General features: G+C 57.4%; 54 protein-coding genes and 1 pseudogene. 37 read left to right on the forward strand and 18 right to left on the reverse strand.

Features of this window, described 5'->3' with window-relative positions; genetic code table 11:
* Window positions 1–491 precede the first annotated feature (491 nt).
* From JUE67_RS09905 to JUE67_RS09950, 10 genes are all read left to right on the forward strand, one after another.
* Window positions 492–1,838, forward strand: a complete 1,347-nt coding sequence (locus JUE67_RS09905) for an MATE family efflux transporter (protein WP_203628176.1) — start codon at window positions 492–494, stop codon at window positions 1,836–1,838.
* A 36-nt stretch (window positions 1,839–1,874) separates the two neighbouring features.
* Window positions 1,875–2,774, forward strand: coding sequence for a LysR family transcriptional regulator (locus JUE67_RS09910; RefSeq protein ID WP_203628177.1), 900 nt, complete (start codon window positions 1,875–1,877; stop codon window positions 2,772–2,774).
* A 243-nt stretch (window positions 2,775–3,017) separates the two neighbouring features.
* Window positions 3,018–3,545, forward strand: coding sequence for a flavodoxin (locus JUE67_RS09915; protein ID WP_203628178.1), 528 nt, complete (start codon window positions 3,018–3,020; stop codon window positions 3,543–3,545).
* The gene (locus JUE67_RS09920) at window positions 3,542–3,970 is read left to right on the forward strand and encodes a cupin domain-containing protein (RefSeq protein ID WP_203628179.1); all 429 of its coding nucleotides are present in this window, start codon (window positions 3,542–3,544) and stop codon (window positions 3,968–3,970) included. Before JUE67_RS09915 ends, JUE67_RS09920 begins: the two co-directional genes overlap by 4 nt.
* Window positions 3,970–4,296, forward strand: a complete 327-nt coding sequence (locus tag JUE67_RS09925) for a carboxymuconolactone decarboxylase family protein (protein ID WP_203628180.1) — start codon at window positions 3,970–3,972, stop codon at window positions 4,294–4,296. The genes JUE67_RS09920 and JUE67_RS09925 overlap by 1 nt, the downstream gene beginning before the upstream one ends.
* Window positions 4,293–5,039, forward strand: coding sequence for an SDR family oxidoreductase (locus JUE67_RS09930; protein WP_203628181.1), 747 nt, complete (start codon window positions 4,293–4,295; stop codon window positions 5,037–5,039). The genes JUE67_RS09925 and JUE67_RS09930 overlap by 4 nt, the downstream gene beginning before the upstream one ends.
* A 291-nt stretch (window positions 5,040–5,330) precedes the next feature.
* Window positions 5,331–6,371 (forward strand): zinc-binding dehydrogenase, encoded by a 1,041-nt coding sequence (locus tag JUE67_RS09935; RefSeq protein ID WP_203628182.1) that lies wholly within the window; start codon window positions 5,331–5,333, stop codon window positions 6,369–6,371.
* 315 nt (window positions 6,372–6,686) lie between these two features.
* The gene (locus tag JUE67_RS09940) at window positions 6,687–8,105 is read left to right on the forward strand and encodes a DHA2 family efflux MFS transporter permease subunit (protein WP_203637143.1); all 1,419 of its coding nucleotides are present in this window, start codon (window positions 6,687–6,689) and stop codon (window positions 8,103–8,105) included.
* Window positions 8,106–8,296: 191 nt separating this feature from the next.
* Complete coding sequence (locus JUE67_RS09945) at window positions 8,297–9,151, forward strand: NAD(P)H-binding protein (protein ID WP_203628183.1); 855 nt, start codon at window positions 8,297–8,299, stop codon at window positions 9,149–9,151.
* Between the two features lie 53 nt (window positions 9,152–9,204).
* On the forward strand, window positions 9,205–9,648 hold the full coding sequence (locus JUE67_RS09950; protein ID WP_203628184.1) for an Rrf2 family transcriptional regulator: 444 nt from the start codon (window positions 9,205–9,207) through the stop codon (window positions 9,646–9,648).
* A 79-nt stretch (window positions 9,649–9,727) separates the two neighbouring features.
* Here JUE67_RS09950 and JUE67_RS09955 read toward each other — a convergent pair whose 3' ends face one another.
* Window positions 9,728–10,369 (reverse strand): ECF transporter S component, encoded by a 642-nt coding sequence (locus tag JUE67_RS09955; RefSeq protein ID WP_203628185.1) that lies wholly within the window; start codon window positions 10,367–10,369, stop codon window positions 9,728–9,730.
* A gap of 243 nt (window positions 10,370–10,612) precedes the next feature.
* Between JUE67_RS09955 and JUE67_RS09960 the strand changes: the two genes are divergently transcribed.
* The 6 genes from JUE67_RS09960 to JUE67_RS09985 all read left to right on the forward strand — a co-directional run bounded on the left by JUE67_RS09960 (window position 10,613) and on the right by JUE67_RS09985 (window position 19,378).
* Window positions 10,613–13,138: a M1 family metallopeptidase gene (locus JUE67_RS09960; protein ID WP_203628186.1), complete on the forward strand. Its 2,526-nt coding sequence runs from the start codon at window positions 10,613–10,615 to the stop codon at window positions 13,136–13,138.
* Window positions 13,139–13,510: 372 nt separating this feature from the next.
* Window positions 13,511–14,455, forward strand: a complete 945-nt coding sequence (locus JUE67_RS09965; protein ID WP_203628187.1) for a helical backbone metal receptor — start codon at window positions 13,511–13,513, stop codon at window positions 14,453–14,455.
* A gap of 23 nt (window positions 14,456–14,478) precedes the next feature.
* Window positions 14,479–15,450, forward strand: coding sequence for a FecCD family ABC transporter permease (locus JUE67_RS09970; RefSeq protein ID WP_203637144.1), 972 nt, complete (start codon window positions 14,479–14,481; stop codon window positions 15,448–15,450).
* On the forward strand, window positions 15,437–16,210 hold the full coding sequence (locus JUE67_RS09975; protein WP_203628189.1) for an ABC transporter ATP-binding protein: 774 nt from the start codon (window positions 15,437–15,439) through the stop codon (window positions 16,208–16,210). The genes JUE67_RS09970 and JUE67_RS09975 overlap by 14 nt, the downstream gene beginning before the upstream one ends.
* 10 nt (window positions 16,211–16,220) lie before the next feature.
* Window positions 16,221–17,786, forward strand: coding sequence for an ATP-binding cassette domain-containing protein (locus JUE67_RS09980; RefSeq protein WP_203628190.1), 1,566 nt, complete (start codon window positions 16,221–16,223; stop codon window positions 17,784–17,786).
* The gene (locus JUE67_RS09985) at window positions 17,786–19,378 is read left to right on the forward strand and encodes an amino acid ABC transporter ATP-binding/permease protein (protein WP_203628191.1); all 1,593 of its coding nucleotides are present in this window, start codon (window positions 17,786–17,788) and stop codon (window positions 19,376–19,378) included. Before JUE67_RS09980 ends, JUE67_RS09985 begins: the two co-directional genes overlap by 1 nt.
* Window positions 19,379–19,437: 59 nt before the next feature.
* Here JUE67_RS09985 and JUE67_RS09990 read toward each other — a convergent pair whose 3' ends face one another.
* Complete coding sequence (locus JUE67_RS09990) at window positions 19,438–20,790, reverse strand: MFS transporter (RefSeq protein WP_203628231.1); 1,353 nt, start codon at window positions 20,788–20,790, stop codon at window positions 19,438–19,440.
* 165 nt (window positions 20,791–20,955) lie between these two features.
* Here JUE67_RS09990 and JUE67_RS09995 point away from each other — a divergent pair, with 165 nt between their 5' ends.
* On the forward strand, window positions 20,956–21,144 hold the full coding sequence (locus JUE67_RS09995; protein ID WP_203628192.1) for a hypothetical protein: 189 nt from the start codon (window positions 20,956–20,958) through the stop codon (window positions 21,142–21,144).
* A gap of 246 nt (window positions 21,145–21,390) precedes the next feature.
* The gene (locus JUE67_RS10000; protein WP_203628193.1) at window positions 21,391–22,272 is read left to right on the forward strand and encodes a PPK2 family polyphosphate kinase; all 882 of its coding nucleotides are present in this window, start codon (window positions 21,391–21,393) and stop codon (window positions 22,270–22,272) included.
* A gap of 67 nt (window positions 22,273–22,339) precedes the next feature.
* Here JUE67_RS10000 and JUE67_RS10005 read toward each other — a convergent pair whose 3' ends face one another.
* A complete protein-coding gene (locus JUE67_RS10005; protein ID WP_125697885.1) occupies window positions 22,340–22,513 on the reverse strand; it encodes a PspC domain-containing protein in 174 nt (57 codons plus the stop codon).
* A gap of 192 nt (window positions 22,514–22,705) precedes the next feature.
* On the opposite strand from JUE67_RS10005, the gene JUE67_RS10010 reads away from it, so the two are divergent.
* Entirely contained in the window at window positions 22,706–23,344 is a 639-nt protein-coding gene (locus JUE67_RS10010) for an NAD(P)H-binding protein (RefSeq protein ID WP_203628194.1), read from the forward strand.
* Window positions 23,345–23,715: 371 nt separating this feature from the next.
* Here the strand turns inward: JUE67_RS10010 and JUE67_RS10015 are convergent, their stop codons facing one another.
* Window positions 23,716–25,170, reverse strand: a complete 1,455-nt coding sequence (locus JUE67_RS10015) for an NCS2 family permease (RefSeq protein ID WP_203628195.1) — start codon at window positions 25,168–25,170, stop codon at window positions 23,716–23,718.
* Window positions 25,171–25,383: 213 nt separating this feature from the next.
* Here JUE67_RS10015 and JUE67_RS10020 point away from each other — a divergent pair, with 213 nt between their 5' ends.
* From JUE67_RS10020 to JUE67_RS10040, 5 genes are all read left to right on the forward strand, one after another.
* Complete coding sequence (locus JUE67_RS10020) at window positions 25,384–25,989, forward strand: histidine phosphatase family protein (protein WP_203628196.1); 606 nt, start codon at window positions 25,384–25,386, stop codon at window positions 25,987–25,989.
* A gap of 103 nt (window positions 25,990–26,092) precedes the next feature.
* Window positions 26,093–26,518 carry a MarR family winged helix-turn-helix transcriptional regulator gene (locus JUE67_RS10025; protein WP_203628197.1) on the forward strand — a complete coding sequence of 142 codons (426 nt, stop codon included), beginning with the start codon at window positions 26,093–26,095 and terminating at the stop codon, window positions 26,516–26,518.
* Window positions 26,511–27,896 (forward strand): MFS transporter, encoded by a 1,386-nt coding sequence (locus JUE67_RS10030; RefSeq protein ID WP_203628198.1) that lies wholly within the window; start codon window positions 26,511–26,513, stop codon window positions 27,894–27,896. The genes JUE67_RS10025 and JUE67_RS10030 overlap by 8 nt, the downstream gene beginning before the upstream one ends.
* Before the next feature lie 89 nt (window positions 27,897–27,985).
* Entirely contained in the window at window positions 27,986–28,519 is a 534-nt protein-coding gene (locus JUE67_RS10035; RefSeq protein WP_125697874.1) for a methylated-DNA--[protein]-cysteine S-methyltransferase, read from the forward strand.
* A gap of 345 nt (window positions 28,520–28,864) precedes the next feature.
* Window positions 28,865–30,541, forward strand: a complete 1,677-nt coding sequence (locus tag JUE67_RS10040) for an ATP-binding cassette domain-containing protein (RefSeq protein WP_203628199.1) — start codon at window positions 28,865–28,867, stop codon at window positions 30,539–30,541.
* Between the two features lie 6 nt (window positions 30,542–30,547).
* Here JUE67_RS10040 and JUE67_RS10045 read toward each other — a convergent pair whose 3' ends face one another.
* Entirely contained in the window at window positions 30,548–31,420 is an 873-nt protein-coding gene (locus JUE67_RS10045; RefSeq protein WP_203628200.1) for an Rgg/GadR/MutR family transcriptional regulator, read from the reverse strand.
* A gap of 204 nt (window positions 31,421–31,624) precedes the next feature.
* On the opposite strand from JUE67_RS10045, the gene JUE67_RS10050 reads away from it, so the two are divergent.
* Entirely contained in the window at window positions 31,625–32,125 is a 501-nt protein-coding gene (locus JUE67_RS10050) for a GNAT family N-acetyltransferase (protein WP_203628201.1), read from the forward strand.
* A 180-nt stretch (window positions 32,126–32,305) separates the two neighbouring features.
* On the opposite strand, the gene asnA is transcribed toward JUE67_RS10050, so the two are convergent.
* The 4 genes from asnA to JUE67_RS10070 all read right to left on the reverse strand — a co-directional run bounded on the left by asnA (window position 32,306) and on the right by JUE67_RS10070 (window position 35,707).
* The gene (gene asnA, locus JUE67_RS10055) at window positions 32,306–33,313 is read right to left on the reverse strand and encodes an aspartate--ammonia ligase (RefSeq protein ID WP_203628202.1); all 1,008 of its coding nucleotides are present in this window, start codon (window positions 33,311–33,313) and stop codon (window positions 32,306–32,308) included.
* 344 nt (window positions 33,314–33,657) lie between these two features.
* Window positions 33,658–33,996, reverse strand: a complete 339-nt coding sequence (locus JUE67_RS10060) for an ArsR/SmtB family transcription factor (RefSeq protein ID WP_203628203.1) — start codon at window positions 33,994–33,996, stop codon at window positions 33,658–33,660.
* 15 nt (window positions 33,997–34,011) lie between these two features.
* A complete protein-coding gene (locus JUE67_RS10065; protein WP_203628204.1) occupies window positions 34,012–34,572 on the reverse strand; it encodes a cadmium resistance transporter in 561 nt (186 codons plus the stop codon).
* 115 nt (window positions 34,573–34,687) lie between these two features.
* Window positions 34,688–35,707: an NAD-dependent epimerase/dehydratase family protein gene (locus JUE67_RS10070; protein WP_203628205.1), complete on the reverse strand. Its 1,020-nt coding sequence runs from the start codon at window positions 35,705–35,707 to the stop codon at window positions 34,688–34,690.
* A gap of 81 nt (window positions 35,708–35,788) precedes the next feature.
* Here JUE67_RS10070 and JUE67_RS10075 point away from each other — a divergent pair, with 81 nt between their 5' ends.
* The 3 genes and pseudogenes from JUE67_RS10075 (at window position 35,789) to JUE67_RS10085 (ending at window position 37,871) form a co-directional block, all read left to right on the forward strand.
* Window positions 35,789–36,232 (forward strand): MerR family transcriptional regulator, encoded by a 444-nt coding sequence (locus JUE67_RS10075; protein WP_203628206.1) that lies wholly within the window; start codon window positions 35,789–35,791, stop codon window positions 36,230–36,232.
* 173 nt (window positions 36,233–36,405) lie between these two features.
* Window positions 36,406–37,141: pseudogene (gene pnuC / locus JUE67_RS10080) on the forward strand (nicotinamide riboside transporter PnuC).
* 16 nt (window positions 37,142–37,157) lie between these two features.
* Window positions 37,158–37,871: a deoxynucleoside kinase gene (locus JUE67_RS10085; RefSeq protein WP_203628208.1), complete on the forward strand. Its 714-nt coding sequence runs from the start codon at window positions 37,158–37,160 to the stop codon at window positions 37,869–37,871.
* Between the two features lie 335 nt (window positions 37,872–38,206).
* Here JUE67_RS10085 and JUE67_RS10090 read toward each other — a convergent pair whose 3' ends face one another.
* A complete protein-coding gene (locus JUE67_RS10090) occupies window positions 38,207–39,427 on the reverse strand; it encodes an MFS transporter (RefSeq protein ID WP_203628209.1) in 1,221 nt (406 codons plus the stop codon).
* A 138-nt stretch (window positions 39,428–39,565) separates the two neighbouring features.
* On the opposite strand from JUE67_RS10090, the gene JUE67_RS10095 reads away from it, so the two are divergent.
* A complete protein-coding gene (locus JUE67_RS10095) occupies window positions 39,566–40,369 on the forward strand; it encodes a tyrosine-protein phosphatase (protein WP_373301797.1) in 804 nt (267 codons plus the stop codon).
* Between the two features lie 90 nt (window positions 40,370–40,459).
* Here JUE67_RS10095 and JUE67_RS10100 read toward each other — a convergent pair whose 3' ends face one another.
* Genes JUE67_RS10100 through JUE67_RS10115 form a run of 4 tightly spaced genes read right to left on the reverse strand, consistent with a single transcriptional unit; the run spans window position 40,460 to window position 43,149 of the window.
* Window positions 40,460–41,191, reverse strand: coding sequence for a hypothetical protein (locus JUE67_RS10100; RefSeq protein ID WP_203628211.1), 732 nt, complete (start codon window positions 41,189–41,191; stop codon window positions 40,460–40,462).
* Window positions 41,188–41,922, reverse strand: a complete 735-nt coding sequence (locus JUE67_RS10105) for a hypothetical protein (protein ID WP_203628212.1) — start codon at window positions 41,920–41,922, stop codon at window positions 41,188–41,190. The genes JUE67_RS10100 and JUE67_RS10105 overlap by 4 nt, the downstream gene beginning before the upstream one ends.
* Window positions 41,912–42,784 carry an ATP-binding cassette domain-containing protein gene (locus JUE67_RS10110; protein WP_203628213.1) on the reverse strand — a complete coding sequence of 291 codons (873 nt, stop codon included), beginning with the start codon at window positions 42,782–42,784 and terminating at the stop codon, window positions 41,912–41,914. The genes JUE67_RS10105 and JUE67_RS10110 overlap by 11 nt, the downstream gene beginning before the upstream one ends.
* Window positions 42,781–43,149, reverse strand: a complete 369-nt coding sequence (locus JUE67_RS10115; RefSeq protein WP_308440086.1) for a GntR family transcriptional regulator — start codon at window positions 43,147–43,149, stop codon at window positions 42,781–42,783. Before JUE67_RS10115 ends, JUE67_RS10110 begins: the two co-directional genes overlap by 4 nt.
* A gap of 363 nt (window positions 43,150–43,512) precedes the next feature.
* Between JUE67_RS10115 and JUE67_RS10120 the strand changes: the two genes are divergently transcribed.
* The 4 genes from JUE67_RS10120 (at window position 43,513) to cysK (ending at window position 48,951) form a co-directional block, all read left to right on the forward strand.
* Window positions 43,513–45,234 carry an ABC transporter ATP-binding protein gene (locus JUE67_RS10120; RefSeq protein WP_203628215.1) on the forward strand — a complete coding sequence of 574 codons (1,722 nt, stop codon included), beginning with the start codon at window positions 43,513–43,515 and terminating at the stop codon, window positions 45,232–45,234.
* The gene (locus JUE67_RS10125; protein ID WP_203628216.1) at window positions 45,234–47,015 is read left to right on the forward strand and encodes an ABC transporter ATP-binding protein; all 1,782 of its coding nucleotides are present in this window, start codon (window positions 45,234–45,236) and stop codon (window positions 47,013–47,015) included. The genes JUE67_RS10120 and JUE67_RS10125 overlap by 1 nt, the downstream gene beginning before the upstream one ends.
* 191 nt (window positions 47,016–47,206) lie before the next feature.
* A complete protein-coding gene (locus JUE67_RS10130) occupies window positions 47,207–48,019 on the forward strand; it encodes a homoserine O-acetyltransferase/O-succinyltransferase family protein (RefSeq protein WP_203628217.1) in 813 nt (270 codons plus the stop codon).
* Between the two features lie 14 nt (window positions 48,020–48,033).
* Window positions 48,034–48,951, forward strand: a complete 918-nt coding sequence (cysK, locus tag JUE67_RS10135) for a cysteine synthase A (RefSeq protein WP_203628218.1) — start codon at window positions 48,034–48,036, stop codon at window positions 48,949–48,951.
* A 120-nt stretch (window positions 48,952–49,071) separates the two neighbouring features.
* Here the strand turns inward: cysK and JUE67_RS10140 are convergent, their stop codons facing one another.
* Entirely contained in the window at window positions 49,072–49,287 is a 216-nt protein-coding gene (locus JUE67_RS10140) for a helix-turn-helix domain-containing protein (RefSeq protein WP_203628219.1), read from the reverse strand.
* 12 nt (window positions 49,288–49,299) lie between these two features.
* Window positions 49,300–49,881: a DUF2975 domain-containing protein gene (locus tag JUE67_RS10145; protein WP_203628220.1), complete on the reverse strand. Its 582-nt coding sequence runs from the start codon at window positions 49,879–49,881 to the stop codon at window positions 49,300–49,302.
* Between the two features lie 148 nt (window positions 49,882–50,029).
* On the opposite strand from JUE67_RS10145, the gene JUE67_RS10150 reads away from it, so the two are divergent.
* On the forward strand, window positions 50,030–50,650 hold the full coding sequence (locus JUE67_RS10150) for an SDR family oxidoreductase (protein ID WP_203628221.1): 621 nt from the start codon (window positions 50,030–50,032) through the stop codon (window positions 50,648–50,650).
* A 433-nt stretch (window positions 50,651–51,083) separates the two neighbouring features.
* Window positions 51,084–52,586, forward strand: a complete 1,503-nt coding sequence (gene abc-f, locus JUE67_RS10155) for a ribosomal protection-like ABC-F family protein (protein WP_203628232.1) — start codon at window positions 51,084–51,086, stop codon at window positions 52,584–52,586.
* A 44-nt stretch (window positions 52,587–52,630) separates the two neighbouring features.
* On the opposite strand, the gene JUE67_RS10160 is transcribed toward abc-f, so the two are convergent.
* Window positions 52,631–53,248, reverse strand: a complete 618-nt coding sequence (locus JUE67_RS10160; protein ID WP_203628222.1) for an ECF transporter S component — start codon at window positions 53,246–53,248, stop codon at window positions 52,631–52,633.
* A 435-nt stretch (window positions 53,249–53,683) separates the two neighbouring features.
* Between JUE67_RS10160 and JUE67_RS10165 the strand changes: the two genes are divergently transcribed.
* Together JUE67_RS10165 and JUE67_RS10170 are read left to right on the forward strand one after the other, a co-directional pair.
* The gene (locus JUE67_RS10165) at window positions 53,684–54,289 is read left to right on the forward strand and encodes a TetR/AcrR family transcriptional regulator (RefSeq protein WP_203628223.1); all 606 of its coding nucleotides are present in this window, start codon (window positions 53,684–53,686) and stop codon (window positions 54,287–54,289) included.
* 53 nt (window positions 54,290–54,342) lie between these two features.
* Entirely contained in the window at window positions 54,343–55,686 is a 1,344-nt protein-coding gene (locus tag JUE67_RS10170; RefSeq protein ID WP_203628224.1) for a threonine/serine exporter family protein, read from the forward strand.
* Between the two features lie 60 nt (window positions 55,687–55,746).
* On the opposite strand, the gene JUE67_RS12860 is transcribed toward JUE67_RS10170, so the two are convergent.
* Complete coding sequence (locus tag JUE67_RS12860) at window positions 55,747–56,394, reverse strand: LysM peptidoglycan-binding domain-containing protein (RefSeq protein WP_444542886.1); 648 nt, start codon at window positions 56,392–56,394, stop codon at window positions 55,747–55,749.
* Window positions 56,395–56,651 lie beyond the last annotated feature (257 nt).

Here is a 56,651-nt window from a genome sequence, read left to right on the forward strand (position 1 = left end):
TCGCAACGCTCCAAACGTTGCTTTCAGACCGGCCAGATGCGATTTCATGTCCCAAATACCGAGGTGAATAATCCAGGTGAATCGGTTGACTGACTATAATCGCGACTCTTCAAGTAAGCGAAACAGGTAAGCTATCAAAATTTGAGTGCTGGATGTGAGGGGGTGCGGAGGGCAGAAATGGCTTGCTGCGCATGTCCGGGCGTAAGGCGTGAACGCCTTACGCCTGAATCAAGCCCCCTCGTCGGTGTTAGCGGCAAAGCCGCTTACACCGAAGGCAAGCTTTAAGACCGCGCCTTTTGCGGGCTTAAAGTTGCCTGTCCGCTCTACTTCGGTCGCCAGCCAATTTCTGACCGCAGCCCACCCGTGCGTTTATGCTTACCACGGGCACTCAACTTTTTTCATGAGTTTCCCGAATCCTGTGCTACCATAAAGACAAACTGATCCGGCAAGCGACTCCTCGCGAGAGACCGATCGAGTGAGGAGTGATAGGAATGAATGATCTTTTTGACAAGGCGCCTGTTCGCAAGGCGTATATGCAGTTAGCACTGCCAGTGGTGCTCGGGATGGTTGCCAGCATGGTCTACAACCTCGCGGACACCTTTTTTGTGGCCAAAACAGGCAACGCGAATCTGGTGGCCGGCATCGCGATCGGCGCCCCGCTGTTTTCGTTTATGCTGGCGGTAGGGGACATCTTTGGGCTCGGTGGGTCGGCTGTCATCTCGCGGTTGATGGGCCAGCAAAATCACCGCACCGCCGCGGAATTGTCCGCGTTTTGTTTTTACGCGGCGATTGCCTTCAGCGTGGTCCTGACAGCGGTGATGCTTGTGTTTGAGCGGCCCCTTTTGCATCTGATGGGGGCGACCAGCGCCACGTATCCTTATGCGGCCGATTTTTACCGAATGCTGGCGCTTGGGGCGGTGTTCATCATCGTGTCGCTGGTGCCGGGGAATATCATTCGCACGGAGGGGCTGGCGAAACAGTCGATGATCGCGACGCTGGCGGGCACGGCGCTGACGATCGTGCTGGATCCGATCTTTCTGTTCGGCTTGCATTGGGGCGCGATGGGCGTCGGGTTCGCCAATGTGCTGGGCTATGTCGTCAACACGTCCCTGCTGGTGTGGTTCATGCACAGCAAGGCCCGCGTCCTGACGCTGAATGTGCGGCAGGTGCATGCCACTCGCAGCGCGCTGTGGGCCGTTGTCAGCATTGGCATCCCCGCGTCGCTGACCAATTTCATGCAGAGTTTTGGGATGATGCTGCTCAACAATTATCTCGCGCGGTTTGGCGCCGATGCGGTGGCCGCGATGGGCATTGCCCAGAAGATCTACATGGTGGTGATGCTGATCATGGTCGGCTTTGCCTTTGGCGCGCAGCCGCTGATCGGGTATTGTTATGGCGCGAAAAATTGGTCCCGGCTGCGGGCTGTGTTGCGCTTCGATTTTGAAGTGGAGGTCGGCTATGCGCTGGTAGCCGGCGCGGTCATCATGCTGTTGGCAAAGCCATTGGTCGCCGCCTTCATGAGCGCGCCAGAAATCGTGACGATGGGCACGTTGATGTTGCGTGCGCTACTTTTGACCACGCCATTGATCGGCGCGATCTTGGTGTTCACCACCGTGTTCCAGTCGACGGGCAAGCCGCTGCCGGCGCTGCTCATGGCGATCTCGCGGCAAGGCGTACTGTTTGCGGCAGCGCTGATCGCACTGGCCGCCGCGTTTGGCTTCACGGGCGTTGTATGGGCGCAACCGGTCGCCGATGCGTTGACGTTTGCGCTGGGCCTGGTGCTGTACCGGCGCAGTTTTGACTTGGCCGCGCTTGAAAAAGATGGGCGCGCGGCCTGAGTTGTGGGATGATGGGCACAAAAAGGAGGGGTCTGCATGGAACTGCGCTTACTACGGTATTTTCTGACGATCGCCGAAGAGGGCACGATCTCCCAGGCGGCCTTGGTGCTACACATCACCCAACCGACGCTGAGTCGCCAGTTGCGGCTACTTGAGGAGGAGTTAGACGCCGCGTTATTTGAGCGTAGCGGCAACCACCTCGTTTTGACCGACGCCGGCCTATTTTTACAAGACCGGGCGCGGGAGATCTTGGCGCTAACGGATGACACGGCGCATGATTTTGCCCAGCGGCGCCAGGAGTTGTTCGCTGGGAAGATCAATATCGGCTGCGTCGAGGCGGATAATTCGGACACCCTGGCGATGCTGCTGGAGGAGATGATCGCGGATTATCCGGCGGTGTCGTTTGAGGTGTTCACGGGCACCAGCGATATCATTCAGGACCGGCTGGACAAGGGGCTGGAGGACCTGGCCATCCTGCTTGAGCCGGTCGCAACGGAGAAATACCACACGCTGCGCTTGCCGCGCCTGGAGCGATGGGGCCTCGCCACGGCGGCTGCGAGCTTTTTAGCGCAAAAAACGGCGATCACGGCCAGCGACTTGATCGGCATTCCGCTCATGATGCCGGGGCGCGCCAGTGTGCAAAAATTGCTGGGCGACTGGCTCGAGGGTGATGTCGGCACCCTCAATGTGATCGGCAATCACAATTTGATCTTCAACGCGCTGCCGCTGATTGAAAATCAAACGGCGTCGGCCCTGACGATCGAAGGGGCGCTGGGCCGCTATCAAAGCGATGCGATACGCTTTATCCCACTGACGCCGGCGCTGGCCACGCATTGTGTGCTGGTCTGGCGGCAGGGGCGCGTGCTGACCCCGGTCGCACAGGAATTGTTGCGCCGGTTCCAAGAGGCGTTCGGCGGTCATGCCTCAAAAGCATAATGGGTGTTCAGAATAAGCATTGGTGTTCGAGTGAAGCGCTCGGTAACATGGTTCTCGTAAAGAGAGAACTAGGTTGCCGGGCGCTGTTTTGATTCAGACTGTGCCGTCTCAGCCCGGCTCGGCGGAACCTGACTTGACCAGGGTGCGGAGCCCAACTAGGGTGTGGAGACCCGTGGGATGGCCTGGCCAACCTAATAGCGGGTCCTCTCCTATGTAACGGATCTGATCTTCAGGAGGCAACCAATGGCAGATATTATCGTCTTTTCACTGACCAGCCCGAATTGGCGCGATGGGGTGGTCCAAGAAACAACCGTGGGCAACACGGCGCTGGTCGCGGCCAAGCTTTCGGCGACGTTGGCCGCGCCTGTGCAGTGGCTCACGGCCGCTGACCCGTATCCGGCTGCCTATGAAGCGTTGGTGGCGCGGGCCAAGCAAGAGCTTGCCAGCGGAAACTGGCCCGCATTGGCCGAGCCGGTGCCGCAACTCACCGGCCGGCATGTTTTCCTCGGCTTTCCGATTTGGAACGGGGATGTCCCGCCGCTGGTGCAGCAATGGCTGAGCCAAACAGCGATGCAAGGTGTCACGGTCAGTCCATTTGTCACGCATGAAGGCAGCGGGCTCGGCAACAGTATGGCGACGCTGCACCGTCTTTTGCCGGCCAATCAGGTGACGCGCGGCTTGGCCATTCGCGGCGGGCGCGCGGACAAATCAGACACGGCGCTGGCCAACTGGCTGGCGTGCACGAAATGTGAAATGGAGGAAACGAAATGACAGAACAAAACAATGAAGCCGTGAAAAATGGTGTGATCTTCCCACGCGGGCCAGAAAATGCTGACTACGCCCAATTTTTCACTGGGACGAGTTACTTGCAGTCGCTGGTGGCGGATCCGGCGGTCAATGTCGGGGTCGGCGTGGTGACGTTTGCGCCGGGCACGCGGAACAATTGGCATATCCATCATGATGGGTATCAGATTCTGCTGGTGACTGGCGGCGAGGGTTGGTACCAGGAGGCCGGACAGCCGGCGCGCAAGCTGCATGCCGGCGATGTGGTGGTCACCCATGATGGCGTGAAGCACTGGCACGGCGCGACGAAGGACAGCTGGTTTGCGCACATTGCGATCACCGCGGGGACGCCGGAGTGGCTCGAGCCGGTGAGCGACGCGCAGTATGACGCGCTGGAAACGGAGGCAGACTAATGGCAAAACAGACAGCCGGCCGCGATCAATTGGGCGAACTGGCCCCGCAATTTGCGGCTTTGAATGATGATGTGTTGTTCGGCGAGGTCTGGGCGAAAACAGATGAACTCTCCGCCCGCGACCGGAGCTTGATCACCTGTGCGAGTTTGATGAGCCAGGGGCTGTTTCCACAGCTCGAGGCCCACCTGCGCATCGGTAAGACGAATGGTCTGACGGAAAAAGAAATGGTGGCGATGATCACCCACTTGGCGTTTTATGCTGGCTGGCCGAAAGCCTGGTCCGCATTTTCGCTGGTGAAAAACGTCTATGAGGAGGAAGCAAAATGACGATGAAAAATAAAGTGGTCGTGATCACCGGGGCGTCCAGTGGCATCGGCGAAGCGACGGCAAAACGCCTCGCCAAAGACGGCGCCAAGGTCGTGCTTGGCGCGCGGCGTGAAGACAAACTCGCACGCATCACCCGCGAGATCGAGGCGGCAGGCGGCCAGGCAGTGTATCAGGTGTGCGATGTGACGGTGCTGGCGGACAACCAGGCGTTGGTGGCACTGGCGCAAGCGCGTTTCGGCGGGCTGGATGTGCTATTTTTAAATGCCGGCTTGATGCCGAACTCGCCGCTGTCCGCACTCAAAACAGATGAGTGGGCCGCGATGGTCGATGTGAATCTAAAAGGCGTGCTGAATGGCATCGCGGCGGCGTTGCCAATTTTCACCAGCCAGCGCCACGGCCAATTTATCGTGACGTCCAGCGTGGCTGGGCTCAAGGCCTATCCAGGCGGGGCGGTGTATGGCGCGACCAAGTTTGCCGTGAAGGATCTGATGGAAGTGCTGCGGATGGAATCGGCGCAGGAAGGCACCAACATCCGCACCGCGACGATCTATCCCGCGGCCGTGCGTAGCGAGCTCCTCACCACGATCACGGACAAGCAGGTGGCGGCGGGGATGGGCGAACTTTACGATCAGTACCAGATCGCCCCGGAGCGCGTGGCCAACGTCGTCGCGTTTGCCATCGACCAGCCGGCAGACACCAATGTCTCCGAATTCACGATCGGCCCAACCACCCAGCCGTGGTAAAGGCAATGGTATAATCAGGGTGTGGCGGACCGCGGGATGGTCGTGCATATAGGCTAGCCTAGTGCTTGGTGGCGGTCCTTGCCACCGAGTGCTTGAGTTACCTAGATGCTTCCACCATGCGAGCCGTAGCCTAACTATAGGGTGCGGAGCGGGGCGTATAGGTCTGAGCGGGTAGCTTGGCTCGGGTGCTTGAGGCGCACCTCGCCTCGAGTGCACGAGACAGCTAGACGTCTCAGGCCTGCCCCGCGTAGCCCGACTCTTATCGAAATTAATATCGGAGGTCTTTTCCCCATGAAAGTTGCCGTATTTAAACAACCGGGCCAAGTCGTGATCGAGGACCGCGACATGCCCGTGATCGAAAAATCGACGGATGCGATCATCAAGATCGTCCGCGCCAGTGTCTGCGGCTCGGACTTGTGGTGGTTCCGCGGCCTTGAGCAGCGCCCCGCCAATACCACCGTCGGCCACGAGGCAATCGGCATCGTCGAATCCGTCGGCAGCGATGTTCATCAGGTGGCGCCTGGCGATTTTGTCATCGCGCCATTCACCCACGGCTGCGGACATTGTGCCGCCTGCCGTGCCGGTTTCGATGGTAATTGCATGAACCGCGAGCCAGGCGCCAATCCCGGCTATCAAGGCGAGTACCTGCGCTTCACCAATGCCAACTGGGCGCTGGTGAAAATTCCGGGGCAGCCGGCCGATTACTCGGAGGAAATGCTGCAGTCCTTCGTCACGTTGGCGGATGTGATGGCGACCGGCTATCACGCGGCGGCCAGTGCTGAGGTCAAGCTCGGCGACACCGCAGTCGTGATGGGTGACGGAGCCGTTGGGTTGTGCGGGGTGATCGCCGCCAAGTTGCGCGGGGCAACGCGCATCATCGCGATGAGCCGCCACGAAGACCGCCAGAAGCTCGCCCGTGAATTTGGCGCAACGGATATCGTGGCCAGCCGAGGCGATGACGCTGTGGCCGAGGTGATGGCGTTGACCGATGGCGCCGGCGCGGATGCGGTGCTGGAATGTGTCGGCACCGAGCTCTCCGTCCAAACGGCGGTGCGCGTCGCCGGCGCCGGGGCCGTGGTGGGCCGCGTGGGCATTCCGCAAAAAGCGAAAATGAACACGAACGACCTGTTTTGGAAAAATGTCGGCCTGCGCGGTGGCATCGCCAATGTGACGACTTATGATCGCGAAGTATTGTTGCAGGCGGTCCTGGATCACAAGATCGAGCCGGGCAAGGTGTTCACCAAGCGGTTTGACCTGGATCAGATTCAGGAGGCCTATGAGGCGATGGACCAGCGCACCGCGATCAAGTCGTTGTTGGTCGTGGCAAAGTAGGCTGCGATCAACTGGTGCTTCTCACAATAGGCGTGCCAAATAGGCATCTGCAAAATCGGCAGTGGCGAAGGGTGACCGGTGTGCGCTGTACGTGGCGCGCGCCGGGCCCCTTTTTACCGAATGCTTTTTTGAAAAAAAGCTTACGCCGTCCGAATTTTTCTGGTATGGTGATCAACATGATGCCGGCGCCCAGTGCGCTGGCCGAATAGGATCGTCGCTGCGTATGGCTTTCGCGCAGCGACTCAACTCTGTAGCCCATTTTCGGGCTATTTTTTTTGCGCAAAAACAGGCGCATGGAAGGATGGCATTATATTTATGGAAATCACACAATCTCAGGCACTCCCAAAGGCGCGGGTCATTGTCGCGCATCCGGCGCTGGCGATGGTCGGCTTGATGATCGGTAGCTTCGTGGGGATGTTCTCAGAGACCTCGCTGAACATCGCGCTGGCCACGATCACCAGCGCGCTTGGCGTGACGGCCGGGGCGGCGCAGTGGCTGATCACCGGGTACATGCTCGTGATTGGCATCTTCATGCCACTATCGAGTCTTTTGACCAAATGGGCGACCACGAAAAAGATCGTCCTGGTCGCGCTTGGCGCCTTCATCGTGGGCGCGGTGATCGCCGCGACCAGCACCAGTTTTCCCGTGTTGCTGGTTGGCCGGATGATCCAGGGCATCGGCACAGGACTGGTCCTGCCACTGATGTTTTCCGTCGCGATGCAGATCGTCGCACCGCATAAATTGGGCACAGTGATGGGGCTGGCGGCGCTGGTCATCATGTTTGCCCCGGCGATCGCGCCGACCTTGACCGGGCTGTTGTTGGCCAAGGCCTCTTGGCACGCGATTTTCTGGGTGCTGGTGCCGTTTTTGGTCGTCGCGTTTGGCTTTGTCGCGCTGTATCTGGACAATGTGTACCAGCAGACGAAAACACCGATCGATTGGCTGTCCATTGCGGAAAGCACGGTCGGTTTTGCGGCGATCGTGCTCGGCGCCTCGATGGCCTCGGACAGCGGTTGGTTATCCGGCAAGGTTCTCGGCACGTTGGCGATCGGCCTGATCGTGTTGGCCGCGTATGCGCACCGCCAGCTTCATCTTGAGATGCCAATTCTCAATCTGCATGTTTTCAGCTCGGGGCGTTTCACCACTGGGACGGTGCTCGTGATGCTTGATTTCGGTCTGATCTTGAGCGCGATGTACCTGTTTCCGATGTATTTGCAGCGGGTGGTCGGCTTGCCGATCGCGATGACGGGGCTGGCGATGTTGCCAGGTGGCATCGTGAATGCGGTGGTCTCCGGCGTGGCCGGGCGGCTGTATGACAATTATGGGGCAAAATGGCCTGCACGCATTGGCTTTTTCATCGCGGCGCTCGGGGTGCTGGTGTTGCTGAGTAGCACCGGGTCGAGTCCGCTGTGGTACCTGATCTTGGGTCATGTGGTCTTGATGATCGGCGCGCCGCTTGCGATGTCGCCGGCACAAACATACGGGCTGAACAGCCTGCCGGGCCGCCTCAGTGCAGATGGCAGTGCCATTTTGAACACGCTCCAACAGATCATCGGCGCGCTGGCGACCGCGATCGCCACGAGCTTGTTGGCGAGCGGGATGGCCGGGCAGACTGGGTCGGCCGGGGTGAACGCCGGCATCCATGCTGGGTTCGTGTTTGTCCTGATCATCGCGGTGGCGGGCTTCCTGATGGCCTTTCGGGTCCAGGCGGCGCCGGCCGGTCAGCAGGAATAGTGGTGGGGAAAAACCAGCGGCGACGTTGGTTTTTTTTATACGGAAAAGCGGGTGGCGGCGCGCGCATCTGGTGATCGCTATCTGTGATTTTTAAAAATACAGGTTGACGTCCGTTTTGATGGTGTTACTATGTAAACAACAGGTTACGTTAAAAGTAACTTGATTGGGACATAAAAAGGAGATCATTGATCATGACAACATATGCGATCACAGGCGCGACGGGGCATTTTGGCCAGGCCGCGATCAAGCAACTCAAGGCTCTGGCACCAGCCGATGCGACGCTCATTGCGTTAGCCCGCAACACGGACAAGGCGGCGGCACTCGTGCCAGATGGCGTTGAAGTCCGTCAGGCGGATTACGAACAGCCAGTCACATTGACGGCGGCGCTCCAGGGTGTGGACAAATTACTGTTCGTTTCATCTCAGCCGGGTGGCCAGCTCGCCCGCGCCGCGCAACATCAAAACGTGGTGACTGCGGCGAAAGCGGCGGGCGTCGGCTACATTGCCTACACCAGTTTTCCGCATGCGGACACCTCGACCACGCCACTGGCCGCCGATCACCGTGCCACGGAAAAGATGATCGAAGACGCCGGCATCGCCCACAGCTTCCTACGCGACAACTGGTATCTGGAGAATGAAGTGGCGACATTGGCTGCCGGGGCGAATGGCCAACCATTTGTTTACTCGGCCGGCGCTGGCCAGGCGGGCTGGGCACTCGAGCGCGAATACGCAGAAGGCGCGGTGCGGGTCCTCCTGACTGAGACGCCTCAAGCCATCTATGAATTTTCCGGCGCGCCGCGGACTTACGCAGACCTCGCCGCAGCCATCGATGGCAACGTGCAGGTCGTGGCTGTCGATGATGCGGCGTATCAAGACGGATTGGAAAAATCTGGGCTGGATGCCGGCACCGCAGCGCTCGTTACCTCGTTTCAGACGCTGATCCGCGACGGCCAACTCGCCGGCACCACCGATGACCTGGCCACGGAGCTGGGCCATCCATTGACCCCGCTGGCCGACGCCATCAAGGCTGTTTTGGCTACGGCCTGACAGCGGCTTCGCAAAACGGTATACTGAACGCAACGGAAAGGGGCGCGATTCGAATGAAATATTCACATCGGCTGAGCGATGCGGTCCATCTGCTGGCCTATGTCGACATTTATCAAGATGGGGATCTGTCAAGCAACGCGATCGCCAGCAGTATCGAATCAAACCCAAGCCTCGTGCGGCGGCTTATGTCGCGGCTGGTCAAAGCCGGCCTGTTGACCAGCGCCCCGGGCAAGGTCGCCCCCAAACTCGCGCGGCCCGCAAGCGAGATCACGCTCCTCATGATCTATCGCGCCGCCGAGGACAATCAGCAATTGCTGCACATCGACGACAAGACGAACCCCCAATGCATCGTCGGTGGCAACATCCAGCAGACCCTGGATGGCGTGTACGATCAGATTCAAAAGCAAGCCGAACAGACCATGGCCGGAATCAGCTTGCAGGGTATCATCGATGAGATCCTGACGCGGGAAGCTGCGCGCGAAGCTACTTCGCGATAAGCGTCCGCCGAAGCCATATGAAAAGCCGTCGAGTTTTCGCAGTGCGCGCTCGACGGCTTTTTGATTCTTCTCAAATGACTCAATTATGTGTGCCCAGCTGCGCGGGTTTCGCCAGCGCGGCGACGTGCCACGGAATCATGTGGGTCGCGGTGGTCAGGACCCGCACCAGAAGCGGGGTGAGGATGATCGCGCCGATCATTTCGGGGATGCCGTTGGAGATCACGATGCCGACCAGGACTTTGATCAAGTTGCCGCTGGAGACGTTGTAGAAGGTTGCGACCTGGCCGGAATAGATCAGGCCCATTGCCCCGAGCACCAGCACGGTATTGGTGGCGGTGCCGATGATCGCGGCGCCGATGCTGGCCACGAGCTGGCGATGCGTCAGCTTGAACAGCGCCCAGAAGGTCCATGCGGCAAACAGCCCGATCAAGATCCGAGGCACCACGGAGACCAGCGGATTCGTGAAGGCGAGCGTATCCAGTGGGCTCGACGGCGCGGTGTACGCGCGAATCAGACTGAACAGGCCCCAGGTGAAGCCGATCACCATGCCTTCCCCTGGTCCAAACATGATCGCGCCAACGATCACCGTGATGTGAATGATCGTGACGGAAAGAAACCCAAGCGGGATGTACCCGAGCCATGGCACCATCGTCTGAACGGCGATCAGCGCGACAAACAATGCCTGAATCGCAAGACGGAAAGCTTTCGAATGATTCTTCATCTGGTTCACCTGCTCTTTCAAATTAATGACACACGTGTCATTTCAAGCTGAAGTATACGCTTTAATGACACCGGTGTCGTCATATTACTACAAAAAAATTTGATTATTTTGCTGAGGCGCGTTGTCGCTTTGCGCAAAAGAGCCAGGCCACTTTGAATTTTCGGGTGGAATGCGCGACGCGTACTTTTCGCACGTGCACAATGGCGTATACTGAGAGTAATCTGAAGAGCCGGAGGGAGAAAAATGGCAAAACATTTATATGAAACGTTCCAACCCACGCATTATGACCTTTACATTAATGTGGACCGTGCCAACAAACTGATCACGGGCAAAACGACGATCGCAGGGACCGCGCAGGAAGCGACCATCGCCGTCAACCAAAAGTTTCTGACCATCGAGTCCGTTGCGGCAAATGATGCGGCGGTGCCATTCACCGTTGATGACGCCAACGAACGCCTCGAGATCACCTTGCCGCAAGCAGGGGACGTGACCCTGACGATCGCCTACACCGCGCCGTTGACCGACACCATGATGGGAATCTACCCATCCTATTACACGCTCAATGGCGAAAAGCAGGAGCTGATCGGCACGCAGTTTGAATCCACGGCCGCGCGTCAGGCATTTCCTGGTGTGGACGAACCGGAAGCCAAGGCGACCTTTGACCTGGCCATCCAGTTCGACGAACAGCCGGGCGAGACGATCATCGCCAACATGCCGGAGACCAAGGTCGAAGATGGCGTGCATTATTTTGCCACGACGATGCGGATGTCGACCTACCTGATCGCGTTTGCGTTCGGCGACATGCAAAAGAAACTGACGCAGACCAAGTCCGGCGTCGAGATCGGCGTTTTTGCGACCAAGGCCCATCAACCAAAAGAGCTTGATTTTGCCCTGGACATCGCCAAGCACGCGATCGAATTTTACGAAGACTTCTACCAGACGCCTTATCCACTCCCGCATTCTTATCAGTTGGCCCTTCCAGACTTTTCGGCCGGCGCGATGGAAAATTGGGGGCTGGTGACCTATCGTGAGGCGTACCTGACGCTGGATCCGGATAACACCAGCTTGTCGATGAAGCAGCTGGTCGCAACGGTCATCACGCATGAGTTGGCCCATCAGTGGTTCGGCGACCTTGTCACGATGAAGTGGTGGGATGACCTGTGGCTCAACGAGTCGTTTGCCAACATGATGGAATATCTGTCGGTGGACGCGCTTGAGCCGGATTGGCACATCTGGGAATTGTTCCAGGAATCCGAGGCGTCCTCTGCGCTTCGCCGCGATGCGACTGATGGTGTTCAGTCGGTCCATGTTTCGGTCGAAGACCCGGCGGACATCGATTCCGTTTTCGACGGCGCGATCGTCTACGCCAAGGGCTCGCGGATGTTGGTGATGGTCCGCGCACTGCTTGGCGACGACAACCTGCGCAAGGGGCTCAAAGCCTACTTTGATGCGCACAAGTTTGGCAACGCGACCGGCGCAGATCTTTGGGCCGCGCTGGGCGATGCCAGTGGCCTGGATGTCGGCGCGATCATGAACTCCTGGCTCGAGCAGCCGGGGTACCCGCTGGTTTCCGCCAGTGTTGAAAATGGCGACTTGGTGATCAGCCAGCAGCAGTTCTTCATCGGCGAAGGCAAAGAGGTCGGCCGGCAGTGGCAGATTCCGCTGGAAAGCAACTATGCCGCCGCGCCGCAGCTCATGACGGAAAAGTCGCTGAATCTGGGCAACTACGAAGCTCTGCGCAACGAGGCCGGCCAAGCCTTCCGTCTGAATGTTGGCAACAACTCGCATTTCATCGTCAAATACGATGACACGCTGATGGCCGACATTTTGAAGGAAGCCGCCGACTTTGATCCGATCTCGCAGCTGCAATTGCTTCAGGACGCCCGCTTGCAGGCGGAAGCTGGGGTGATCTCCTATGCCGAGATCGTGCCGCTGCTCACACGTTTTGCCGGCAGTGCCCACAGCGTTGTCAACACGGCGCTCAACCAGGCGATCTCCGGCCTCGGCAAGTTCACCACGCCGGGCTCCGATGAGGAAAACCAGCTCAAGGCGCTTTACGCCAAGATCTTCGGCCAGCAGTATGCGCGGTTGGGCCTCGTGCCACAAAGCACAGACACCAACGACGATCAGCTTAGCCGTGAGACCGTGGTGGGGTCCGTGGTCTTTGCAGACGACGCGAAGGTGATCGAGGATGCCCATGCGCTGTATCTCGCCCATGCTGCCAACCTCGACGCGATGCCGGCGGATCCACGGCCGTATGTGCTGATCTCTGAGGCCAAGCACTTCGGCGATCAGGCGCTGTTGGACAGCTTCTTCGCCGCCTACCGCAAGACATCCGATCCAAGTGTGAAGAAATCCCTGATGGCCGCGGTGCCACGCTTGACCGATCCTGAATTGCTCAAGCAAGTCGTTGCGCATTTTGAAGACGCCGACACGATCAAGCCGCAAGATCTGCGCGCGTGGTTCCGCGGAGTCCTGAACAACCCGGCCGGCGAGCAGTTGGCTTGGGACTGGATCAGAAGCGAATGGGGCTGGCTGGAAAAAACAGTCGGTGGGGACATGGAATTCACCACCTACATCACGGTGATCTCCGGTATTTTCCGCACCCAAGAGCGGCTGGATGAATTCAGCGCCTTCTTTGACCCGAAGAAGGACGTGCCAGGACTTGGCCGCGAGATCACGATGGACACCAAGGTCATTGCGACCCGCGTGGCCCTCATCGCCAAGGAACAGGCTGCGGTCAACGCCGCGATCAAGGCTGCCTTGTAAACTTAATATTTTTCAAGAGCCGGGAGCGATGTCCTGGCTCTTTTTTTGTCCAATGAATCGGCAAAAAAAGGCGGCTATTTTGTTCGCAGCGTGCGGGTTGCAAAGACCCAGGAATATTTTTGGTTTCACCCCATAAACAGGACACAGGCTATTTTGGTCTTTAGCGCCGGAAAAACTGGTCGCACAATTTTTTTCCATAACGACGAACAAACGGGACAGGCGGCCGGCAGGTGGTTAAATGACTAAAACCGGGGAACGGGTGGCGTGGGCCGTGCGCCGCCGGGTTGACAGGTCGACACACCCCCGGTAAGATTGGGCTGGTCATTAATCGTAACTGTTACGATTAAATTAATAATGATGGAGGGACAAAAGATGAATCAGGCAACAAATAAAGGCAACGGCGGGCAAGGGTGTGCACGCAGGCGTGGGGCATGGGTGCTGGCCCTTGGCGTGATGATCGGGTTGGCGGGCTGCGGCCATGCACCGGCGAAGCAGACATCTTCGTCGAGCAGTCAGGCCAAAAGCGAAAAAGTGCAGCGAGTGATCGCCGGCACGCGCACCGTCGCTCAGTATGCGGCGGCACTGGACTTACCGCTGGTGGGCATCGACACGCAGGACGGGCAACCGGCGCGTTACGCCAAGACCCCGCGCATCGGCCAGCCGCGCAAGCCGGACATGGAAAAGATCGCCAGCCTCAAGCCGGATCTGTACATCACCGACAGCGGCATGATGGGGCTGCTGGACCAGGGCCTCAAGCAACAAGGCGTGCGCGGGTTGTATCTGAACAATGCAAGTTACCAGAACGTCACGGACAGCGTGATGCAGTTGGGCAAGTTGTTCAACAAGGAGACCCAGGCGCAGGCCGTGGTCAAAAAGGTGCAAAGTGAGACCGACACCGCGCTGAAAGGCGCTGGGGCGTTGAAAGGAAAGAAGGTCGCCGTTCTGTTTGGCGCCGGGCGCGGCTTCATGCTTGCAACGAATTATTCCTATTTGGGCGATCTCCTGACGCGGCTGGGGTTGACCAATGTCGCCGGCACGCTCAGCCAGGTGCCAAGCCCGTATGTGCCATTCAGCTTGGAAAAACTTGTGGCCGAAGATCCCGATTACATATTGACGCTTGCCCATGGCCGGGTCGATCAGGCCAAGGCGGCGTTCAAGGACGAACTGGCCAAGCCGCAGTGGCAACAGACCACCGCCGTCAAACGCGGCCATGTTTATCCGCTTGATGACAAAACATATCCAGTGACCGGCAATCTGCAGGTCGCAACCACCGTTCAAGCGCTGAAACACTTATTGTTGAAAGGCGCCAGCAAATGACGCCTCACCGCTCTTTTACACTGGTGCTTCTGATCGCCGTCGGACTGCTTCTGGCGGCGCTTCTTTGTGGGGCGATGCTCGGCAGTGTGACCATCGCCCCGCAGGCAGTTTGCCAGGCGATGATGGGGCGATACACACCGGATGCCCCGATTCTGTGGACGATCAGGTTTCCCCGGGTCGTCTTTTCGGCCTTGGCCGGCGTGGCGCTGGCGGTGTCTGGGTTATTGCTCCAATCTGTCTTGAAAAATCCGTTGGCGGATCCGGGCATCATGGGCATCAGTAGTGGGGCGGCGCTGGGCGCGGTCATCGTGCTGCTGGTGGTGCCGGTGGCCAGCGGGGTGCTGCCGCTGATCGCGTTTGGCGCAGGCATGGCGGCGTTTGGGGCGATCGTCGTGTTGTCCTGGGACCGCCAGTTGTCGCCGGTGCGCCTGATCTTGGCCGGGGTCGCGGTGAACGCGATGTTCGGCGGGGTCCAGGCGATCTTGATGACGCTGTACAGCGATCGGTTGCACGGGGTGATCGGCTGGCTGAATGGCGACCTGAGTGGCAAGTCCTGGGGCCAGGTCGGGTTGGTGGCCGCCTACACATTGCCCGTTTTGGCTGTGGTGTGGTGGCTGCGCCCACTTTTGACCTTATTAGTGCTGGATGATGAGGCGCTGGGCGATCTCGGGATTCCGGTGCGTCGGGTGCGGCTGGGCGTTGCGAGTTTGGCCGTGCTCTTGGCGGCCTCGGTGGTCGCACAGGCCGGGCTGATCAGTTTCGTTGGGCTGATCGTCCCGCATTTTTCCCGGCTACTGGTCGGCAGCAATTACCGCCGGCTGTTGCCGCTGACCATGGTAGCCGGTGCGCTGGTGGTCACCGCGGCGGATACCGTTGCGCGGCTAGTGGCGGCGCCCATCGAGATTCCGATCGGGACGGTGATGGCCATCGTCGGCGGCCCCGTTTTCCTGGGGATGCTGGGCCGGCGGAAGGGCGCGGTGCATGACAGTGTTTGACTTGGCAAATGTTGCGTATCGGTATCCCGGGGCGGCGGACTTGGCGCTGCGGCCGGTTGACTTATCTATCAAGGCCGGCCAGTTTTGGGCGCTGTGCGGGCCGAATGGGTCGGGAAAAAGCACCCTGCTGCGCTGTTTGACGGCGCAACTCACACCAGTTAGTGGCACCGTCTCTTTTGCGGGAAAACCGCTGGTCAGCTGGTCCGCGCAGGCGCGCGCCCAACAGCTTGCGGTGGTGCGGCAAAATAATCAGGCAAAGCCGGCTTTGACAGTGCGCGAAGTAGTCGCCCTGGGCCGCACGCCGTATCGCCACTTTTGGCAGGCAATCACTTTGGCAGATCGGGAAGCGGTGGATGCGGCGCTTCGCCAGTGTGATCTGGTGGCGCTGGCAGACCGGCCCTTTTTGGCGCTTTCCGGTGGCCAGCAACAACGTGTCTGGCTCGCCTTGGCGCTGGCGCAGACCCCATCTGTCATTATTTTGGATGAGCCGACCACGTTTTTGGATATTCATTATCAGCTCGACTTATTGAAACGGCTGAAGGCGTTGACGCAACGCGGGGTGACGGTGATCGCGGTGTTGCATGATCTGAATCAGGTCTTGCAGTTTGCCGATACCGTGGCGCTCCTGGCAGCGGGCACACTGATGGCGACTGGGACGCCTGAGGAAGTGCTAAATGCCAAGCGCGTCGGGCAACTCTTTCAAGTCGAGGCCAACCGGGTCCAAGATCCTGCGGGGCAGTCGGCGTTGATCTTTCATTAAAGGAGATAGGATGAGTCAGTTATTTCACTATGGAAAAGAACAGGTCGGCCGCGCGCTCGTCGAGAGTGGGTGGGGCTGGCTGCCGACTGTGGGCTGGGCGCTGCTGGCGGCTGGATTGATCGGGCAACCGCGTGAGCTGGTCTGGGCAGGCAGCGGGGTGGTCGCTTGCGCTGCGCTAGGCAGTTGGTTGGTGGCACGGCGCCGTTTTCACGCCTGGGGCCTGGCCGCAACGACGCAATTGCATGGCGCGTATCTGGCGTCCTTGGCGCGGCGCGCCGAGGGCCGGACACCCGATGCAGGCACGACGCTACAACGCGATCTGACGGCGATCGATAAAGTCGCAGGGTTTTACAATGTACTCGTGCCTGCTGTTTTGGGTGTGGGGGCGAGCTGGGTTTTGTTGATGGGGCTTTCGCTGTGGCAACATAGTCTGGTCGCCACTTTGCCGATTGGCTGTTTGGTGGTGGTCGCCCTTGTGTTGCGCCTTTTGACCAGCCGGGTGAGCCGGCGCGACCGGGCGTGTCTGCATCGATTTGTGGCGCTGGGCCAACTGTTTTTGGAGACGCTGGGTGGCTTGACGACGCTGGTCAGCTATGAGGCAGGGACGCTGTTTGGCCAGCGCTTCGCGTCCCAAAGTGAGCGGTTTCGCCGCGCGACGATGCGAGTCTTGCAAACGCAGCTCGCTTCGCTGATTGCGATCAATGGGCTGGTCTATCTGACGCTTCTGCTGGCGCCGCTGGCCTTGCGGGGACCACTGGGCGGCCGGGCTGCGGCCTTTGTGACGTTGGCGACATTGATGCTCAATGGGCGACAGCTCGGCTATTTTTCCCATGGCATTAAAAGTCAGCGGCCGGCGTTGCGCGAGGTGTTTGGCCTGCTTGAGGCGGCGCCGCGGGTGACGGCGGACTTGCCGGCGCATCCCCAACAGCTCGTGATGCGTGACTGTGCCGCCGCTTTTGACGACCAGTCGTTGTTTAAAAATGTGTCGCTCACACTTGCCCCGGGTGGCTTGACTGTTTTGTGCGGCGCGAACGGCAGTGGCAAGACAACGCTGCTGAATCTGATCAATGGGTCGCGGGAGCCAGCACGCGGGGCGATTCTGCTGGATGGCCAAGACCTGGCCCAATTTTCGGCACAAAAGCGGGCGTCTGTCATCGGGACGCTGGGGCCGGCCCCGCAATTGTTCAGTGGCACGATCGCCAGCAATCTGAAGCTGGCCTGTCCGGATGACGCGCGGCGCCGGGCCTTTCTTGCAAGGTGGCAACTGCTTGCCTTCATCCGCGACCTGCCGGCTGGCTGGAACACGGTGATCGGTGAAAATGGGCGGCTGCTGTCGCCGGGTCAGCGACAGGAATTGGCGCTGGCGATGCTTCTGCTGACCGACAAGCCGGTGTATCTGCTTGATGAGATCACGACCAGCGTCGATCGGCGGACGACCAAGCATTTGCTGGACGTGGTGGGCGCGCTGAGCCGCTCGCATCTGATTCTGTGGGTCAGCCACGATCCGCTGGTCCAGGCCCATGCGTCCAAGGTCTATCAACTGGCCGGTCAGTTGGCGTTGAAGGGAGGCCGCTAATGGGGACATTTTTACTTGAATTAGTGAAGCCGCTCAGGTGGCGCTGGGTGCTGAGCGCCGGCTGCGGGCTGGTCGGAGCCTTGGCCAAAACAGCGGTGATCGTGGTGGCGGCGCAAGGTGTGATCGGCGGGCTCAGCGCGCGCGGGTGGCTGATCAGCGGCCTCGCCGTTCTAGTTGCGGCGGTGGCCAGTTACGGCGAGCAGTATTTTGGCCATGATGTCGCGTTTCGCATTTTGAAAAATTTGCGCGTTCGCGTCTTCGCTCATCTGGTCACACTTGCGCCGGCTGGCCTTGATCAGCAAGAAAGCGGGCGCTGGCTCCAGTTGATTGGCGGTGATATTGAGGCGTTGGAAGTCTTTTTCGCCCACACGCTGGGGCCGCTGGCAATCGCGGTCGGCTATACCTTGTGCCTGTGTGCCGGGTTCTTGATCGTCAGTCCCGTCGCGGCCCTGGCCGTGTTGCTGGTCGCGCTCTTGGTGGGCGCTGCGATTCCGCTGTGGCATGCAGCGCGGGTGGCGGCGCTGACGGCTGAGGCGGCCGAGGCACAGCGGGCCACGCGCCAATATGTGTTTGAGTCCAGCGAAAATCGTCAGCTGAGCGACCAACTTGGCATCACGGAAGCCCGGGCGGCGGAAACACAGACGCAACTGGCCGAGGCCGGACGGTTGCGCCAGGCGGCCGAACGTCTTCAAAATACGGACCGGTTGGCGGTGCTATTAGTGCTGACAAGCGGTTGGGCGCTGGTCGTCTGGCTACTGCCACCTGATGCAGGGGCATTGGCGCTGAGTTTTCCGTTGCTGTTTGCCCCGCAACAGGCCCTTGCCCGGCTGCCTGGGGCGCTGAGTCGCGGGCTGGATGCCGGCCGCAGCATACGCGCGCTGTTGGCTCAGACGCCGGTGCCGCATCACGAGCCGCTTGGCCAAGAGGCGCCGACCACCGCCTCAGCGGATTGGGCGATCCGCTTGGCGCATGTGTCGTTCACCTATCCAGGCGCCGAGCGTGCGGTGTTGCGCGATGTCTCCGTCACGCTCAAGGCCGGCGAGGTGGTCGGCTTTGTCGGGGCCAGTGGGTCGGGCAAAAGCACGGCGGCCAAACTCCTGATGGGCTGGTTTGCGCCAGACCTCGGTCAGCTGGTGGTCACGGAAAAAGAAGGCGCGTCCGCCTCTTTGCGGCGCATCAATTACATGCCGCAATGCCCCGTGTTTTTCCACGAAACGCTGCGCGACAATCTGACACTGAGCAGGGCGCAACCGGATGCAGTGATCGGCCAGCAGTTGGCGGCGCTGGGCCTAGCGCCATGGCTGGCGACGCTACCGGCGGGGTTGGACACCGTGATCGACCCGCACCACTTGCCATTTTCCACCGGGCAGGCGCAGCGGCTTGAACTGGCGCGGGCGCTGCTTCGGCCCAGCCAGCTCCTGATTCTTGACGAGCCGACGTCCACCCAGGATCCGGACGCGATGAGTCGCCTGCTGGCTGTGGTGCGGCGCGAGTTTCAGGGTGCGGTGCTGATCATCACGCACCGGCCGGAAACAGCGGCGCAGTGTGATCGCTTGTATCGATTCGGTGACCAGCAAGTTGCCTCAGTTTGATGATGAGACATGAAAAGACCCGGATCGCAATGGCTGCGCTTCGGGTCTTTTCGTCTTCTTTAGTAATCCGTTTTGGCATGCAGCAGCTTGAAAAACAGCCACCAGATCACGAGCCCTGATGCGGTCAACAGGCCAAACGCCAAGGCGCTGCCGGCGCTGATGATCTGGGCTTGATGCCAGCCGGGCCGGGAGATGCTGGTCATCAGAAGCGCCAGCACGGTGGTTCCCATGGCGCCGGAGACTTGCTGGCCCGTGTTATAAAGCGCGTTGGCGTCACTTTGGAGCGTCTTGGGCATTTGTTTCAAGCCATACGCCACGCTATTGGAAAACGCCATCGACCGGCCGATCGCAAAGACTAGGTAGGCCAGCGTCATGCCGACCACGCCAAGCCGCGGGCCCCAGCCGGCCATTGCACCAAGCGCGAGGGTGAACAAGGCGGCGCCGGTATACAGCGGCACCTTGCCTCCAAAGCGGTCCAGCAACCAGCCATACAGCGGCTGGCCGAGGCCGTTGAAAATACTGCCCGGCAAGAGCACCAAGCCACCGACAAACGACGACGCGGCGAACACGCCTTGCACATAATTCGGCAGGAGAAAATTAATGCCGACATTGGCGAATTGCAGCAGGATGTACGGCAAAAAGCTGAAGAGAAATGCCGGTTGGTGAAAGACGGTCAGGGAAAATAACGCGCGCGTGCTTGTTTTCGACAGCTTCGCAAAGCCGATCGCACTGGCCACCAACACCACCATCAACCCGCCAAACAGGAGCCAATTGCCGTCTCCCACTGCGGTCAGCCCGATGATCAGACTGGTGAGCGCCGCGGCCAGCAGGGCAAATCGGGCCCAATCAAACGCATACCGGCTCGTGGCCGTGTATTGCTTGATCAAGAATTGGCCACAGATCAGCAGAATCACAGCCAGGGGCAGCGTTAGCCAAAAAATCATGCGCCAGCTGGCAAATGCGGTGATGGCCCCGCCGAATGTCGGACCCAGCGCCGGGGCGATCAAAATGAGCACATTGGCCAGTCCGAGGTAGGTGCCGAGCTTGCTGCGCGGCACGACGTCCATGATGATGTTCACCATCAGCGGCGTGCAAAACCCGACGCAGCCTGCCTGTACGAGCCGACCCACCAGCAGTTGCGGAAAGATCGTCGCCGTCGCACACAGAAGATCGCCCACAATGAACAAGGCGGCGGCCCAGGTGAACAGTGTCCGATTGGTAAAACGCCGCTTCATGAATGCCGACGTCAACATCACCAGCGCCGCACATAACAGATAGCCCGAGGTCACCCATTGCACCGCAGTGAGGGAAACGTGAAAATCTTTCATCAGCGTGGGGAACGTCGTATTCATCGATGTTTCCGTGAGTACGCCAAGAAAGGACATGAGCGCCACCACGGTCACGACCACCATCGGCTTCGTCTGGGTCTTACTTGTTGCCACCACAGGTTCCTCCTTCGCGCGCTAAGCCGTGAAAAATGACTGCGCACAAAAGGCTACATTAGACTTGTTTTCAGAAAATATCAAGTGAGGCGCGTTTGTGTTTCACGTCGAAGCACTCTACAATGAGCGTATTCAATGACGGAGGTGCAAAATGGCAGAAAAATAACAGTGACACTCACACCAGAAATGGCCGCTGAACTCAAAGCGGCCTGCGCGCGCGGGGATGAATCGACCGATGTCGTGATCAGTCGCGCGCTGACGGCTTACTTTATCGAAGAACAACGCGCACGTGATTTTGCGCTGGAGGACGACTGCAACGACTGACTGGGGCGCGATGAGGCCCGCTGCACCCGCACGCCTATATGCGGGCAGCTATACCGTAGTTGGGTTTCGGTGCGTATGGCCGCGACGGCTAACTGGTCTGTGCACGTCTGGCGAGGTGCGCCAAACGCACCCAGGCCAAGTTAGCCGCACGTCCATAAGCGCGCACCGACACACCCTGAGACCTTATTTTCGCGTTGAGGGTCGCTCGTCTTATATAATGAAAACAACTTAATGGAGGTGCTGATAATGGATGTGAATGACTTTATTTACGCTGGTAAAGGTGACTTCAAGCTCAAGGACTGGGCGACCGATGTGCCAAAGGCCTACCGCGACCTCAGCCAGGCCGACATCAAGGCGTCGATCGCCAAGGATATCGCCGAGCTGGTTCAAGACCAGGCGATGCTTTATGCGCAAAATGAATACAGTTTGCTGCTGATTTTCCAAGGCATGGACGCAGCCGGCAAAGATGGCATGATCCGGCATGTGATGACCGGCATCAATCCGCAGGGCACCGAAGTTATCTCGTTCAAGCAGCCGAGCCTGGACGAGCTGGACCATGATTATCTGTGGCGCACCCGCGTGGCGTTTCCGCGCGCCGGCAACATTACCGTGTTCAACCGCTCTCATTACGAAGAGGTGCTGGTCGATCGCGTGCATCCGGAGAATTTGCTCAAGGAGCACATTCCGGGTATCCGGAGGGTCGAGGATGTGACGCAGGATCTATGGAACCGGCGCTACAAGGATTTTCGCCAGATGGAAAATTATGCGACGCGCAATGGCATCGTCGTGATGAAGTTTTTCCTGCATCTGTCCAAGGGTGAGCAGAAGAAGCGGTTCCTGGATCGCATCAATCAGCCGGATAAAAATTGGAAGTTCTCAGCGGCCGACATCAAGGAGCGCCGCTACTGGGACGACTATCAGCATGCCTACGAAGACGCGATCGCCAACACGTCGACGGCCAACGCCCCGTGGCACATCATTCCGGCGGACAACAAGTGGTTCGCGCGGTTGTTGGTGTCCAAGATGATCGACAAGCGGCTGGATGATCTGCCGCTGGCGTTCCCAACGGTCACCGCCGAGCAAAAGGCTGGCTTGCAGGCCGCATTGGAAGAATTGACGGACAAATAAGTCGCTGACTGACTAGACAAAAATAGGGCGCAAAGGATTTTTCCTCTTGCGCCCTGTTTTATCAGCATTACTCATTATCAAGCGGCGTCAGGGCCCACAGTGCGAGGTAGACCCAGAAGAACGCGCCACTGCCAAAAACAAAGACCAGCCGCACCCATAGCGGATCGATGCCTAGTCGTTGCCCGATCGCCCCACAGACGCCGGCGATCACATGATCACTTGAAGAACGACGAAATTTCATATTTACCACTCCTTTTGGTTTTAGTATAGCGAAAGGGGTGGGCAGGACGTTCCGTCTGCGGACTGAAGTTGCGTGACGATTTTGTCAGCCCAAAGCAGGGGGTGGTTCTCGGTAGACGCTTATCTTTCGATAGTAACGATTGCGTAAACGTGTTATTGTAAAGGCGACGTAAACGAAGAGGAGTGACGAAGGATGAAGATCGCAGTGATCGGCGCGACTGGCCATGCCGGCAGTGCCATTGTTCAGGAAGCGCAAAGCCGCGGCCATCAGGTGACGGCTTTGGTACGTAATGCCGCCAAAGCGCAGGAGATGTTTGACGAGCGGGTGACGATCGTAGAAAAAGATGCGTTGGCGTTGACCGCAGCTGATTTGACTGACTACGATGCGGTGGTCGATGCGTTTGCCACGCGCGCGGCCGCGTATCAGCACGTCGATCTGGCGACGCGGCTGGTGGCAGCGCTGCGCGGCAACACCACGACGACGCTGTATTTCATTCTCGGCGCCAGCTCGTTGAAGCAGGCGGATGGCAGTTATGTGATCGATGAGGTGCTGGCGAAAAATGCGGGCGCGGATTGGGTCGAAACGCCTCATCAGCAATTCCACGAGTACCAGTTTTTACAGTGGATCGACAACGTGAAGTGGACCGCAGTCTCACCGCAATTTTCCTTCGTGCCGGGGCCAAAGACGAAATATCGTATCGGCACGGATGAGTTAATGCTGGACGCGGACGGCAAATCAGTCGTGTCCACCGGCAACCTGGCAAGCGCGTTGCTCGATGAAATGGAAGACCCAGAGTTTCTGCACAAACGATTTACAGTCGTGAATGCGTAAGGAAAAGGGTGCGGAGGTCCGCGTTTATGGTGGGGCAGCTAGGTCGGCTCATGCCTTGATGACGCATTTGGCCATCGAGTGCAGGAGACGCCTAGATGTCCCCACCATGCGAGCTGGAGCCCGACTATGACAGGGTGCGGAGCGGGGCGCTCAGGTCTGAGCAGCTAGTGCGGCCTGGGCGCGTATGCGCATTTAGCCATGCGTGACCAGGTCGACTAGATGCCTCAGACCTGCCCCGCGCAGCCCGACTAGCAGGGTGCGGAGGTCCGCGGGCTGCGAACTGAGCGTCACAATAAGCAAAAAGACTGTGCAGTTGCCCACCCGCCGATCCGCGGGCTCGCAACTGCACAGTCTTTTTTTGCGCGCAATTTTTACAATAGCGCCATAAACACGAAATCCAGAATAAACAGGCCGGTGACGACCCACAGCGCCGGGTGAACTTCCTTGCGTTTGCCTGTGACCAGCTTGATCAGGCAATAGAAGATGAAGCCTGCCGCGATGCCGTATGAGATATTGTAGACCAGCGCCATCACGATGGACGCCATGAAGGCCGGGACCGCGTCGGCGAGGTCGCTCCAGTTGATCTCCTTGAAGCTGCTCATCATCATGATGCCGACGAGAATCAGCGCGGGGGCCACAGCCTGGGTCGGCACGATCGCGATCAATGGGGATAATAGCGCTGAAAGCAGGAAGCAGATCGCCGTGACCACCGCTGTCAGGCCGGTGCGCCCGCCTGCGCCGATGCCAGCCGCGCTTTCGACGAAGACGGTGATGTTCGAGGTGCCGAAGACAGAGCCAACGCCGGTCGCGATCGCATCGGCAAACAGCGCGCGGTCCATTTTCGACGAGAACCCACGACCTGTTTTCATCTGGGTCAGGTCCTCATTGGAAAAGATGCCAGTGCGGCGGCCTGTGCCGATGAACGTGCCCAGCGTGTCAAAAATATCAGAGAAGGAAAAAGCAAAAATGGTCATCACGGATAACATGATGTGATGGGCGTCGGTGAACAGACTGCCGAACCCCTTGCTGGAAAATGCGGCGCCGAATGTGGTGCCGAGCTGGCTGAAGGCTTCACCCAGCGAATTGCCGGCCGAAGCGGATAGTTGCGTGACGCCAAAGGGGATGCCGATCAACGTGGTGGCGACGATGCCGATCAAGATCGCTCCTGGGACTTTTTTTACCACGAGCACCGCCATCAGCATCAGCCCCAGCAAGGCGACGATCGCGCCGGCCTGAGTGAAGTTGACCAGTGCCGGGGTGATGCCGCCGCCGGAGATGATGGACTCGAGGCCATTTTTCACGCCATCGCCAGGTTTGAATGCCTGGCCGTTGACGGACAAGATGCTCGAGGCATCCGTCGTGAATTGCAGGAAGCCGGAATTTTTCAAGCCAATGTAGGCGACGAACACGCCGATGCCGCCGCCGATCGCGTGCTGCATCACTTCCGGAATGGCAACGATGATCAGCTTGCGGACTTTGGTCACGGTGACCAAGATGTTGATCACGCCGCACAGAAAGACCAGCGCAAGCGCCTCTTGCCAGGTGAAGCCGAGCGCCTCGACCACGGTGAAGGTGAAAAATGCGTTGAGGCCGAGGCCAGGAGCCAGCGCGTAAGGGACGTTTGCTAAGAGGCCCATGATCAACGTGCCGGTCGCGCTGGCGATGATCGTCGCCAAAAAGACAGCCTGACTCGGCATGCCGGTCAGCGCCAAGGTCGACGGGGCGACAAATAATATGTAAGACATTGCAAAAAAGGTAGTCAGCCCGGCGATCAGCTCGGTGCGTTTGGTCGTGCCATTTTCTTTCAGCTTAAAGAAGGTTTCCATGATCGATCCTTTCTGAAAAACGATTTGCTATTCAGCTTATGCGTTTGGCGCGTCAATTACAAGATGAAAAACGGTTATTTCTGAAGTTGTCATATTTAATGTTCGGGATTAATCCGTTTTCGTGGTAAAAATCTGACGACTCTGGTTGGCAGCAGCCCGTTCATTCGCGTTTTGGCTCTAGTATACTGGAACCAACGGAAAAGGGGAGAGAAAATGGAAATCTCATTGGTGCGCCATAGCATCAGTTTATCCAATGGCGCCGGGCTGATCTCAGGTGCAGGCGCGGATGTCGCGCTGTCGGACGCGGGCATCACGTATGCGGAGTTGGTGCGCGATGCCTATGATTGGCAACAGTTCGATCGCATTTATGTCAGTCCAATGAAGCGCGCCAAGCAAACGGCGGCGTTGTTGACGATGGCCCGCCAGCCGATGATCGAGGACGCCCGCCTTCAGGAAATGGATTTCGGCGATTGGGAAGGTCAACAAGCTGCTGAGCTGAAGCACGATTTTCCGGCCGCGTTTGATTACCAGGATATGTTTTCCGAAGCGATGCCGGACTTGTCGCCAAACGCCGAGACCTATGCGCATCTGCTGGCCCGCACCGCCGCGTTTCTGGCCGACGCCGAGGCCGCCACGCCAGCGGGCAAGGTCCTGGTGGTTTGCCACGGCTTTACCATTCGCGCGCTGCTTGCGAATTTGTTGCACACGGATTTTTACCACTTCGCGCCGGTCGGAAACGTTTCTCTGACACGGCTTCACCTCGATGAGCATGATGATTTTCGCGCGCGCCTCGAGCAGTTCAACAGCTTGTTAGCCTAGCACCGTCTGCCGTTCAGTTCGCTGGACGGTTTGTTTCTTGCATTCGGAAAAATGCGTGGTAAGGTTGTTTTTGTTAGCCAACTAGCAAAAAGGAGTGACCACGTTGACACAGGATTTTGGGAAAGCAATCAAACACGCATCGATCTGCATGACCACGGCCATGGACAATTACGCGAAACAATTCGGCCTGACCGGCAATCAGATGTCGATCATCGATTTTATCGGGACGCGAGAGGTGTTGCAGCGGGAGATCGAGGCGGAATTTGGCATTCAACGCTCGACGACCACGGTGACGCTTCAGCGCATGGAAAAAGCGGGGCTGATCACGCGGACTGCAGTCGCTGGCGACACCCGGCAAAAGGTGGTGCGGCTGACAAGCAAGGCCAGCCGACTGTGCGAGGCAGTCGCCGCGTATATCGGCGGCCAGCAGCAAGCCATGACCAGTGCATTTTCCGAGGCGGAGCAGGCGACTTTTTTCAAAATGCTCACGGCGTTTACCCAATTGAATCAAGGCGACGCGCATGCGTGAGGATAAATTGTCGCCGCGTGTGCTTGGCGCGATCATTGCCACGGGGCTCATGTCGTTTTGCGGGGTGATCATCGAAACGGCGATGAACATCACCTTTCCAACCTTGATGAAAGAATTTTCGGTCGGCACGGCCACGGTCCAATGGATGACCACGCTGTATTTACTGGTGGTCGCCTCGATCGTCCCGCTGTCGGCGACGCTCAAACGCCGCTTCAAGACGCGTGATCTGTTTCTTGTCGCGATCAGCTGCTTTATCCTAGGCGTTGTGCTGGATGCGGTGGCGCCAACATTTTCCGTGCTGTTGATCGGCCGGGGGATTCAAGGCGTGGGGACCGGCATCGCGTTGCCGCTGATGTTCAACATAATTTTGGATCAAGTGCCGGCGCCCATGATCGGCATGATGATGGGGGTCGGCACCTTGATCACTGGCGTTGCCCCGGCGATCGGCCCAACATTTGGCGGTCTGGTGGTCACGGTGATGAGCTGGCGCTATGTCTTCGTGTTTCTCTTGCCGCTGTTGGTGCTGGCGCTGGTGCTCGGCATGCGCTGCATTCAGCAAAAATCGCCTCTGTCCGCCGCAACGGTGGATGCGCCGAGCGTGGCCTTGATCGTGCTGGCATTTTGCGGCTTGATCTGGGGCATTGCGGAGCTCGCCAGTCGCTTCAGTTGGTTGGCTTTGGTGATCGGCGGGGTGGCCCTGGCAGTATTTTGCCTGCGGGCGCTTCGCCTCAAGCAGCCGGTCATCGACGTGCGCCTGCTGGCCAATCAGCGATTTGCGGCACACGTTGCCGTGTTCTTGCTGTATCAGATCGAAGCGTTGGGCTTGTCGTTTCTCCTGCCGAATTATCTGCAGCTGGTCAATGGCAGAACGGCACTTGAAGCGGGCCTGATCGTGCTGCCCGGGGCGGCGCTGGGCGCGGTGCTCGCCCCGCTGTCCGGGCGACTCTATGATCACGTCGGGGCAAAAATGCCACTGCTTTTAGGCAGCGTGTTGGACTTATTGTCACTCGCGGGATTTGCGACTCTTGGCAAGGCACTGACCGCTGCAGGGGTCGCGGGGCTCTATCTACTTTTCATGGCGGGCATTGGCCTGTCGATGGGCAATGTCATGACGGATGGCCTTCATCAATTGGCGCCGGCCCAGCAGCCGGATGGCAATGCGATCTTCAACACCCTCCAGCAATTCGGCGCGGCACTGGGGACGAGCCTGGCCGCCGCGCTGGTGGCAGCGGGGCAGGCCGGGACCACGAGTCGGGTGGTCGGCACCGCAGTTGGCTCGCAGCACGCATTTTTCCTACTGGCTTGTGGCAGCGTCTTCGCCCTTGTGATCTTGATGGCCCTTTTTCGCGGAACCAAGGCCGAGGCGGCATCGAGATAAAAAGTTTGTCCGCCGGCTTGAAAAACTGGTATCCTGTTCTCATTAACTGGCGCGAACAAAGTCTGTCGCGCACGGCAGGAGGCATTTTGATGTTATTCAAGCAAATGGTCGACTCGCCACTTGGTGAGATCACCTTGCTCAGCGATGAAAATGATCTGCGCGGGCTGTGGTTTACGGATCAACAAAATTTTGGCGCGCAGTATGACCTGCAGGCGGCTGAGACCGCGAGCAGCGAGCCAATTTTGGCGGCGGAGACCTGGCTGACGGGTTATTTTGCTGGCGAGCGGCCGGATCCAACGCTGGTGCCGCTTGCCCCTGAAGTTACCCCGTACCGGTTATTGGTGCTGCATGAATTGCGGCGCATTCCATATGGGACCGTGGTAACGTATCAGACATTGGCCCAGCGCGTGGCCGCCGCGACGCATCGCCTGAATGTTTCTCCACGCGCGATCGGCGGGGCGGTCGGCCATAACCCGATCAGTCTGCTGATTCCGTGCCACCGGGTCGTCGGTGCGACCGGCGATCTCACCGGTTACGCAGGCGGGCTGGCGCGCAAACAGGCGCTGCTTGAACTGGAAGGCGTCACCCTGTCGGCGAGTCGGCAGAAAGTGGCGTTTGCGTAAACCAGCAATAAAAGACATTTGATGAGACATATCGAGAACCGGTTTTGGCCGGTGCTGGATATGTCTTTTTTGTCGCCTCACGATGAAAATGGCCAACAGAAGATTTTTGCAGTCGCCGATGATCGTCTCTGTTTCTGTTAGTGAAGGTGGTGTATCACACCTCGAATGAGATTCTTTTGTTGTGTCATATATATTCTGGCTAGCTCTGTGATGGCGCTTTATCCCTTGTGATAACGCGGCTCGAGCACCGAGGCAACACAACAAAAAATCGGCACCGATTCAAAATGACACGAATCAGCTCCGAAGTAACCGGCCAGATATAGTGATACCAAGAGGTGAGCTCATATGAAAAAATATATCCTTCAATTCTGGAAGCAAAACTTGTTCTTGATCTTGTTGATCGTCGTTTCGACATTAAGCCAGACCATCAACGTGGTTTTGGCGGCGAACGCGCTGACCGCTTTGGTGAAGTTCGATCTGCGCGGGTTTGTTCAGTGGTATCTGGTATCGATCGCGCTGTGGGGCCTTTATCTTGTCCTAACGTATCTTCAGATTGTTTATCAGGAACGGCTGATTCAAACCACCGCAACGGCAATTCGAAGTGACCTCGGCGAGGCCATATCCAAGCTGAATTACGCTGGGTTCCATCAGAACAACAATCAGAACTATGCGGCATGGATGACCAACGACATTGGGCTCATCGAGAATACTGGTCTCTACAATTTATACAGCCTCGTTCAAGTCTTCTTCGCCGCGCTGTTTTCAGCGATTGCCCTGATCAGTTACCATTACACCCTTGTATTGACCGCATTTGTGTTCGCCGCAATCATCATCTACGTGCCAAATCTCTTGACGAAAGCCGTCGCGGAAAAAACGGCCAACGTTTCCAACCAGAATTCGGCATTACTGACAACGATTACTGATGTCGTCAACGCATTCGACACGTTATTCTCAGCTAATCGACTGCCTTTGATTCACAGTCGCATCACCACGGCATCCCGAGTTTATGGGGATAGCAAGGTCGCAGTGGCCAAAGCGCAGGGACGTGTTGCTGTTTTGGCCGGTGCTGTGAACGTAATCGCACAACTTGGCATCGCAATAGAAACCGGGGTATTGATCGCCATGAAGTGGTTGCCGATCGGCGCAATCAGCGCAACGGGTGGTCTGGCCAGCACGATTTTCAATAGTCTGGGTACCTTCAGTAATAGCTGGGTCACGGTTCGTTCGATTCAACCGATCTTTGACAAGTTTCAAACACTCATCGATCTCGCGGACGATCAGGCTCAGGAAGATGGTGTTAAGAATCAGCAACCGACTCCTGGCACGCTGAAATTGGCGCACATCAACTATTGGTACGGTGAACGTGAAGTGTTGCGTGATCTGTCTGTCAATTTCAATCTGAATGGCAAGTACGCCTTGGTCGGACCGAGTGGCAGCGGGAAGTCGACACTACTTGAGATTCTGGATGGTCGCCTAACCCCGGCCAAAGGGGAGTACACGATTGGTGAATCGAGGGTGTCTGCCTTGTCCTCAAAGGCGCTTCACGACATGTTGATCTACATTGACCAGACGCCGCATCTTTTCAACGATACATTGCGGTTTAACCTCACTTTGGGACGTTCTGTTGAGCAGGCTGAGCTGGACCGCGTGCTTTCGCAAGTGGGGCTGGATGAACTGTTGAAGAAGTTACCAGACGGATTAGAGACTGTCCTTGATACTGATGGTACCGACCTGTCAGGTGGTGAGCGTCAACGTATCGCTCTGGCCAGAGGTACCTTCGCCAAGGTACAAATCATGTTGCTTGATGAGAGCACCTCAGCCCTGGATAAGCAGTCCAACGCCGCCATCGAAAAAGTACTGCTTGAGTTGCCAAATACCACGGTGATTCTTGTGACGCATCATCTGACCGATGAGCTTGCAGGCCACCTCGATCAGGTCTTTGACATCGAGCACCTCAACGGACCACTTCCCGAGCTCGATGTACCCCTTCATTTCTCGGTAATGCCCGCGCCGAGCATCTGAAACACACTAGATTTCTGTGGATTTTGTCAGATTTCGCCAGATTCCGATCATTTGGGTAGACTGATCCCCGAGTTGAAGCCACTCGAGGACATGCAGATATTCTTTGAAATCGGCAATGCCGCCTGCCTGATCACCGCTGAGATAGCGATGGATAGCAGAGAGATACCGATAGGCTAGGTTTGCGTGGGTATAGCCGCTCATGAGCGGACTATTGGACAATTCGATCAGCATCGCGTCGGCGGCGTCCAAATAATGCGCCTGTAATAATCTTATCATGACATTTTCAGCAATCTCGCTGACTAGTTGCTCATTTAAATTTGCCCGAAGAAAATGTTCAACGCTCTTGAAGATAGTTTTGGCATATCGAGTAAGTAACTCTAAGGGAAGGATACCGACCGACAGGCTCAAGAGGTTTAAATCGTAGTAGAGCCAATCATCGATACCAAATAAGTAATCGCTGACCCGCTGGACTTCCTCTGGTGTGACAGGTTCCTTCGTCACATAGAAACGAGCGGCTTTGATTGCTATCAAGTCGAGCTGATCGTACGGGTCAGCTGAAGTTTTGACAACTTCCTGCTGCTTTTCCACCATTCGTTGAAGCTGATAACTGTCTCGTGAGTTGATATAGTCGACCAAATGTGAGAACAATACGTCGTCTTTTCCCCACGACATGTTGTTCGCTTGTAGCAGATACTCTGTCGCCGAGACGTTGATTCGTTCTAGGAGCGGCAACAGGTTTTCAATGGAGATTGAGGTATCACCACGTTCAAACTTCGACAAAAATGACTTTGTCACAATATTCGCCGATGCAGCTTCTAGGCTGAGATTGCGACTCGTCCGCAGTTCATGAAAAGCAGGACCATACCCAATAAACGACATCTTTACCAACTCCTTTATTAATATCGGAAAAATTTTCTGAGAGGTGATCAGTGGTATCAGCTATACGGACCCCTCGGTCGAAAGTAATCTGATTTGCACGCGTCAACAGGGGGCAATCCGCATTGCGAGGGTGATAACATTTTTCATTGAAACCCGACATGATAACTCCTACACTCAAGTTAATCATGCCTGAGGAGGTCACCCATGTCCATCACATTCACCCTTGCGACCCACGCCGATCTTGCGCGCGTCGTTGAGATCTATAACGAGATCATCCCCAGTCGCCTCGCGACAGCCGACCTAACGCCAGTCACTGTGGCGTCCCGTGAGGCTTGGTTTGCCGCCTTTGACCCGGCAACGCGGCCGCTGTGGCTAATGAAGGATGGCGGGACTACAGCTGGTTGGGTGGGGCTTGAATCCTTTTATGGCCGGCCAGCCTATCAACGCACCTGCGAGATCAGCATCTATATCGATGCGGCGTATCGACATCAAGGCCTTGGCCAGCAGGCACTCGATCATGTTGCAAGTCAGCTACCAGTGCTGAATGTCGACACGTTGCTCGCGTATATTTTCAGCCACAACGCGCCGAGCCTAGGCTTATTCACGAAAAATGGGTTTGCGCGCTGGGCCCATCTGCCTGAGATTGCTGATCTGGATGGCCGCGCCGCCAGTTTGGATATCATGGGCCGCCATTATCGTAACTAAAAATATCGCCAGTCCTCGCAAAAGGCTGGCGATATTTTCTTTGTCAGGGCGCGGAGATCCGCGTTTGTGATTGGGCAGCTGGGTTGGCGCATGCGCTTATGGCGTATTGTGCCATCGAATGCATGAGACACCTAAAAGTCCCAATCATGCGGACCGAAGCCTAACTATCTAGACTAGCACCTACAGCAGGTGAATTCCCGCGGCTGCGCATTCGTCGCGCATCGCTTGCGGCCAGACACTGGCCTGGACTTCGCCGACATGGGCCTTGCCCAGCAGCAACATGCACAGCCGCGATTGACCGATGCCGCCGCCAATGGTGTAGGGCAGTTCGCCGGCCAACAGGGAGCGGTGATACGGCAGGGTGAGGCGGTCCTCGGCGTCGGCTTCTTTCAGCTGGCGGCGCAGGGCGGCTTCATCTACGCGCACGCCCATGCTGGAGATCTCGAGACTGCAGTTGAGTGGTTCATACCAAAACAGGATGTCACCATTCAATGTCCAGTCGTCGTAATCGGGGGCGCGGCCATCGTGGCGTTTACCGGACTTCATCAAGCCACCGATCTGCTCGAGAAAGACGCATCCGAATTCCTGGCAGATCGCATCTTCGCGCTGTTTCGGTGTTTTTTCAGGCCAGCGGTCTTCCAGCTCCTGGGTGGTGACGAAGTGGATGTCGTGCGGCAAATGGTGCACAGCGGTCGGGTACTTGTACCAGACTTCATCTTCCATGTGCTTGATCACCTTGAAAATCGTGCGCACGGTGTTTTCCAGCGTTTCGCGGGTTCGCTCGGACTTGGCGATCACCTTTTCCCAGTCCCACTGGTCGACGTAGATCGAATGGAAGTTGTCGAGGTCTTCGTCCTTGCGAATGGCGTTCATGTTCGTGTACAGGCCTTCGTGCAGGCCAAAGCCGTAGCGACTCAGCGCCACGCGTTTCCACTTAGCCAGCGAATGGACGATCTCGATGGTCTGGTCGGGCAGGTCGGCCATCTGAAAAGACACCGGGGTCTCCACACCATTCAAGTTGTCGTTGAGGCCGGTCGCTCGTTCCACGAACATCGGCGCGGACAGGCGAGACAGATTCATTTCTTTGCCAAATTCATCCTGGAACGTTTCGCGGATGTAGCGAATCGCTTCCTGTGTTTCGCGGACGGTCAAATGTGGGTCATAGGCAGTGGGTTTGATCAAATGCATGTTTTTTCTCCTTGATGAGACAAAAAAAGTCTTTCGCCCCAAATTATTACGGGACGAAAGACTTTTTTCGCGGTACCACCCATCTTGCCTGCACCTGCAGACCACCTCAACACACGTGTTCATGTGCTTGCAGCGTAACGGGCCGCATGCGGCTGTGCCTACTTTGACTGAGTCATTTGGGGCAGCGCCTGGCAAAAGGGTTATTCACCAAGGCTGCGTCTCGCGTTTCCACTGATCGCGAGTCACTGAGTCGCAGGGGACTTGGTTACTGGTCTTTCTTCTGGCTTTGTTTTTTAACTTGCCGCTAGTCTAGCACGCCTGGGGAAAAATGGAAAGTGAAAGATTCAGTCATGCGTTTTCTGCGGACTGGCAGGATGCGGCGCCCCTGTGATCTCGTGTTCGACGTGGCCCAGCATGGCATCCATGATCTCGATGATATGCGGGTCGGATAGCGTGTAGTAGACATGCAGGCCGACCTTGCGCCGCGCAACCAGCTGATAATCAAACAGCAGGGCTAGTTGGTGGGAAACGACCGGTTGATCCAGGTGCAAGGTGGCCACCAATGTCGAGACATCACACGCTGTTTGTTCCAAGGCATACAGCAGGCGGATGCGGCCGGGATTGCTTAGCACGTGAAAAATGCGGGCCGCTTCCCCGATCAAGGCTTCGTTCACTTCTGACATAGCCGTCTCCTTTCGCTAAAGCAGCGCGAGCAGGTGCGTGATCAACCCACTGTCCCAAAACACCCACAGGCCAACTGCGACATAGCAGAGGCGCATCAGTCGCTCGCCGTGCGCGGACATGACGCGCGTCACTGCGGGAATCTGGCCGATCGCACGGACCAGCAAGGTGACCAGCAGCGTCAGACTCCCGAGAAAGAGCAACGCGATAAGAAAATGAGGCCAGCTTTGCCCCGCCAAGACGGGTAGGAAGATGGCGAGATTGCACCCGGCACAGACGGACAGATAGGTGGTCATCACGGTCCATAGCCCGCCGGCGGTTGCGGTGGGGGCGTCATCATCGTCTTTTCGAAAGGCCAGCCAAAGCGGTAACACACCGAGGACGCCAAGCGCCCATTCCGGAAGAATTGCGGCCAGCGCCTTGCCGATGCCAAAACTCAGCGTCAAGAGCAGCCACACGCCAAGCAGGTAGCCGAGTAGCACCTGACGCAGGGAATAGCGCTTCAGCAAAAACAGCAAGATGAAAAAGAAATCCAAGTTGACCGATAGAAACGTCAACGCTAGTAACCCGAAGTTCATCGAAAGCCCTCTTTCTCTGTCGGGGCTAGTATATGCGCTTTTAGACATATATACAAGAAGAGGGCCACGGCGCCGCTTTGCGGAAGGTGTCATGGCCCGTTCTTGGCGGGGCGTGTTAGAGTTTGCCAGCCTTTTGCAAGGAGTCCACCGCGGCTAAGATGGCTGCCTGATTGCTGCGTGGCTGCCAGTTCAGCACGGTTTTGGCATGCTGGTTGGCGATCTTGGGCTGGATGCGGAGAAACAGCGCGCCTTCCTTGGCCTGCTGGTTGAAGTGGCCGGCCGCCCGAATCAGCCAGGCGGGCAGGACCCATTTCGAGAGACGCTTGGCCAGTGCCGGCCGGCTCTCGCGAATGACCGCCGCCATTTGTGGCATCGTGATCGCCTCGTCCGTCACCGCGATAAACCGCGAGCCGATCGCCGCGTCATTTTGCAGCGCTTTGACATGCAGGTCGGCGACGTCGCGGACGTCCACCAGGTGCATCGGCACGTTTGGAATCAGCGGCGTGTCGAAGAGGTTGGCGACGATGCCGAAGCTGTCCGACACGTGATCATCGAGACTTGGGCCCAGCATGGCGCCGGGATTGATAGTGGTCAGGTGCAGGCGGCCGCCGCTTGTTTTGGCAAAATTCCACGCGGCTTGCTCGGCGATCAGCTTCGACCGCTCATACGCCGACAGCCCGATCTGTTCAGGGGCGGTCCAATCGGCTTCGGTGGTTGGGCGGCTGCGGTCGAATTGCGAAAAGGCCACGGCGCCAAGATTGGCGGTCATGATCACCCGGTAGATGCCTGCGCGATCGGCCGCCTTCAAAAGTCGCAATGTGCCGTCCGTTGCGGCGGTAGTCATCGTCGTGGTGGCTGTTTCGCCATTTACGAAGACCGGCGCTGCCACACTCATCACCGCATCGATGCCGCGCATGGCGTCCTCCCAGCCGGCGTCTTGGGTGAGGTCTATAGCGACGAAGCTCAGGCGGTCCAAATGGGGGATGTGGTTGGCGGCCAGCGTTGCCTGAACCGCTGCGGCCTTGCCGAGGTCGCGCACGGTGCCGCGAACCGCATACTCATTTTTCAAAAGGGCCGCGATCACGTGCTTGGCCAAAAAGCCGGTCGCGCCGGTCACTAATATCGTCTCTGTCATTGAATTGTGCTCCTTGTCTGTTATGATGGTCAGCATAGACCTTAGAGCATACTCTAAGGCAACCCTAAGGAGGAAAAAAGTTTGCCTTATTCGATCAAAGCGGCCGCCGCGCGCTGTGGCCTCAGTGAATATACGCTTCGCTATTATGATAAGGCGGGGCTGTTGCCGTTTGTCGCGCGCGACGCCAGTGGGTACCGCGCCTTCACGGACGGGGACATGGCCTTGCTGCACACGATCATCTGTCTGAAAAACACCGGGATGCGCATTGACGACATCCGCACCTATATCCAATATGTGATGGCGGGCTCCAGTACGGTCGCCGAGCGCCGGGCGTTGCTTCAAAAGCATCGGGAGGCGGTGGCCGCCAAGCAACGCGCCATCGCGGAAAACCTCAAAGAGATCGACTACAAGCTCGCCTTGTACGAAGATCCGCAGGCCGCGCAGTTGGTGGCCCGTGAGCTTGCGGCCGCTTCGCAGGATAAACAGGCGGCCAATTTGCCGGATGCCTTTGCCGGGATTCACTGAGCGTTGTAGCCAGATTCGTGCGCTGGGATTCGTTGGGCTTTACAACTAGATGTGGTGGTCGAGATTTACATACCACAATATCAAGTGGATACAAGTCTTTATTTTCAATTTTGCTTGTTGCATACTAGCTTCTAGTCGCTGCCTCGGCAGCAAATTAGTTAGGAGCGGTTAGGATGCAATCTTCACAAAATTTTTTTTTCCTGGTTAGCCAATCAATTGAAGGGCTGGCCGCAACAGAACTACTATCTCTTTTGGTTTGCGTTTGGCTGTCAGCTGATGACGCTGGTGGCCGCGCCGCTCACCCCAGTTTCGGTGATCACGTTCATCGGCACAACGCTGGGCGTTTTATGTGTGCTCGCGATCAATGCCACCAAGGCCGTGAATGGCTGGCTTGGATTGGTCTCGGCCGCCTGCTTTGTTTTCGTCGGTTTCACTGCCCGCAATTATCTGTCGATTTTTGAACAGCTCGCGTACGTCATCACGCTGGATCTGCCCGTTTTGATCTCGGTTCGCAGCTGGAACGATGACACGCACAATCATCTGCGCACCTTTGCGGCCAAGCAGTGGGTGCTGTCGATCGGCTTTACGTTGATCGTCTGGGCCCTGTCCGCCTTTTTGATCGGCACCTTGACCAGCGACCCTCGTCCGGTTTACGATGGGATGGCTTTTGCGATCTCGCTGACTGGCGGCATCGTTTGCTTCTTGCGCTACAACAACCAATATTTCTGGTGGCTCGCGTCCGGCATCGCCCAGCTGATTCTTTGGGGCATCACCTATGCACAAGGCGACGCAAGCCTTGGCATGGCGATCAATTCCAGTATTTATGTCATCAACGACATTCTGGCATTCACCGTCAGCCCGTGGTTCAATGCTGGCCGCAAGCGCATGGGGCTGAAATCTATTCACTGAGCGAAGAGGGAAAACAATGATCTATATTTTAGGCAGTATCGGCGCCGGCAAAACGTCGCTGACCAAAGTCCTGTCAGAAGACCTGCAGGCACCGGCGTATTATGAAGACGTTGAAGGCAACGGCATGATCGCCAACATGCTCCAAAAGTTTTATGCCGCGGGCCAGGAAAGTCGCAAGACCACCGGTACGATTTTGCAGATCGCGTTTTTGACATTCCGCTACCAGCAGCTGAAAAAGGCGTTGGTGCAGGAAAATGCGGTCATGGACTCCTCTCTGGAATCGGATTACGTCATGGCGTCACAGCTTCACCAAAATGGCGAGATCGATGACATCGACTTCAATATCTACATCACGTTGTCACAGGAAATGCAGTCCAACGTCAACGGCAGTCCCTGGAATGGCCTGCCTGACCTGGCCATTTACCTGAAGATCGACCCAGAGCATGAGATCGACGAGATTCAAAGCCGCGGTCGCGAAATGGAAGACATTCGGGAAAAGCCAGAGCTGGTCGATTATTACCATCGCGTGAATAAAGCGTACCGCGACTGGGCGAAGGGGTACACGCGCTCCAGCATCATCACCATCGATCGTGACCGCTTTGACTTCATGAACAATACCGCCGACCGCAATGCGGTGCTAGACCAGATCGAAAAGAAACTGGTCGACTTGGGCAAACTGTCCCCGCAGCGGTTTGCGGGCTTGCAGGCAAGTCGCGCGAAGCTGAAGTAGGGTCTGGACAAGAACAGATTGGATTCAAAAACGACGTGCTGAGTTTTGCTGGCACGTCGTTTTTTGTTGGGCGGGAACGCTCGGCTTCACACCCGTAGTTGGGTTCCGGTGCGCATGGCGGGGACATCTAACTGTCTCGTGCACTCGAGGCGAAGTGCGCCTCAAGCACCCGAGCCAAGTTAGCTGCCCCACCATCCCGCGCACCTCCGCACCCTTCTCCAGTTGGGTTCCGGTGCGCATGGTCGCGACATCTAGGTGCGCCCAGCACTCGGGGCAAAAGCACCCCAAGCGCCGGGCGAGCCTAGCTGCACGACCATCCCGCGCACCTCCACACCCTATTTTCTTAGTTGTGGTGCGGCGAACCAGATGAAGATGAAGTTAAGCAGCAGGAGCATCGCAGTCGAGATGAACACGACGTTGTAGTCGAAGAGGCCGGCCAAGGTCCCGCCGAGTAAGGAGCCGAACATGTTGCCGAGGGCCTGGAAGCTCTGGTTCCATGAGAAGATCGCACTGGTGGCACTTGCCGGCGAATTTTTTGTCAGCAAGGTCTGAATGGTTGGAAACAGCGCCCCATCGGAGATCCCGACGAACAGGCGCAGCACACCGAGCGCAACGACGCTTGTGACAAATCCCTGGGGCAGATAAACGAGGACGGCAAAGAGATAGCCTGCGACGAGAATTTTGCCTGAACCATGTTTGTCACCATACGCGCCGAGCCGCGGGGCCGTGAGAATGTTGGAGATTCCTGGCAAGGCCGCGATGATGCCGGCGATCAGGGCGACTGGCCCGGCATTATGCATCAACTCTTTGACATACAGACTGATGATCGGCGAGATGGAGGTGTTCCCGAGCTGGACGATCATGGTCGAGATCAATAAGATGATGATCAACTTCGGATTGGCGAATTGACCGAGCAGCCGCTGTAGCGCGTTGCCACCTGTGTCTTTTGGCCGCGGTGGGACTGGGACGAATTGTTCCTTGACCAGCGTGGCTGACAGAATGCCGGCAATGAAAAGCAGCGCGGCGGTGATGAAAAAGGTGTCCCGAATCGAGAAAAATTGTGCGAGGATGCCGCCCAGAATCGGGCCCATCAACATGCCTGACGTCGAGCCGGTGACCAGGGTGCCAAGGGCTTTGCCGGCATGTTCGCGCGGTGTTTGCGACGCGATCAGCGCTTGAGCGTTCGAGATGAAGCCGGAGAAAACGCCTTGCAGGGCGCGCAGGGCGATCAACTGCCAGATGTTGGTGACCAGGCCCATCAAAAACATGGCGGCGGCCATCCCCATCGACGCGCGGATCAACATGATCTTGCGGCCCTTACGATCGGCCAACGCGCCCCACATCGGCGAGACGATCGCGGTGACGAAGAAGGTGGCCGCATAGACGATGCCCGAGTAGAAGCTGACCTCGGCTTTGGTGAAGTCGCCGAGTTGCCCAACATATAGGGACATGAACGGGGTGATCTCTGAAAACGCGATGCCCGCCACGAAGGTGCACCCCCACAATATCGTTAAGTTGCGCCGCCACGGGCTGTTTTGTCGTTGTTCCTCGTCCATCCTCGTCATCATTCCATGTTGTAAATAACCAATAATCTAGAATGCGCTCTAATTGTGAACTTTCTGTGAACTTTTCAGAAAGCGGCCACTGGCGGAGTTGCGGCGTCTAGGCTACAATGGAATCAGCATTCTATAGAAATGATGGTGATCTTTTTGACAGTCAACCTTTTGAATATCCATCACGGCTACAATTTCCGTGACCTCGGCGGCTATCACACGCAAGACGGCAAGACTCTGCGCGCGCATAAGCTGGTGCGGGCGGGCAAGTTGTCGGACCTGTCCGACCGCGACCTGAGTTATTTGGCGGATTACGGCGTCCGTGATGACGTCGATTTCCGTTCGCCAGATGAAAAAAAGATGGCGCCGGATCGTGTGCCAGAGGGGACCGTCTATCATTTTGACCCCGTTTTTCCGCATGATGAGACCAAGGTCAGCAAGTCCTGGGCGGAGGAGCAGCAGGCGTTTTCGCTGGACGCGCTGGGCGGGCATCACAACATGATCCGCACGTATGGCGACATGATCGTCAATCCGACCTCGCAAAAAGCCTACCGCGCATTTTTCGACGTGCTGCTGGCCAATGAAAATAGTGGGCAGTCGGTGCTGTTTCATTGCTCTGCCGGCAAGGATCGAACGGGGATGGCGGCGGTATTTTTGCTGTCGGCCCTGGGCGTGGATGAGGCGACCATTCGCACGGATTATCTGACCACCAATGATTACGTGGGCGGCGCGCTGCAGGCGGTGCTCGATAAGGCCAAAGCGGGCGGGGCCAACGCCAACATGCTGCAAGGGCTGACGGATCTGTGGGTGGCCAAGCCCGAGTATTTGGATACTGCGCTGGCGACGATCGATAAGAATTACGGCTCGATGGCGCAATACCTGCATCAGGCGTTGCAGTTGACCGGTGGCGAGTTGAAGGATCTGCGACAATTTTATCTGATCTAGTTTTGACCGGCGCACGAAAAAAGGTCCTGGCCGACCCTCGCAATGAGGGCGGTTCAGGACCTATTTTCGTTGGCAAATCGATGGGAGCGATCAGCGCACGCGCAGCCGCCGGTAAATGAGACCCGCCCCAGCCGCGAGCAGCGCGTCCAAAACGAGTAGTGTCAGGACGGCCAGCCAAGGTGAACCGGTCGTGCCGCCATTCATTAAGCGGCGGACGAACAAGGCGAGCGCGTTGTCATTATTTGCCCAAAAGGCGGTGGTGCGGTTGATGAGCACAGCAATGGCAATGACCAAGGCAACCACCACGCCGACGCTGGCCGCCAGATTCGCGCGGGTGCCAAGCGCGATCAGCTGGCCGAGCTGGAAAAAGACGCCCAGCAAAAGCATTTCAAAGAGAATGGTGGCCAAAACGGCAGGTGCGCCTAAAGTGCCTTTGTAGCCGAGCTCGATCAGCATCATCGACTGCCACCAGCCATGCCCGAACGCCGAGCCAGCTTGTAAGCTCATGACAAGGTTCCACAAGGTTTGGCCAGCCACGAGCAGGGCGGTCTGCAGCACCCAGGTCATCAGGGTGGCGAGCCACATGTTGCGGCGACTGAGGCCATTTTGAAAGCCAAAATCAGCCCAGCCGTTCACATGGCGACAGATGATCAGCAAATAGACGGCGTTCAGGCTGATCAACGTGCCGCCGGAAACGGCACCGCCCACTTTGGTCAGGAGGAGGTTGAGCCCGGCTGTGAGGACCAGGATGACGCCCCAGTAGATCAGCGCGCCAGGCAAAATGGTCTGGAGCTGTATACGTGTCAGCGTTTTTAGCTTCATGCTGCGAGTCCCTTCTTTCCATTAAATGGGGCGGTCTGAACGCGGCGCACAATGGCCGCCAACCAGCCGATCATCACGAGACAACTCAGCGCGGCCAGAATCAATTTGCCCAGATCCGTCGCGGCAAAATTGCCGATTGCGTTCAAAAATGGCGAGAGCTTCGGGAGTTGGCGAAGCAGGATGACCGCCAGCACGATCAGCGCCCAACCGCCAGTCCAGATGAGGAAAATCAGGAGGGCCGTCCGTCGTTTATTTTGGCCCAGCGACAGCAGGCCGCAGATGTAGCCAAAGGTCCCAAGCGCCAGATCGAGGAGCCAGTTCATGAGCACCTGGCTTGCCAGTGGCATGCCTGCTGCGAGCCGGAAGACCGAGGACCCCTGAGTGGCAACGTGGCTTGTGGCCGTTCCCGTGAGCAGCCAACTTTGAAGCGGCGCGATGGCTAATTGCGTGAGCGTCCCGCAAGTCGCGATCACCACCAAAGTGACGAGCGCGGCTTTGCGCAGTTGCGGCCTGATCATGCTATTTTGAAACGCGAAGTCGGGATTGGCCATGCCCAGCACAAAGGGATAGGCGAAGATCAGGCCCCAGACAAAATAGGTCAGCGTCTCGCTACTATTGAAATGCATGATGTGGGCGGTGAGCCAGCCGAACGCCAGGATGACTAGCAGGAGGGCCAGGGTGGTCGGTAATAGGGTATGTAAGTTGTATTTGACGAGCACCTTAACGCGCATGGGCGCCATCCTCCTTTCGCGTCAATTCAATGAACAGCTGCTGGAGATTCATTGCCTCCATCGTGACGCCAGCCGGCAGCGGTTTTTCAAGCGGGGCGTCCAGTGTGTAAGCCGCCAGCACGCCGCCTAACGCGTTGGTGCGCAACACTTTCACATCTGCGAGCCAATCCCGGACCGTGGCGGCGGGGCCGGTGACCATTTTGCCGCGCTGGCGCAGTTCGTCGGCGTCTTGGTCAAGCGTCACCACGCCGCGTTCGATCACCACGACCCGGTTGACCAGTTGGCTGATCTCTTCAATTAAATGGGTGGCAATGATGAAGGTGCGCGGCCGGTCGGTGAACGTGGCCATCAATTCCTGGTAAAACAGTTGGCGGTTCGGGGCGTCCAGGCCGAGCACCGGCTCATCCAACAAGACGAAATCACATGGCACGCAAAGCGCGACAATCAATTTCACCAGTGTCTTGTAGCCGGTCGACAGGCGGGATAGCCGGCTGGTCGTGTCGACATGGAAAACTGAGACGAGGTGCGCGGCCAGGGCATCGTCAAAGTCGCCATAGAGTTGCTTGGTAATTTTGAAGACCCAGCTGACTTTTTGCTCGGCCGGATAAAGCATCTCGGCGCTCATGAGGAAAATGCGATTCTGCGCCGCTTCATTATCAACGACGGAGGCGCCGTCCAGGGTGATCTGACCGCGGTCGGCCAGCAGGCGGTTATTGAGCAGGCGAAGCAGAGTGCTTTTCCCGACGCCGTTGCGCCCGAGCAACCCGTAGATCTGACCATCCGTGAAGGTCACATTGATGCCGCTCAACACATTTTTGCGGCCAAAATGCTTGGCCACGTTTGTCACTTTCAACTCAGTCATTTCGCATACCCCTTTTCGATCGCCGTTAATAATTCTGTCTTGCTGATGTGTAGCGCGCGGGCCTGGGTCACCAGCGCTGTCACTTGTTCGCTGTAAAAAAGGTCTTTGCTCTGTCGCGCGAGTTGCGCCTGGGCGCCAGGGGTGACGAACATCCCGAGGCCGCGCCGTTTTTCGATCAAGCCATTGTCGACCAAGATATTCATCCCCTTTAACACCGTTGCCGGATTCAGTTGATATTCCCGCGCGACCTGGGTCGTGGAGGGAATCTGTGTCTCTTCCGCAAATGCGCCGCTCAAGATCCCGTCTGCAAAAGCATCGGCGATCTGTTGATAAAGCGGCGTGAGACTCTCTGCATCAAAGTGCACGCGCGCCACCATCCTTTCGTGTGAGTTAGTTATTCGGTTAGTTGCATGAGTAACTAACCAACAACGCAACTATACGGCCGTGGGGAGGGGGTGTCAACAAGAATATTTGCAAAGCGGGTCGCAAGCCAGGTGCGCCATCCTAAACGCTCGGCTTCGCATCCTTTTCTAGTTGAGCTCCGCCGAGCAGGGGTGGGACATGTAGTCGTCCCGGCCGCTCGATGGCCAAGTGCGCCATCAATCGTCCAGGCCGAACTACCTGCCCACCCCTAAGCGCTCGGCTCCGCATCCTTATTCAAAACACTTGCTCATATTAATTGTTTCATATAACATGGAAGGACTGAATCGATTTGAAGGAGGCACGTGATGAAGGTCTTGGTCCCGTATCTAAAGCGCTACCGCAAGGACGGTGTGCTTGCGACGCTCAGCGTATTGGTGCTGGTGTTTGCGACGCTTTGGCAGCCGCGCTTACTGCAGGTGGTCATGGAAGCGATCTTGAAGAATGACAAGCATGCGGTGCTGGTCAACGGCATTTGGCTATTGGTCCTTGCCGCTGTGGGCATCGTGGCTGGCATTTTGAATACCGTTTATTCGGCGCGGGTCGCGCTGGGTGTGGCCACGGATCTGCGCGCGGATCTTTACGCCAAAGTCCAAACGCTGGCGTATGCGGACATTGAAAAATTCTCTGCCTCCAACCTTGTCGTTCGGATGACCAATGACATCAACCAGGTCCAGCAGATCGTCATGGCCTTTTTCCAGCAGGTGACGCGCATTCCGCTGCTTTTTCTTGGCGCTTTTGCGCTAGCGCTGGCCACAATGCCGGAACAGTGGTGGGTGATCATTGCGATGATGGTGATCATTATCGGCGTGTCCCTGGTCGCGTTTCGGCGAATGGGGAAGTATTTTGCCCAGACCCAAACGGACATTGAAAAGGTCAACACGCTGGCCCGAGAAAACTTGATGGGCATTCGCGTGGTGAAATCGTTTGTCCAGGAGCCAACCGAGATCAAGAAGTTCGCGGCGGCCTCTGACCGGTTGACTGATGTGACCGCACGTATCGGCTATCTGTTTGCCGTGTTGATGCCAGCCTTTTTCATGACCGCAAATCTCGCGATCGGCGTCTCGGTCTTTTTGGTCGGCCAAAGTATTACCGTCCACCCGACGTATTTGGCGGCGATCACCAGTTTTATCTCCTATCTCAATCAGATCTTGTTTGCCGTGATCAATGGGGGCTTCATGCTGACGTTTGCGTCCCGCGCGCTGGTTTCTTTGGGCCGGTTGCGCGAGGTGTTTGACACCAAGCCGAGCATGGCGTATCCGACGACGGGCGAGGTGGCCGATCTGCCGGGTGACATCACTTTCGACCATGTCACCTTCACGTATCCAGGCGACGCCGCCCCGACACTCAAGGATGTCAGTTTCACCGTGAAGGCCGGGCAAATGGTCGGCATCGTTGGCGCGACGGGTTCGGGCAAGACCACGCTGGCGCAGCTGATCGCGCGGCTGTATGATCCGGATACAGGGACGGTCCGCATCGGTGGGGTGGATGTGCGCGACCTGCCGGAAAAAACGATCCGGAACACTGTCGCGTATGTGCTTCAACGCTCGACCCTGTTTTCGGGCACCATTGCTGGGAACCTGAAACAGGTCCAGCCGAGTGCGACCTTGCCGCGCATGCAATGGGCGGCAGGCATTGCCCAGGCGGCTGAGTTCATCGATCTTCTGCCGGACGCTTATGACGCGCCGGTGGAAGAGCGCTCTGCGAATTTTTCCGGTGGGCAGAAGCAGCGGCTGTCGATCACGCGCGGGGTCATTGCGGATCCCGAGATTCTGATTCTCGACGATGCGACCTCGGCACTGGATGCGCGGTCTGAAAAATTGGTGCAGGAAGCGCTGGACCGTGAGCTCACCTCGACCACTGTGGTGTGCATCGCCGAAAAGATCAGCTCGATTCTGCGCGCCGATGAGATCTTGGTGCTGGACGATGGCGTGCTGGTCGGCGTCGGCACGCATCATGACCTCGTCCGCAGCAATCCCGTCTACCAAGAGATCTATGCCACCCAAAAGGCACGAGAGGAGGGCATCTGATGAAGGACTTGAAAAACGCTGGGCGCTATTATGCCCATTACTTCAAGAAATATCGGCTGGGCTTTCTCGTGGCTTCCTTGATGATCGCCTTTTCCACCTGGTGCATTGTCGTCGCCCCGACTTATCTTGGCGAGGCGGTCAAGGAATTGACCAGTTACCTGCAGTTGTGGGGGAATCCCGCAACACGCGCCACGGCCAATTTTGACGCATTTCACCGGACCTTGATCATTTACATTTTGCTGTATGTTGGGGATGCGAGCACGATCTTCATTGCCAGTCTCATCTTCGCTCGAATCTCCGCGTTTGCGACAGGCACGATGCGGATCGGGTTGTTCCGCAAGATGCAGCGGATGCGCGTGCAGTATTTTGACCGTCACTCAGATGGGGACATTTTGGCGCGGTATACCTCTGACCTGGACAATATTTTCAACGCGATGAATCAGGCGCTGCTGGAAGTCTTTTTGGCCGTGGCCCAATTCGTCGGCATCTTGATCATGATGTTTCGTGAAAATACGACGCTGGCCTGGGTCACAATGGCGTCGACGCCGATCGCGTTGATCGTGGCTGCCGTCGTGATGAAAAAAGCCGGCACGGCCGTTGATCGTCAGCAGGATGATATCGGGCGGTTGAACGGGTATATCAACGAGCAGATCACAGGCCAAAAGGTGATCATCACAAACGGCCTGCAACAGGATTCAGTTCGCGGGTTCCAGGGGTACAACGAAACGGTGCGCAAGTCCGCCTTGAGCGGTCAGATCTGGTCTGGTATCTTGAACCCGTTGATGCAGGGGATGTCGCTGCTCAATTTGGCGATCGTCATCTTCGTCGGCTCGTGGCTTGCGCTGAGCGGCACGATGTCTCAGGGCGCGGCGCTGGCGCTGGTCGTTGTGTTCGTCAATTACGCCTCGCAGTATTACCAGCCGATCATTTCGCTGACCAGTTTGTATGGCATGATTCAGTTGGCGATCACCGGGGCGCGGCGCATTGATGAGGTGCGCAGCCAACCCGATGAGACGCGGCCAATCAATGGCAAGGCGCTGACTGGCATCGATCATGATTTGGTGCTCGACGATGTCCATTTCAGCTATTTGCCGGGCAAGGAGATCTTGCATGGCGTGTCGCTGCAGGTGGCAAAAGGTGAAATGGTGGCCTTGGTCGGGCCGACGGGGTCAGGAAAAACTACGGTGATGAATCTGCTCAATCGATTCTATGATGTCGATTCGGGCGCGATCTTGTTTGATGGCACGGATGTTCGTGAGTTTGATCTGACAGCGCTGCGGGCACATGTGGGCATCGTGTTGCAGGATCCCCAGCTCTTCACCGGGACGATCGCCGACAACATTCGCTATGGCGACCCGGAGGCTTCCATGGCGCGCGTGATCGACGCGGCCAAGCAAGCCAACATCCATGACTTCATTGAGAGTCTGCCGGAAGGGTACGAGACCCCCGTGTCGGATGAGCAAAGCGTCTTTTCCGCCGGGCAAAAACAGTTGATGTCGATCGCCCGCACGATCTTGACGGACCCGAAGCTCCTCATTCTCGATGAGGCCACCTCAAATGTCGACACGGTGACCGAAGCCAAGATTCAGGCGGCGATGGATAATGTGATCGCCGGCCGCACGAGTTTTGTCATCGCGCACCGGCTCAAAACGATCTTGAACGCCGACAAGATCATTGTCTTGAAGGACGGGACGATCATCGAAGAGGGCAGTCACGACGCGTTGCTCAAGGAAAATGGATTTTATGCCGAGCTGTATCACAACCAGATGGTGTTTGAATAGGAACTGACGAAAAACCGGCCGCGCTTGCGCCGGTTTTTTTGTCCAGGACGCGGGTTGCCGGGGGCGCAGGCCACACCTGGACCAATTTGCCAGGCGCAAAGATGAAAAGCTGGTGATAAAACGTGTGAGCGCTTGCCACGAAGCTTACTTTTTATTAGAATATACCTATTAACTGGAAAGGAGGATGGTCGATGCGTGCACTAAAGATCGGTATTTTGAACGTGATGCATGACAAGCGGGCGACAAATCAGCGACTGCGCAATGCCCTGACGGCAGGTGAGCAGCCTGTTGACCTGCACTTTTTTTACCCGCCGCAACATTATCAAGGCCGGCCCGTACCCGAGGCAGTGAGCGAGATCTTGCAGCCTTTGGATCTGGCGCTTGCCGCCGACATGGATGGTTTCATCATCACCGGTGCGCCCATTGAGACCATCGCCTTCGATGATGTGACTTACATCGAGGAGCTCCGGGCGTTGCTGGCGACGTTGGACCAGCACCATGTGACCCAGCTCTACTTGTGTTGGGGCGCCATGGCAGCCCTTGACTATTTTTATAAAATTCGCAAAGATATTTTGCCTCACAAATTATTCGGCGTGTATCCCCAACAGATCCGTGAGCAAACGCCGCTGCTGACGGGCCTGCGAGACGGTTTCACGGCGCCGCATGCGCGCTATGCGGAAATGAACCAAGCGCAGATCGCACGTGACCCGGATCTGACCATTGCCGCCACCACGGTGAACGATGAGTTGTTCCTGGTCGAAAACGCGGCGCGGCGTCAGACATTTTTGTTTGCGCATCTGGAATACGGGCGGCTAGGGTTGATGCAGGAATACGAGCGCGAAGTCGCGGCGCATCCCGAGCGGACCTACCGCAAGCCGGAAAATTATTTTGCTGACCCTGCTGCGATGTGCGGCCCAGAGTTTTCATGGGCGGACACCCAGCGTCTGTTTTTCGCCAATTGGCTGACAAAGGTCCAAGAACCTGTCGCCATGACGGAACACTGAAAGGAGTTTTTATCATGATCGCAAATTCAATCACTGAACTGATCGGCAACACCCCATTATTGAAATTGAACCGCGTTGTGCCAGAAGGAGCCGCGGATGTTTTGGTCAAGCTCGAGTTCTTCAACCCGGGTGGCTCGGTCAAGGACCGTATCGGCTTGGCGATGATCGAAGCCGCTGAGCAAAGCGGTCAGCTGCAGCCAGGCGGCACGATCATTGAGCCGACGTCTGGCAACACGGGCATCGGGCTGTCGTTGGTCGCCGCCGCCAAAGGGTATCATTTGATCATCACGATGCCGGAGACGATGAGTGTCGAGCGCCGCGCGATCATTCAGGGCTATGGCACCGAGTTGATCTTGACGCCTGGCGCTGAGGGGATGCCTGGCGCGATCAAGAAGGCGGAAACGCTGGCCAAGGAGAATGGCTATTTTCTGCCGATGCAGTTTGCCAACCCGGCGAACCCCGATGTGCATGAGCGCACGACCGGACAAGAGATTCTCAAGGCGTTGGGCGGCAAGGCGCCTGATGCGTTTGTCGCTGGCGTTGGCACTGGTGGCACCCTGACCGGTGTCGGCCGCGCGCTTCGCAAGGCGGACAAGGACGTTCAGATCTACGCGCTTGAGGCCGCTGAGTCCCCGATGCTCAAGGAAGGCCACGGCGGGAAGCACAAGATTCAAGGTATTTCCGCAGGCTTCATTCCGGAAGTCTTGGACACGAAGCTGTATAACGGCATCGTTGAGGTCACCTCTGATCAGGCGATTCAGATGGTGCAACAGGTCAGCCGCGAAGAAGGGTTCCTGCCGGGTATTTCCGCCGGCGCCAATATCTTCGGGGCCATCGAGCTCGCCAAGAAACTCGGCGCGGGGCACACAGTTGTGACCGTTGCGCCGGATAACGGGGAACGCTACCTGTCCACAGATCTGTTTAAGTTCTGATCAGTGATTGCTGAGCCGGTGCCCGAACGTTAGGGTGCTGGCGACCATCGGCATAAAATTGAGACTAAAAAAGAGCTTGACCAAAGTTCGCGTCCTGCGATCCTGGTCAAGCTCTTTTGTTTACTTCCGTTCTTGGTCTGGGACGTAGCGCAAGATGTCCCCGGGCTGGCAGTCTAGGGCCTGGCAAAGCGCCGCCAGCGTATTGAAGCGGACGCCTTTTGCCTTTCCCGTTTTTAAGATCGACAGGTTGGCCGGGGTGATATCGATGGCGGCGGCCAGATCTGTGCCTAGCATGCCGCGTGCCAGCATGAGTTTATCGAGATCGATTTCGATCATTGGCCTACCTCCTTAGATCATCGCATCGGCGTCTTGTTGCAAGGCGACACCGTATTTCATCAAAATATAGATCACAAACGTCACCGCCAATTGGATCAGTGGCTCGAGATCAAGTGAGAGATCGTAGTGCTGCGTGACTCCCGCTGCCAGCAAACTGAAGACCCAGCCACCCACCAGGTCAAACCCTTCGATCCACACGAGCCGCCGCAGCTGGTGCACATTGTCGGCCACAAAAAACTGTCCGGCTTTGACGTTCTTGATCAGCTTGATGAAGGCTTGCAGGCCAATCAGTATCAAGATCAACGCATAGACGGCCGCGATCACGACCAAGACTAACAACGCCGATGCCATGTCGCTATCTGCGCCATTCAGTCCATTGCCGGTTTCGATTCCGGCCATGCCTACATTTTGCACGAGTTGGTCGATGCTTTTTCCATACAGCGTCATGTGTTCCCACAACACATGGCCTTGTGTGGCCGTCACGACGATCAAGATGCCAGCGATGACACTTGCGAGCTGACCGATGCGGCACATGACATGCAAAAAGCTCAACGCGAACCGGGTGACACCATGAATCATTGCCTTTGCTTCCATTTTTCTTACCTCCGAGATTATCGTCAAACGATAATTCGCGAACCGGCCACTCCTGAAATTGGGCGTTGGTTCGCAGCTGAAAATGGTATTTGCGCGGGAAAGGCGGTATGATGGACTTACCAAAAGTAGGTAATGAGGAGGCAGACGCATGAAGATCTTTGTGGTTGGCGCAAACGGCCAAGTGGGACGGTTGCTGGTGGAAACGCTGCTCGACAATGATTATCAAGTCACCGGTGGCTACCGCGATCCGGCGCAGCAGGCCCCGGAGGCTGGAAGCCAAGCATTCGCTGCGGTCCATTTTGATTTAACGGCGCCAGTCGCTGAATTGGCTGCCGCCTTGGCTGGCCATGATGCGGTGATCTTTGCGGCGGGCTCACAGGGCAAGGCACTGCTGTCTGTGGACCTCGACGGCGCGGTGAAGACGCAGCTGGCCGCCGAACAAGCCGGCGTGACGCGGTTCATTCAACTCAGCAGCTTGAATGCTGAGTCGCGCGCGAACTGGCCGGCCAGTCTTCATGACTACTACATCGCCAAATTTTACGCGGATGAGTGGCTGAAAACACGGACCCAGCTGGATTACGTGATCGTCCAGCCCGCCGCGTTGACCAACGACGAGGCGACCGGCATGATCACGATCGAGCCGGCCGGGACTGCCACCATCACGCGTCAGGATGTTGCCTCGGTGCTGGCGCGAGCGGTCGAATCCGATTGCCATCGCGAGACGATCAAGCTCGCGAATGGCGCCGTGCCGATCGCGCAGGTCTTGTAGTCGGGTTCCAGCCCGCCCCCCTTGTCGTCTAGGTCTTGTCGGCGGCGATAAAAGCTGATATAGTCAAAGCAACATCAACGAAACGGAGTGGAAGCCATTGAAGTAAGCCCATTGCAGAAAAGTCACAGAGTCGCGCAAAGAATTGGCGCAATCTCGACTTTTTTCCAATGGCGACGTCAATGGCTTCCGCAACTGGTGCGGGCAGCCGCGCCTTTTTTTGTAGGGTGCGGCGGCCTGTGGGCTGGTGGAACGACTAACTGAGCTCGGCGCGTCTGGCGCGCATCGCCATCCGTGCAAGAGACAGTTAGGCGTTTCCACCATGCGGGCCGGAGCCCAACAGTGGCAAAAAACGGACCAGTCCGGCTGGCGTTTTCCGCACACTGCCTTTGGAAAAAAATCGCGTGCACCTTCTTTGCAGGAAAGGATGATGCAGATGACGACGATCTCACTTTCGCATTTGACCTTTGGCTATGACGGCCAGGGGGACCTGCTGTTTGACGATGCGAGCTTTGACCTGGATACCTCTTGGCGGTTGGGGCTGGTGGGCCGCAATGGGCGGGGGAAGACCACGCTTTTGAAATTGCTGCAGGGCAAGCTGCCATATCAGGGCCGGCTGACGGTGCCCGTGCCGCTGAATTATTTTCCCCAACCGATCGAGGATGAAGATCAGCTGACGCTGTATGCGATGCAGGCGATCAGTGAGGCCGAGCAGTGGCAACTGGAACGGGAGCTCAATTTGCTGGCGGTCGACCCCGATGTGTTGTGGCGGCCGTACGCCTCGCTGTCCGGAGGGGAGCAGACGAAGGTGCGTCTGGCGCTACTTTTTACCGACACGACGCATTTTGCCTTGATCGATGAGCCGACCAACCACCTAGACGCGGCGAGCCGAGCCAAGGTGGCGGCCTACCTGAAGTTGAAGCAGGGCTTCATCGTGGTCAGCCACGACCGCCATTTTCTCGATGCGGTGTGCGATCACACGCTGGCTATCGACAAGCGCAAGATCTCGCTGACGCAGGGCAATTATAGCGTTTACGAGGCGGCTAAGAAGCAGCAGGACGCCGCCGAGTTAGCTGAAAACGCGAAGCTGAAAAAAGACATCGGACGCCTCCGCGAAACAGCGGCGGAAAAAGGGCGCTGGGCGGCGACTCGCGAAAAAGATAAATACGGTGATCCGCATAAACGCGGCAGTGGGGCGATCGGAGACACTGGCTTCATCGGGGCGCGGGCGGCGCGGGTGATGCAAAAACGTAAGAACCTGGAACACCGCATGGATAAGGCAATCGATGATAAGTCGCACTTGCTACAAAACATCGAAGAAGTCGCGCCGCTGACGATTGCGACACAGCCGGATCACCACGAGGTCTATCTGTCTGTTTCCGAGCTCACGTTGGCCTATGATGGGAAGCCCCTTTTTGAACCGCTGAGCTTTGATCTGCATCGCGGGGAGCGCTTGGCGATCGTCGGGCCAAATGGCAGTGGCAAGTCCTCCCTGATGGCCGCGCTTTTGGGGCAGTTTACCGGCGAGGTGCAGGGAACGGTCGTGCTCAAATCGTCGGTGACCATTAGCCAGGTGCGTCAGCTTTATCCCGATAACCGTGGCCTACTGAAGGATTTTGCGGCCAACCGCCAACTCGATCTTGAGGCGTTTTTGAACAACCTGCGCAAGCTTGGCCTTGAGCGCAATGCATTTGCCACACCGATCGAGCAGCTGTCGATGGGGCAGCAGAAAAAAGTGGAGTTGGCCAAGTCACTGGCAACCCCGGCCAATTTGCTGATCTGGGATGAACCGGTGAATTACTTGGATCTATTCAATCAGGATCAACTGACCGCCAGCATTCTCGCGTATCAGCCCACGATGCTGTTTGTCGAGCATGACCAGGATTTCATCGCCAAAACAGCGACGCGGGTCGTGCCGCTGAAGCCACTTAATAGGTAAAAAAACCCCGCAAGCACAAATTTCTGCTTGCGGTTTTTTTGTGCTCAGGCGATCGTTGTTGCGGTGCGCCAAGGCTTGATATGTGTGGCTGCGCTTAGGGCCGCGACGATCAGCGGGGTGATGATCACGGCGCCGATCACTTCGGGGATGCCATTCGTCAGCACCAGCCCACCCAAGACCTTCAAGAGGCCACTTGATGGGACCTTATACGCAGAGGCGACTTGGTCGGTGTACAGGATGCCCATAAAAAATAGCACGCCGATGGTATTGGTCAGAGTGGCAAAAAAGGCGGCGACGATGCTGGCCACGGACACGCGGTGCACCAGCTTGTAGACGCCCCAGAAAACCAGAGCCGCCACGAGCCCAACCAGTACGCGCGGAACGACGGAGACCAACGGATTGGTGAAGACTAACGTATCCAGTGGCGTCGTCGGGGCGGTGTAGGCCCGGACAATCGTCATGATGCCCCAGACGAGGCCGACGAAAATGCCGTCCCATGGCCCAAGCATGATCGCCGCAACGATCACGGTGATGTGGATGATGGTCAGTGACATGAATCCAAGCGGAATGAAGCCGAACATCGGCACCGTCGCCTGCAGGGCAATAATGGCAATAAACAAAGCGCGAATCACGATTTTAAACGTATGTTGACGATCGCTCATAGCTTGCTCCAACGAAAATAAATTTAATGACACGTGTGTCACCAGTTTTCATAAGGCCGATTATAGAATATAATGACGGTAATGTCACTAATTATTTTAGGGTGCGGAAGCTCGCGGGATGGCCGGGCGACTAGCTTGACTCGGGCGCTTGAGGCGTCCTTGGCCTCGAGTGCCCGAGTCAGCTAGACGTCCCGACCATGCGAGCTGAAGCCCGACTGCATAGGGTGCGGAAGCTCGCGGGATGGCGGAACAGCTAGGTCGGCTCAAGCGCTTGATGGCGTTCTTAGCCATCGAGTGCTTGAGACGCCTAGATGCTTCCGTCATGCGAGCTGAAGCCCAACTTTAGGGTGCGGAAGCTCGCGGGATGGTGGGGCAGGTAGTTTCCTGGGCGTTTGATGGCCCCCCGCGAAGCCCAACTTGAAAGGAGTCTCACACATGCCAGTGCGAACTAACGAACAGCGAAAAGCCGAAAAGCGCGCCCAAATTCTGAGCGCCGCCAAAACAGTCTTTCAGGAGAAGGGCTTTTCCGATGTGACGATGAAGGATGTGATCGATGAGGCTGGCATCAGCCGCGGCGGCATCTATCTGTATTTTTCATCGATCGATGCGCTGTTTACCGAAGTGCTCAGTGAGCGCAACAGTCACAGCCTGCAGGATATGCAAGATGCGATCGCAGCCGGGACGGCCTTTGAGCAGCTCTGGCAGATCTATCTGGCCGGGCAAAAAGAGCGGCTGCTACACCGGGTGGACAGCGGCCTGCTTCAGGCGGTGTACGAATATTATTTCACGCATAAAACGGCGGCGGATCATGCCTTCCAGCGCGCTCAGCTTGCATTGATCAAAGAGACCATCATGGTGATGCTTCAGCAAGGGGTTGCGCAGGGGGTGCTGGCGGAGCAGCCGCTTGCCGCGATCGCGGAGCATATCATGATCGTGATCGAAGGCTTGTCGGTGATGGCCTTGACCGGCGGCATCGATGAGGCCCGCATCGACGCCCAATTTTCCCAGCTGAATCAACTGCTGCCCCGCACCGCCGGCTGAAAAGTGGTATCGTAAGATTATCCACATTTTCAGAAACAACAGGAGGAAGCGCCATGACTGCCGCGGAAAAGCCCGCATCCACACCCAAGATCTCTCCGAATCACCACATGGCGATTCCCTGGCACAGTTTTGAACACGACCAAGACACGCCGATCAGGGAGACCAGTCTCACCGCGCGCGCCGCATTGGTCGGCCGCGTCGGCATTGTGATGCTCAGCTGTGGCACCGGCGCTTGGCGTGTGCGCGAGGCGATGGACACGGTGTCGCGTGCGCTTGGATTGACGTGCGCCGCGGATGTTGGGCTGATCACCTTGTCTTTTTCCTGTTTTGAAAAAGGGCATCATTACTCCCAGACATTGTCGTTGCCAGCAAGCGGAGTGAATACCGCAAAGCTTGCGGCGATGGAGCAGTTCGTAGACCACTTCGATGCCTGTTTGGGGCTGACGCCAAACGAGATTCATAGTCGCCTCGACAAGATACAGCACCAGCCCGGCCAATTTTCGCCGCTTCAATTAGGGCTTGCCTCTGCACTCGCTTGTGCGGCGTTCGTCTTTTTGCTGGGCGGCGGGCCGATCGAGATGTTGTGCTGTTTTGTCGGCGCAGGTGTGGGTAATTATCTGCGTAGCGTCATGGGGAGATACCACATCACGGTCATGGCCAGCACCGCGTTGTCGGTTGCGGCTGCCTGTCTGTCGTACACGTTGCTGTTTTTGCTGCTTCGCGCAGGGTTTCATATTGCCTCGGGGCATGAGGCCGGGTACATTGGGGCGATGCTTTTTGTCATTCCGGGGTTCCCGTTTATCACCAGCGGCCTCGATATTTTCAAGCAGGACATGCGCTCGGGGCTCGAACGCGGGATGTTTGCGATCATGGTGATCACGGTGGCCACAGTGACTGGGTGGCTTGTTGCCTTACTGGTCCACTTGTCGCCGGCCAATTTTTTGCCGCTCGGATTGTCGGCGGGGGTGCTCCTACTTTTTCGCTTGGTGGCCAGCTTCTGCGGGGTCTTTGGGTTCTCGATCATGTTCAATAGCCCCGTGACCATGTCCGCGGTCGCAGGCGTCATCGGCGCTTGTGCCAATACGCTGCGGCTGGAATTGGTCGATCTAACGATGCCACCGGCCGCAGCCGCTTTTCTCGGTGCACTGCTTGCGGGGCTGTTGGCCTCACTTGCCAATCGGAAGGCGGGGTATCCGCGAATCTCGCTGACGGTGCCCGCGATCGTGATCATGGTGCCTGGCCTGTACATGTATCGTGGCATGTTCAACTTGGGCGGCGGGAGTTTTGATGTCGGTGCCTCCTGGGTGGTGCGCGCGGTTTTGATCGTGATCGCACTGCCGCTGGGGCTCGCGGTGGCCCGCGTGCTGACGGATCCGAAATGGCGCCATATTAGTTGAAGCAAAAAATCGGTTCGCCAGCGATGTGCCTGACGGACCGATTTTGAGTTTACAGATGGATTAGCCAATGACTTCGACCGTCGCGTACAATACGCCAGCGGAAGGAATCGAACTGCTTGGCATTGCGACGTCTAACTGCCGAGGATTGCTGGCGGCAAAGGTGCCGGTGTCATTGACCGTCCGAATCCAGGTGGTGCCATCGCTCAGCGTGATCTTGAGCTTGGTCCCGCGTGGAAAAACGGATAGGTTTGCGGCCACCCCGCTGTAGCCCAGCGAGGAGCCGAGCACGGCCGGATCATAGAAAGTCAGCTTGTAAGTGCCGGCACTGGTCGTTGCGGATGTCGAAGCGGTCGAAGTTTTCGCAGTGGTCGCGGTGCCTGTTGTTGTCGTCGTGGTAGCGGTGGACGAGGTTTGGGTCGTTGCGTTGGCGCTAGCCGTTGTCTGAGCGCTGGCCTGCGTCCCCGTGGTTTTCGCCGGGGCGGTCAATTGCAGTTTCTCCCCGACATAGATGAGATTGGGGTTCGAGATGTGATTGAGGCTGATCAGTGTGGCTTGCGTGACCCCGGTCGAGGTTGCGATGGCGGACAGGGTGTCACCACTTTTGACTGTGTAGGTGTTGGGCGTGGCCGTCGTTTTGGCTACCGCTGTCGCCTTGCTGCTGGTCAACTGGAGCGTTTGGCCGACCACGATCAAGTTTTGATCTTTCAGCGCATTGGCGGCTGTGAGTTGGTGGACGGTTGTGGGCTGTGTGGCGGCGATCGCGGATAAGGTGTCGCCGGCTTTAACAACATAACTGCCGGCTTGAGTGCTGGCGCTGACTTGTTGACGCGTGCCGAAAAGGGCGGTGGCGCCGAGCGTGACGGCAGTGGCGAACAGGAAGGTCATGGGTTTGTTTTTCATATTGGGTCACTCCTATCGTTTTTGACAAGGCTCAGCATACAAGACGCAGGTCTCAGTCAAAAAAC

The organism is Lacticaseibacillus mingshuiensis (assembly GCF_016861785.1).
GTDB classification, from domain to species: domain Bacteria; phylum Bacillota; class Bacilli; order Lactobacillales; family Lactobacillaceae; genus Lacticaseibacillus; species Lacticaseibacillus mingshuiensis.

Coding starts and splice junctions, on each gene's coding strand:
- JUE67_RS09905 (WP_203628176.1), top strand. CDS start 492: ATGAATGATCTTTTTGACAAGGCGCCTGTTCGCAAGGCGTATATGCAG.
- JUE67_RS09910 (WP_203628177.1), top strand. CDS start 1,875: ATGGAACTGCGCTTACTACGGTATTTTCTGACGATCGCCGAAGAGGGC.
- JUE67_RS09915 (WP_203628178.1), top strand. CDS start 3,018: ATGGCAGATATTATCGTCTTTTCACTGACCAGCCCGAATTGGCGCGAT.
- JUE67_RS09920 (WP_203628179.1), top strand. CDS start 3,542: ATGACAGAACAAAACAATGAAGCCGTGAAAAATGGTGTGATCTTCCCA.
- JUE67_RS09925 (WP_203628180.1), top strand. CDS start 3,970: ATGGCAAAACAGACAGCCGGCCGCGATCAATTGGGCGAACTGGCCCCG.
- JUE67_RS09930 (WP_203628181.1), top strand. CDS start 4,293: ATGACGATGAAAAATAAAGTGGTCGTGATCACCGGGGCGTCCAGTGGC.
- JUE67_RS09935 (WP_203628182.1), top strand. CDS start 5,331: ATGAAAGTTGCCGTATTTAAACAACCGGGCCAAGTCGTGATCGAGGAC.
- JUE67_RS09940 (WP_203637143.1), top strand. CDS start 6,687: ATGGAAATCACACAATCTCAGGCACTCCCAAAGGCGCGGGTCATTGTC.
- JUE67_RS09945 (WP_203628183.1), top strand. CDS start 8,297: ATGACAACATATGCGATCACAGGCGCGACGGGGCATTTTGGCCAGGCC.
- JUE67_RS09950 (WP_203628184.1), top strand. CDS start 9,205: ATGAAATATTCACATCGGCTGAGCGATGCGGTCCATCTGCTGGCCTAT.
- JUE67_RS09955 (WP_203628185.1), bottom strand. CDS start 10,369: ATGAAGAATCATTCGAAAGCTTTCCGTCTTGCGATTCAGGCATTGTTT.
- JUE67_RS09960 (WP_203628186.1), top strand. CDS start 10,613: ATGGCAAAACATTTATATGAAACGTTCCAACCCACGCATTATGACCTT.
- JUE67_RS09965 (WP_203628187.1), top strand. CDS start 13,511: ATGAATCAGGCAACAAATAAAGGCAACGGCGGGCAAGGGTGTGCACGC.
- JUE67_RS09975 (WP_203628189.1), top strand. CDS start 15,437: ATGACAGTGTTTGACTTGGCAAATGTTGCGTATCGGTATCCCGGGGCG.
- JUE67_RS09980 (WP_203628190.1), top strand. CDS start 16,221: ATGAGTCAGTTATTTCACTATGGAAAAGAACAGGTCGGCCGCGCGCTC.
- JUE67_RS09985 (WP_203628191.1), top strand. CDS start 17,786: ATGGGGACATTTTTACTTGAATTAGTGAAGCCGCTCAGGTGGCGCTGG.
- JUE67_RS09990 (WP_203628231.1), bottom strand. CDS start 20,790: ATGGTGGTCGTGACCGTGGTGGCGCTCATGTCCTTTCTTGGCGTACTC.
- JUE67_RS09995 (WP_203628192.1), top strand. CDS start 20,956: ATGACGGAGGTGCAAAATGGCAGAAAAATAACAGTGACACTCACACCA.
- JUE67_RS10000 (WP_203628193.1), top strand. CDS start 21,391: ATGGATGTGAATGACTTTATTTACGCTGGTAAAGGTGACTTCAAGCTC.
- JUE67_RS10005 (WP_125697885.1), bottom strand. CDS start 22,513: ATGAAATTTCGTCGTTCTTCAAGTGATCATGTGATCGCCGGCGTCTGT.
- JUE67_RS10010 (WP_203628194.1), top strand. CDS start 22,706: ATGAAGATCGCAGTGATCGGCGCGACTGGCCATGCCGGCAGTGCCATT.
- JUE67_RS10015 (WP_203628195.1), bottom strand. CDS start 25,170: ATGGAAACCTTCTTTAAGCTGAAAGAAAATGGCACGACCAAACGCACC.
- JUE67_RS10020 (WP_203628196.1), top strand. CDS start 25,384: ATGGAAATCTCATTGGTGCGCCATAGCATCAGTTTATCCAATGGCGCC.
- JUE67_RS10030 (WP_203628198.1), top strand. CDS start 26,511: ATGCGTGAGGATAAATTGTCGCCGCGTGTGCTTGGCGCGATCATTGCC.
- JUE67_RS10035 (WP_125697874.1), top strand. CDS start 27,986: ATGTTATTCAAGCAAATGGTCGACTCGCCACTTGGTGAGATCACCTTG.
- JUE67_RS10040 (WP_203628199.1), top strand. CDS start 28,865: ATGAAAAAATATATCCTTCAATTCTGGAAGCAAAACTTGTTCTTGATC.
- JUE67_RS10045 (WP_203628200.1), bottom strand. CDS start 31,420: ATGTCGTTTATTGGGTATGGTCCTGCTTTTCATGAACTGCGGACGAGT.
- JUE67_RS10050 (WP_203628201.1), top strand. CDS start 31,625: ATGTCCATCACATTCACCCTTGCGACCCACGCCGATCTTGCGCGCGTC.
- asnA (WP_203628202.1), bottom strand. CDS start 33,313: ATGCATTTGATCAAACCCACTGCCTATGACCCACATTTGACCGTCCGC.
- JUE67_RS10060 (WP_203628203.1), bottom strand. CDS start 33,996: ATGTCAGAAGTGAACGAAGCCTTGATCGGGGAAGCGGCCCGCATTTTT.
- JUE67_RS10065 (WP_203628204.1), bottom strand. CDS start 34,572: ATGAACTTCGGGTTACTAGCGTTGACGTTTCTATCGGTCAACTTGGAT.
- JUE67_RS10070 (WP_203628205.1), bottom strand. CDS start 35,707: ATGACAGAGACGATATTAGTGACCGGCGCGACCGGCTTTTTGGCCAAG.
- JUE67_RS10085 (WP_203628208.1), top strand. CDS start 37,158: ATGATCTATATTTTAGGCAGTATCGGCGCCGGCAAAACGTCGCTGACC.
- JUE67_RS10090 (WP_203628209.1), bottom strand. CDS start 39,427: ATGGACGAGGAACAACGACAAAACAGCCCGTGGCGGCGCAACTTAACG.
- JUE67_RS10095 (WP_373301797.1), top strand. CDS start 39,566: ATGATGGTGATCTTTTTGACAGTCAACCTTTTGAATATCCATCACGGC.
- JUE67_RS10100 (WP_203628211.1), bottom strand. CDS start 41,191: ATGAAGCTAAAAACGCTGACACGTATACAGCTCCAGACCATTTTGCCT.
- JUE67_RS10105 (WP_203628212.1), bottom strand. CDS start 41,922: ATGCGCGTTAAGGTGCTCGTCAAATACAACTTACATACCCTATTACCG.
- JUE67_RS10110 (WP_203628213.1), bottom strand. CDS start 42,784: ATGACTGAGTTGAAAGTGACAAACGTGGCCAAGCATTTTGGCCGCAAA.
- JUE67_RS10120 (WP_203628215.1), top strand. CDS start 43,513: ATGAAGGTCTTGGTCCCGTATCTAAAGCGCTACCGCAAGGACGGTGTG.
- JUE67_RS10125 (WP_203628216.1), top strand. CDS start 45,234: ATGAAGGACTTGAAAAACGCTGGGCGCTATTATGCCCATTACTTCAAG.
- JUE67_RS10130 (WP_203628217.1), top strand. CDS start 47,207: ATGCGTGCACTAAAGATCGGTATTTTGAACGTGATGCATGACAAGCGG.
- cysK (WP_203628218.1), top strand. CDS start 48,034: ATGATCGCAAATTCAATCACTGAACTGATCGGCAACACCCCATTATTG.
- JUE67_RS10140 (WP_203628219.1), bottom strand. CDS start 49,287: ATGATCGAAATCGATCTCGATAAACTCATGCTGGCACGCGGCATGCTA.
- JUE67_RS10145 (WP_203628220.1), bottom strand. CDS start 49,881: ATGGAAGCAAAGGCAATGATTCATGGTGTCACCCGGTTCGCGTTGAGC.
- JUE67_RS10150 (WP_203628221.1), top strand. CDS start 50,030: ATGAAGATCTTTGTGGTTGGCGCAAACGGCCAAGTGGGACGGTTGCTG.
- abc-f (WP_203628232.1), top strand. CDS start 51,084: ATGACGACGATCTCACTTTCGCATTTGACCTTTGGCTATGACGGCCAG.
- JUE67_RS10160 (WP_203628222.1), bottom strand. CDS start 53,248: ATGAGCGATCGTCAACATACGTTTAAAATCGTGATTCGCGCTTTGTTT.
- JUE67_RS10165 (WP_203628223.1), top strand. CDS start 53,684: ATGCCAGTGCGAACTAACGAACAGCGAAAAGCCGAAAAGCGCGCCCAA.
- JUE67_RS10170 (WP_203628224.1), top strand. CDS start 54,343: ATGACTGCCGCGGAAAAGCCCGCATCCACACCCAAGATCTCTCCGAAT.